General features: G+C 57.2%; 54 protein-coding genes, 1 pseudogene and 1 other annotated feature (2 of these 56 cut by a window edge). Of the genes and pseudogenes, 32 read left to right on the top strand and 23 right to left on the bottom strand.

Annotation, left to right across the window (positions count from 1 at the left end):
- From folD to ACVCAM_RS02905, 5 genes are all read left to right on the top strand, one after another.
- Positions 1-618, top strand: partial view of a bifunctional methylenetetrahydrofolate dehydrogenase/methenyltetrahydrofolate cyclohydrolase FolD gene (folD, locus tag ACVCAM_RS02925; protein WP_008499332.1) — the 3' portion only. 249 nt of this gene lie to the left of the window's left edge; 618 of the gene's 867 nt are visible here — the last part of the coding sequence; its start codon lies beyond the left edge, outside the window; the stop codon is at positions 616-618.
- Between the two features lies 1 nt (position 619).
- On the top strand, positions 620-832 hold the full coding sequence (gene ybcJ, locus ACVCAM_RS02920) for a ribosome-associated protein YbcJ (protein WP_004143016.1): 213 nt from the start codon (positions 620-622) through the stop codon (positions 830-832).
- A gap of 283 nt (positions 833-1,115) precedes the next feature.
- Positions 1,116-2,615 carry a PTS transporter subunit EIIC gene (locus tag ACVCAM_RS02915; protein WP_008499331.1) on the top strand — a complete coding sequence of 500 codons (1,500 nt, stop codon included), beginning with the start codon at positions 1,116-1,118 and terminating at the stop codon, positions 2,613-2,615.
- Between the two features lie 83 nt (positions 2,616-2,698).
- A complete protein-coding gene (malI, locus tag ACVCAM_RS02910; protein ID WP_008499330.1) occupies positions 2,699-3,715 on the top strand; it encodes a Mal regulon transcriptional regulator MalI in 1,017 nt (338 codons plus the stop codon).
- A gap of 73 nt (positions 3,716-3,788) precedes the next feature.
- On the top strand, positions 3,789-4,310 hold the full coding sequence (locus tag ACVCAM_RS02905) for a metal-dependent hydrolase (RefSeq protein ID WP_023343520.1): 522 nt from the start codon (positions 3,789-3,791) through the stop codon (positions 4,308-4,310).
- 86 nt (positions 4,311-4,396) lie between these two features.
- Here ACVCAM_RS02905 and cysS read toward each other — a convergent pair whose 3' ends face one another.
- Entirely contained in the window at positions 4,397-5,782 is a 1,386-nt protein-coding gene (gene cysS / locus ACVCAM_RS02900; protein WP_213801636.1) for a cysteine--tRNA ligase, read from the bottom strand.
- Between the two features lie 174 nt (positions 5,783-5,956).
- On the opposite strand from cysS, the gene ppiB reads away from it, so the two are divergent.
- The 6 genes from ppiB (at position 5,957) to mnmH (ending at position 10,424) form a co-directional block, all read left to right on the top strand.
- Entirely contained in the window at positions 5,957-6,451 is a 495-nt protein-coding gene (gene ppiB, locus ACVCAM_RS02895) for a peptidylprolyl isomerase B (protein WP_008499327.1), read from the top strand.
- 3 nt (positions 6,452-6,454) lie between these two features.
- The gene (gene lpxH, locus ACVCAM_RS02890) at positions 6,455-7,177 is read left to right on the top strand and encodes a UDP-2,3-diacylglucosamine diphosphatase (protein ID WP_023293120.1); all 723 of its coding nucleotides are present in this window, start codon (positions 6,455-6,457) and stop codon (positions 7,175-7,177) included.
- Positions 7,178-7,313: 136 nt separating this feature from the next.
- Positions 7,314-7,523 (top strand): YdgH/BhsA/McbA-like domain containing protein, encoded by a 210-nt coding sequence (locus ACVCAM_RS02885; protein ID WP_008499325.1) that lies wholly within the window; start codon positions 7,314-7,316, stop codon positions 7,521-7,523.
- A gap of 171 nt (positions 7,524-7,694) precedes the next feature.
- Positions 7,695-8,204, top strand: coding sequence for a 5-(carboxyamino)imidazole ribonucleotide mutase (gene purE, locus ACVCAM_RS02880; protein ID WP_021241611.1), 510 nt, complete (start codon positions 7,695-7,697; stop codon positions 8,202-8,204).
- Positions 8,201-9,268, top strand: a complete 1,068-nt coding sequence (gene purK / locus ACVCAM_RS02875) for a 5-(carboxyamino)imidazole ribonucleotide synthase (RefSeq protein WP_008499323.1) — start codon at positions 8,201-8,203, stop codon at positions 9,266-9,268. Before purE ends, purK begins: the two co-directional genes overlap by 4 nt.
- An 85-nt stretch (positions 9,269-9,353) precedes the next feature.
- On the top strand, positions 9,354-10,424 hold the full coding sequence (gene mnmH / locus ACVCAM_RS02870) for a tRNA 2-selenouridine(34) synthase MnmH (RefSeq protein ID WP_163341734.1): 1,071 nt from the start codon (positions 9,354-9,356) through the stop codon (positions 10,422-10,424).
- A 90-nt stretch (positions 10,425-10,514) separates the two neighbouring features.
- Here the strand turns inward: mnmH and ACVCAM_RS02865 are convergent, their stop codons facing one another.
- From ACVCAM_RS02865 to ybbA, 3 genes are all read right to left on the bottom strand, one after another.
- Complete coding sequence (locus ACVCAM_RS02865; RefSeq protein WP_023293123.1) at positions 10,515-11,660, bottom strand: porin; 1,146 nt, start codon at positions 11,658-11,660, stop codon at positions 10,515-10,517.
- A gap of 183 nt (positions 11,661-11,843) precedes the next feature.
- Positions 11,844-14,258 carry a putative ABC transporter permease subunit YbbP gene (ybbP, locus tag ACVCAM_RS02860; RefSeq protein ID WP_128301673.1) on the bottom strand — a complete coding sequence of 805 codons (2,415 nt, stop codon included), beginning with the start codon at positions 14,256-14,258 and terminating at the stop codon, positions 11,844-11,846.
- Complete coding sequence (gene ybbA / locus ACVCAM_RS02855; RefSeq protein ID WP_008499319.1) at positions 14,255-14,941, bottom strand: putative ABC transporter ATP-binding protein YbbA; 687 nt, start codon at positions 14,939-14,941, stop codon at positions 14,255-14,257. The genes ybbP and ybbA overlap by 4 nt, the downstream gene beginning before the upstream one ends.
- On the opposite strand from ybbA, the gene tesA reads away from it, so the two are divergent.
- From tesA to ACVCAM_RS02840, 3 genes are read left to right on the top strand one after another with little or no spacing between them, the layout of a single operon-like run.
- Positions 14,909-15,535, top strand: coding sequence for a multifunctional acyl-CoA thioesterase I/protease I/lysophospholipase L1 (tesA, locus tag ACVCAM_RS02850; protein ID WP_122008371.1), 627 nt, complete (start codon positions 14,909-14,911; stop codon positions 15,533-15,535). The two genes, ybbA and tesA, sit on opposite strands and share 33 nt — an antisense overlap.
- Positions 15,536-15,563: 28 nt before the next feature.
- A complete protein-coding gene (locus ACVCAM_RS02845) occupies positions 15,564-16,334 on the top strand; it encodes an SDR family oxidoreductase (RefSeq protein WP_008499317.1) in 771 nt (256 codons plus the stop codon).
- A 58-nt stretch (positions 16,335-16,392) separates the two neighbouring features.
- Positions 16,393-17,247 carry a co-chaperone YbbN gene (locus ACVCAM_RS02840; protein ID WP_023293125.1) on the top strand — a complete coding sequence of 285 codons (855 nt, stop codon included), beginning with the start codon at positions 16,393-16,395 and terminating at the stop codon, positions 17,245-17,247.
- A gap of 49 nt (positions 17,248-17,296) precedes the next feature.
- Here ACVCAM_RS02840 and fetB read toward each other — a convergent pair whose 3' ends face one another.
- Positions 17,297-18,079, bottom strand: coding sequence for an iron efflux ABC transporter permease subunit FetB (gene fetB / locus ACVCAM_RS02835; protein WP_023293126.1), 783 nt, complete (start codon positions 18,077-18,079; stop codon positions 17,297-17,299).
- On the bottom strand, positions 18,072-18,743 hold the full coding sequence (fetA, locus tag ACVCAM_RS02830; RefSeq protein ID WP_023293127.1) for an iron efflux ABC transporter ATP-binding subunit FetA: 672 nt from the start codon (positions 18,741-18,743) through the stop codon (positions 18,072-18,074). The genes fetB and fetA overlap by 8 nt, the downstream gene beginning before the upstream one ends.
- A gap of 143 nt (positions 18,744-18,886) precedes the next feature.
- Between fetA and ACVCAM_RS02825 the strand changes: the two are divergent.
- The 3 genes and pseudogenes from ACVCAM_RS02825 to ACVCAM_RS02815 form a co-directional block, all read left to right on the top strand.
- Positions 18,887-19,735, top strand: a pseudogene (locus tag ACVCAM_RS02825) (hypothetical protein); the annotation flags it as partial.
- Positions 19,736-19,782: 47 nt separating this feature from the next.
- Positions 19,783-20,697 (top strand): SPFH domain-containing protein, encoded by a 915-nt coding sequence (locus ACVCAM_RS02820; protein WP_008499312.1) that lies wholly within the window; start codon positions 19,783-19,785, stop codon positions 20,695-20,697.
- On the top strand, positions 20,694-21,146 hold the full coding sequence (locus tag ACVCAM_RS02815; RefSeq protein ID WP_008499311.1) for an NfeD family protein: 453 nt from the start codon (positions 20,694-20,696) through the stop codon (positions 21,144-21,146). Before ACVCAM_RS02820 ends, ACVCAM_RS02815 begins: the two co-directional genes overlap by 4 nt.
- Here the strand turns inward: ACVCAM_RS02815 and cueR are convergent.
- The gene (cueR, locus tag ACVCAM_RS02810; protein WP_008499310.1) at positions 21,143-21,553 is read right to left on the bottom strand and encodes a Cu(I)-responsive transcriptional regulator; all 411 of its coding nucleotides are present in this window, start codon (positions 21,551-21,553) and stop codon (positions 21,143-21,145) included. The two genes, ACVCAM_RS02815 and cueR, sit on opposite strands and share 4 nt — an antisense overlap.
- Before the next feature lie 108 nt (positions 21,554-21,661).
- Here cueR and copA point away from each other — a divergent pair, with 108 nt between their 5' ends.
- From copA to ybaK, 3 genes are all read left to right on the top strand, one after another.
- A complete protein-coding gene (gene copA / locus ACVCAM_RS02805) occupies positions 21,662-24,160 on the top strand; it encodes a copper-exporting P-type ATPase CopA (protein WP_025912643.1) in 2,499 nt (832 codons plus the stop codon).
- Positions 24,161-24,210: 50 nt separating this feature from the next.
- Positions 24,211-25,005, top strand: a complete 795-nt coding sequence (locus tag ACVCAM_RS02800; protein ID WP_025912642.1) for a TraB/GumN family protein — start codon at positions 24,211-24,213, stop codon at positions 25,003-25,005.
- A gap of 198 nt (positions 25,006-25,203) precedes the next feature.
- Complete coding sequence (gene ybaK, locus ACVCAM_RS02795) at positions 25,204-25,683, top strand: Cys-tRNA(Pro)/Cys-tRNA(Cys) deacylase YbaK (protein ID WP_008499307.1); 480 nt, start codon at positions 25,204-25,206, stop codon at positions 25,681-25,683.
- Between the two features lie 90 nt (positions 25,684-25,773).
- Here the strand turns inward: ybaK and ushA are convergent, their stop codons facing one another.
- Complete coding sequence (ushA, locus tag ACVCAM_RS02790; protein WP_023326816.1) at positions 25,774-27,426, bottom strand: bifunctional UDP-sugar hydrolase/5'-nucleotidase UshA; 1,653 nt, start codon at positions 27,424-27,426, stop codon at positions 25,774-25,776.
- Positions 27,427-27,595: 169 nt separating this feature from the next.
- Here ushA and ACVCAM_RS02785 point away from each other — a divergent pair, with 169 nt between their 5' ends.
- Positions 27,596-28,804 (top strand): MFS transporter, encoded by a 1,209-nt coding sequence (locus tag ACVCAM_RS02785; protein ID WP_023326815.1) that lies wholly within the window; start codon positions 27,596-27,598, stop codon positions 28,802-28,804.
- A gap of 232 nt (positions 28,805-29,036) precedes the next feature.
- Positions 29,037-30,713 (top strand): YbaL family putative K(+) efflux transporter, encoded by a 1,677-nt coding sequence (gene ybaL / locus ACVCAM_RS02780; protein ID WP_008499303.1) that lies wholly within the window; start codon positions 29,037-29,039, stop codon positions 30,711-30,713.
- Between the two features lie 93 nt (positions 30,714-30,806).
- On the opposite strand, the gene ACVCAM_RS02775 is transcribed toward ybaL, so the two are convergent.
- From ACVCAM_RS02775 to ACVCAM_RS02735, 9 genes are all read right to left on the bottom strand, one after another.
- Entirely contained in the window at positions 30,807-32,111 is a 1,305-nt protein-coding gene (locus ACVCAM_RS02775; RefSeq protein WP_021241626.1) for an inosine/guanosine kinase, read from the bottom strand.
- A gap of 62 nt (positions 32,112-32,173) precedes the next feature.
- The gene (gene hemH, locus ACVCAM_RS02770) at positions 32,174-33,136 is read right to left on the bottom strand and encodes a ferrochelatase (RefSeq protein ID WP_023343508.1); all 963 of its coding nucleotides are present in this window, start codon (positions 33,134-33,136) and stop codon (positions 32,174-32,176) included.
- Between the two features lie 124 nt (positions 33,137-33,260).
- Entirely contained in the window at positions 33,261-33,905 is a 645-nt protein-coding gene (adk, locus tag ACVCAM_RS02765; protein WP_006809841.1) for an adenylate kinase, read from the bottom strand.
- Positions 33,906-34,100: 195 nt separating this feature from the next.
- Positions 34,101-35,975 (bottom strand): molecular chaperone HtpG, encoded by a 1,875-nt coding sequence (gene htpG / locus ACVCAM_RS02760; RefSeq protein WP_025912641.1) that lies wholly within the window; start codon positions 35,973-35,975, stop codon positions 34,101-34,103.
- 110 nt (positions 35,976-36,085) lie between these two features.
- On the bottom strand, positions 36,086-36,691 hold the full coding sequence (gene recR / locus ACVCAM_RS02755) for a recombination mediator RecR (protein WP_008499298.1): 606 nt from the start codon (positions 36,689-36,691) through the stop codon (positions 36,086-36,088).
- Positions 36,691-37,023, bottom strand: coding sequence for a YbaB/EbfC family nucleoid-associated protein (locus ACVCAM_RS02750; RefSeq protein WP_003858972.1), 333 nt, complete (start codon positions 37,021-37,023; stop codon positions 36,691-36,693). Before ACVCAM_RS02750 ends, recR begins: the two co-directional genes overlap by 1 nt.
- Before the next feature lie 54 nt (positions 37,024-37,077).
- On the bottom strand, positions 37,078-39,006 hold the full coding sequence (gene dnaX / locus ACVCAM_RS02745; RefSeq protein WP_025912640.1) for a DNA polymerase III subunit gamma/tau: 1,929 nt from the start codon (positions 39,004-39,006) through the stop codon (positions 37,078-37,080).
- Positions 37,684-37,748: a sequence feature (DnaX frameshifting element), on the bottom strand. (Overlaps the previous gene by 65 nt.)
- An 88-nt stretch (positions 39,007-39,094) precedes the next feature.
- Entirely contained in the window at positions 39,095-39,646 is a 552-nt protein-coding gene (gene apt / locus ACVCAM_RS02740; RefSeq protein WP_000127359.1) for an adenine phosphoribosyltransferase, read from the bottom strand.
- 151 nt (positions 39,647-39,797) lie between these two features.
- Positions 39,798-40,175 carry a DUF454 family protein gene (locus ACVCAM_RS02735; protein ID WP_008499296.1) on the bottom strand — a complete coding sequence of 126 codons (378 nt, stop codon included), beginning with the start codon at positions 40,173-40,175 and terminating at the stop codon, positions 39,798-39,800.
- Positions 40,176-40,225: 50 nt separating this feature from the next.
- On the opposite strand from ACVCAM_RS02735, the gene priC reads away from it, so the two are divergent.
- Both priC and rsmS read left to right on the top strand, forming a co-directional pair.
- Positions 40,226-40,753: a primosomal replication protein N'' gene (gene priC / locus ACVCAM_RS02730; protein ID WP_023293139.1), complete on the top strand. Its 528-nt coding sequence runs from the start codon at positions 40,226-40,228 to the stop codon at positions 40,751-40,753.
- Between the two features lie 14 nt (positions 40,754-40,767).
- Positions 40,768-40,950, top strand: a complete 183-nt coding sequence (gene rsmS / locus ACVCAM_RS02725; RefSeq protein ID WP_008499294.1) for a pleiotropic regulatory protein RsmS — start codon at positions 40,768-40,770, stop codon at positions 40,948-40,950.
- Here rsmS and mscK read toward each other — a convergent pair.
- Together mscK and acrR are read right to left on the bottom strand one after the other, a co-directional pair.
- Positions 40,947-44,294 (bottom strand): mechanosensitive channel MscK, encoded by a 3,348-nt coding sequence (gene mscK / locus ACVCAM_RS02720; protein ID WP_348581522.1) that lies wholly within the window; start codon positions 44,292-44,294, stop codon positions 40,947-40,949. The two genes, rsmS and mscK, sit on opposite strands and share 4 nt — an antisense overlap.
- 113 nt (positions 44,295-44,407) lie before the next feature.
- Positions 44,408-45,061, bottom strand: coding sequence for a multidrug efflux transporter transcriptional repressor AcrR (gene acrR, locus ACVCAM_RS02715; protein WP_008499291.1), 654 nt, complete (start codon positions 45,059-45,061; stop codon positions 44,408-44,410).
- Between the two features lie 140 nt (positions 45,062-45,201).
- Here acrR and acrA point away from each other — a divergent pair, with 140 nt between their 5' ends.
- The 6 genes from acrA to ACVCAM_RS02685 all read left to right on the top strand — a co-directional run bounded on the left by acrA (position 45,202) and on the right by ACVCAM_RS02685 (position 52,037).
- The gene (gene acrA / locus ACVCAM_RS02710) at positions 45,202-46,395 is read left to right on the top strand and encodes a multidrug efflux RND transporter periplasmic adaptor subunit AcrA (protein WP_447093524.1); all 1,194 of its coding nucleotides are present in this window, start codon (positions 45,202-45,204) and stop codon (positions 46,393-46,395) included.
- A 22-nt stretch (positions 46,396-46,417) separates the two neighbouring features.
- Positions 46,418-49,564: a multidrug efflux RND transporter permease subunit AcrB gene (gene acrB, locus ACVCAM_RS02705; protein WP_008499289.1), complete on the top strand. Its 3,147-nt coding sequence runs from the start codon at positions 46,418-46,420 to the stop codon at positions 49,562-49,564.
- Between the two features lie 509 nt (positions 49,565-50,073).
- On the top strand, positions 50,074-50,448 hold the full coding sequence (tomB, locus tag ACVCAM_RS02700) for an Hha toxicity modulator TomB (RefSeq protein ID WP_008499288.1): 375 nt from the start codon (positions 50,074-50,076) through the stop codon (positions 50,446-50,448).
- A 27-nt stretch (positions 50,449-50,475) separates the two neighbouring features.
- On the top strand, positions 50,476-50,694 hold the full coding sequence (locus ACVCAM_RS02695) for an HHA domain-containing protein (RefSeq protein WP_008499287.1): 219 nt from the start codon (positions 50,476-50,478) through the stop codon (positions 50,692-50,694).
- A 206-nt stretch (positions 50,695-50,900) separates the two neighbouring features.
- On the top strand, positions 50,901-51,452 hold the full coding sequence (gene maa / locus ACVCAM_RS02690) for a maltose O-acetyltransferase (RefSeq protein ID WP_008499286.1): 552 nt from the start codon (positions 50,901-50,903) through the stop codon (positions 51,450-51,452).
- A gap of 117 nt (positions 51,453-51,569) precedes the next feature.
- Entirely contained in the window at positions 51,570-52,037 is a 468-nt protein-coding gene (locus ACVCAM_RS02685; RefSeq protein ID WP_008499285.1) for a YlaC family protein, read from the top strand.
- Here the strand turns inward: ACVCAM_RS02685 and pdxR are convergent.
- The gene (gene pdxR / locus ACVCAM_RS02680) at positions 52,009-53,469 is read right to left on the bottom strand and encodes a MocR-like pyridoxine biosynthesis transcription factor PdxR (protein ID WP_407223107.1); all 1,461 of its coding nucleotides are present in this window, start codon (positions 53,467-53,469) and stop codon (positions 52,009-52,011) included. The two genes, ACVCAM_RS02685 and pdxR, sit on opposite strands and share 29 nt — an antisense overlap.
- A gap of 101 nt (positions 53,470-53,570) precedes the next feature.
- Between pdxR and ACVCAM_RS02675 the strand changes: the two genes are divergently transcribed.
- On the top strand, positions 53,571-54,281 hold the full coding sequence (locus ACVCAM_RS02675) for a GNAT family N-acetyltransferase (protein ID WP_025912637.1): 711 nt from the start codon (positions 53,571-53,573) through the stop codon (positions 54,279-54,281).
- Here ACVCAM_RS02675 and ykgO read toward each other — a convergent pair.
- Together ykgO and ACVCAM_RS02665 are read right to left on the bottom strand one after the other, a co-directional pair.
- Positions 54,278-54,418 (bottom strand): type B 50S ribosomal protein L36, encoded by a 141-nt coding sequence (gene ykgO, locus ACVCAM_RS02670; RefSeq protein ID WP_003859006.1) that lies wholly within the window; start codon positions 54,416-54,418, stop codon positions 54,278-54,280. The genes ACVCAM_RS02675 and ykgO overlap by 4 nt on opposite strands.
- A gap of 2 nt (positions 54,419-54,420) precedes the next feature.
- Complete coding sequence (locus ACVCAM_RS02665; protein WP_006176933.1) at positions 54,421-54,681, bottom strand: type B 50S ribosomal protein L31; 261 nt, start codon at positions 54,679-54,681, stop codon at positions 54,421-54,423.
- Positions 54,682-54,900: 219 nt separating this feature from the next.
- Between ACVCAM_RS02665 and ACVCAM_RS02660 the strand changes: the two genes are divergently transcribed.
- On the top strand, positions 54,901-56,466 hold the full coding sequence (locus ACVCAM_RS02660) for an EAL domain-containing protein (protein ID WP_008499281.1): 1,566 nt from the start codon (positions 54,901-54,903) through the stop codon (positions 56,464-56,466).
- On the opposite strand, the gene ACVCAM_RS02655 is transcribed toward ACVCAM_RS02660, so the two are convergent.
- Positions 56,459-56,704, bottom strand: partial view of a metal-sensing transcriptional repressor gene (locus ACVCAM_RS02655; protein ID WP_008499280.1) — the 3' portion only. It continues 27 nt past the right edge of the window; 246 of the gene's 273 nt are visible here — the last part of the coding sequence; its start codon lies beyond the right edge, outside the window; the stop codon is at positions 56,459-56,461. The two genes, ACVCAM_RS02660 and ACVCAM_RS02655, sit on opposite strands and share 8 nt — an antisense overlap.

Raw genomic sequence — 56,704 nt, 5'->3', positions numbered from 1 at the left:
GACACTCTGAACGCCGATAAAGAGATCGACGGTATTCTGGTTCAGCTGCCGCTGCCCGCCGGTATCGACAACGTGAAGGTGCTGGAGCGTATTGCACCGGATAAAGACGTGGACGGTTTCCATCCGTACAACGTTGGCCGCCTGTGCCAGCGCGCGCCGCGCCTGCGTCCGTGCACGCCGCGCGGTATCGTGACGCTGCTGGAGCGTTATAACATCGATACTTACGGCCTGAACGCCGTGGTCATCGGCGCGTCCAACATCGTGGGCCGCCCGATGAGCATGGAGCTGCTGCTGGCCGGCTGCACCACCACCGTTACCCACCGCTTCACCAAAAACCTGCGTCACCACGTTGAGAACGCCGATCTGCTGATCGTCGCGGTCGGTAAGCCGGGCTTTATTCCAGGTGAATGGATTAAAGAGGGCGCAATTGTCGTGGACGTCGGGATTAACCGTCTGGAAAACGGCAAAGTGGTCGGCGACGTGGTGTATGAAGATGCCGCCGCGCGCGCCTCTTACATTACCCCCGTACCGGGCGGCGTAGGCCCGATGACCGTCGCAACGCTGATTCAGAATACCCTGCAGGCATGCGAAGAATATCACGACGTAGAGGACGCGTAAGATGGCCACATTTTCATTAGGCAAACACCCGCACGTTGAGCTGTGCGATCTGCTCAAGCTGGAAGGCTGGAGCGAAAGCGGCGCGCAGGCGAAAATTGCCATTGCCGACGGGCTTGTCAAAGTGGACGGTGCGGTGGAAACCCGCAAGCGCTGCAAGATTGTCGCGGGCCAGACCGTGAGCTTTGAAGGCCAGAGCGTGACCGTGACGGCGTAAGCCGTTTGATGCCCGGTGGCGCTGCGCTTACCGGGCCTACGTACTGTCTCCGTTTGTAGGCCGGGTAAGGCGAAGCCGCCACCCGGCAATTTCTTTCTCTATCCCCTCATACTCATCACGGTTATTTATCGATCCACTTCAAATAATCAGTATTTCGTCTGTTGAAAAGTGAAAATTCAGTTGCGCGTTTTTCACGCTTTGCCCACGATAAGTAGAACGTTCTACTAAAACGTTCTACTTACAATAACAGCGCCAAAAAAAGCGCTACTCGGGGGAAATCAGCATGAGTCTGATATCAGGGTTTGTTAAATCGCTGTCTAAGTTATCGATGATTGGTCGCGCCTTAATGCTGCCAATTTCACTGCTTCCCGCTGCGGGCCTGCTGCTGGCCTTCGGCGATAAGTTCCATCTGCCGCTGATGATGAACGCGGGCGGGGTTATCTTTGATAACCTGCCGATGCTGTTTGCCATTGGCTCTGCCGTGGGCCTGGCGTCAGAATCCGGCATTGCGGCGCTGTCTGCGGCGGTGTCGGTGTTTGTCACCAATATCACCATCAGCACCGTGCTGAGCATCACGCCGGAAATGGCCTCTCAGGGCGGGAAATACGCCATGGTGGTGGGCATTCCGACGCTGCAGATGGGCGTCTTCGGCGGCCTGATCTGCGGTATTCTCGCGGCCTGGTGCTATAACCGCTTCCACACCATGCAGCTTCCGGAATTCCTTGGCTTCTTCTCCGGCAAGCGCTTCGTGGCGATTGCAACGGCGTTCCTCTCGTTCCTGATGGGGCTGCTGCTGCCGTACGTGTGGCAGCATATCCAGGCCGGTATCGACGCCCTCTCCGTGGTCGTTAACGGCGATAATCAGGCGGCCTCGACCTTTATCTTCGGTCTGGTGGAGCGCGCGCTGATCCCGCTCGGTCTGCACCATATCTGGTATCCGTCGTTCTGGTATTCGTTTGGGGATTACACCACCCAGGCAGGCCAGGTGATCCACGGCGACCAGACCATCTGGTTCAAGATGCTGGAAGAAGGCGTGAAATCCTTCAGCAGCGATACCTACCAGAACGCCGGTAAGTTCATGCAGGGTGAATTCCCGCTGATGCTGTTCGCGCTGCCTGCGGCGTGCCTGGCGATGTATCACGAAGCCCATACGAAGAATAAGAAAATCGCGGCCGGTATTCTGTTCTCCGCGGCGCTGACCTGCTTCCTGACGGGGATCACCGAACCGGTTGAGTTTACCTTTATCTTCGTGGCGCCGATTCTGTACGTCTTTAACGCCATCATGGCGGGTCTGGCCTACATGACCATGTACCTGCTGCATGCGCATATCGCCAAGTCGTTCTCTGCAGGCTTTATCGACTATCTGTCATTCGGGATCCTGCCGTCGTTTAACGGCTACCAGACCCACTTCCTGAGCGCCATTATCATCGGCATTCCAATGGGCCTGATTTATTACTTCACGTTCCGCTTTGTGATCCGTCGTTTCGACGTGAAAACGCCGGGCCGCACCGAAGTAACCGCCAACGCGGATGAAAAATCGGATTCTGAACTCGCGACCGAGATCATCACCCTGCTGGGCGGCGCGCATAACATTGACTCCGTCGGCGCCTGTATCACCCGCCTGCGTCTGGAAGTGGCAAAAAGCGACGCGGTAGATAAAGACGGTCTTAACGGACTCGGCGCGCGCGGCGTGGTGTTTGTCGGCGACAACGGCATTCAGGTGATTTTCGGTGCCAGAGCACAGTTTATCGCCCAGACCATGTCCACCATGATCGGCAAATAATAAGATGCCTGAACGACACGTCTCCTGTACGCTGGGAGGCGTGTTTTATCTGGCTGATAATCGGTAAATTTCAGGGAGCGGTTTTGAAGAAAGTCAGCATTATTGATGTTGCAAAGCACGCGGGCGTGTCGGTTTCCACCGTCTCGCTGGTGCTGCGCCAGAAAGGGAAAATCTCAGAGGCAACGATCGAGAAGGTCAACGCTGCCATCAATACCCTGGGCTATGTTCATAACGTTGCCGCTGCCAACCTTCGCGCCAATACCTCTAATCTGATTGGCCTGATCCTTCGCGACTTTAGCGACAGCTTCTCCATCAAGGTGATGGCGAGCATTGTTCAGGATCTTGAAAAACAGGGGTATATGGTTTTTCTCGGTCAGCCCCAGAACGACCATGACCAGCTTGAGCGCTGCCTGCTGTCGTTTAAGCAGCAGGGCGTCGCCGGGGTGATCTATCTGGCCTCGGATACCCGCACCTCTACCCTGCCGGAAAAGATTCGCCACTGCCCGCTGCCGCTGGTGGTGGTCTCGCAGTCGCTGCTGGATGAAAAATGCAATCTGGTGATGCGCGATAACCGACAGGCGGCCAGTCTGGCGGTGCGTTATCTTATCGAGCGCGGTCATCGTAATATCGCCTACATAGGCGGACGGGAAGGCTGCCTTATCCGCGAGCAGCGCCTGCTCGGCTTTCGCAGCGCGATGGCGCAAAACGGGCTGGTCTGGCGCGATGAATACTCGCCGGCCTGCAGCGATGACACGCTGGCAGCGGGTTTTGCCACCCGCCAGCTGCTGGAAAAAAACAACACCATCACCGCCCTGCTCTGCCACTCGCCGGATGCCATGATCGGCTCCATCTCCGGTATTCATCAGGTCGGGCGTACGGTGGGTAAAGATGTGTTTCTGACGCAGCAGGTCGCCCTGGTCGGTTTCGAAGATATGCTCCACGTTAACCTCACCTCACCCTCGTTTACCTACGTCTCGTCCGCCAGCGAAGAGACGGGGCGTCAGGCGGCCGGGCTGATTATTCGCACGCTGAAGGAGCCGACGCTGCAAACCCAGCGCATTACGCTTTCCGGGCAGCTTATCGCACGCGAGTCGGCGTAAAATCAGAATTTCGCACAGGTTTTTTAGCGCGGAATGACTGCTATATTTCCATGATTTGCCATGGATAATCACAATGCCTACCGTCATTACACACGCTGCTGTTCCGCTTTGCCTGGGCTTAGGCCTGGGGACAAAAGTTATCCCCCCCCGCCTGCTGTTTGCCGGGATTGTTCTCGCCATGCTGCCGGACGCCGACGTGCTGGCGTTCAAGTTCGGCGTCGCGTACGGCAACGTTTTCGGCCATCGCGGCTTTACCCACTCCCTGCTGTTTGCCTTCGTGGTGCCGATACTTTGCGTACTGACTGGACGACGATGGTTCAGGACCAGCCTGACGCGATGCTGGCTGTTTTTAACCGTGTCACTGCTCTCGCACAGCCTGCTGGATTCGATTACCACAGGCGGGAAAGGCGTCGGCTGGCTGTGGCCGTGGTCAGATGAACGCTTCTTTGCGCCGTGGCAGGTGATCAAGGTCGCGCCGTTTGCGCTCTCACGCTATACCACGCCGTACGGGCATCAGGTGATTATTTCAGAACTGCTGTGGGTGTGGCTGCCGGGTGTGGTGCTGATGGGGTTGCTGTGGTGGAAAAGAAGGTAAAAAAAAGCCGGGTGGCGGCTGCGCCTTACCCGGCCTACTTTTGCCCGTAGGCCCGGCAAGCGTAAGCGTCACCGGGCGTTACAGACTTACTTACGGCGCCAGGTCGTTCCCTGCGGGCCGTCCTCCAGGATGATGCCCATCTCGGTCAGACGGTTACGCGCCGCATCGGCCGCCGCCCAGTCTTTCGCCTGACGCGCTTCCAGACGCGCTTTGATCAACGCTTCAATCTCCGCCACTTCACCGTCGTCCGCCTGCGCACCGCTCTGCAGGAACGCGTCCGGCTCCTGCTCCAGCAGGCCAAGCACGGCAGAGAGCTTACGCAGATGTGACGCCAGCGCATTCGCGGCCGCCATATCCTCGGACTTCAGGCGGTTCACTTCGCGCGCCATGTCGAACAGCACGGAGTAGGCTTCCGGGGTGTTGAAGTCGTCGTTCATCACCTCAACGAAGCGCGCTTCGAACGCTTCGCCGCCTGCCGCCGGAACAGACTTGTCGGTTCCGCGCAGCGCGGTGTAAAGACGCTCCAGCGCCGAGCGCGCCTGCTTCAGGTTCTCTTCGCTGTAGTTCAGCTGGCTGCGATAGTGGCCAGACATCAGGAAGTAGCGCACGGTTTCCGCGTCGTAATACTTCAGCACGTCGCGCACGGTAAAGAAGTTACCCAGCGATTTCGACATCTTCTCGCGGTCAACCATTACCATCCCGGAGTGCATCCAGTAGTTCACGTACTCGCCGCCGTGGGCGCAGGTGGACTGCGCGATTTCGTTTTCGTGGTGCGGGAACATCAGGTCTGAACCGCCGCCGTGAATGTCGAAGTGCTTGCCCAGCTGCTTGCAGTTCATCGCGGAACATTCAATGTGCCAGCCCGGACGGCCGTCGCCCCACGGGGATGGCCAGCTTGGTTCACCCTCTTTGGACATCTTCCACAGCACGAAGTCCATCGGGTTACGCTTCACGTCAACCACGTCAACGCGGGCACCGGCCTGGAGCTGGTCCAGATCCTGACGGGAAAGCGCACCGTAGGTTGGGTCCGTCGGCACGGAGAACATCACGTCGCCGTTGTCGGCAACATACGCGTGACCGCGGGCGATCAGCTTTTCGGTGATCTCGATGATTTCGTGAATATGGTGGGTCGCGCGCGGCTCGGTGTCCGGACGCAGAATATTCAGGGCGTCGAAGTCTTTGTGCATCTCAGCGATCATGCGATCCACCAGCGCGACAAAGCTTTCGCCGTTTTCATTCGCGCGCTTGATGATCTTATCGTCGATGTCGGTGATGTTGCGCACGTATTTCAGCTTGTACCCCAGAAAACGCAGGTAGCGTGACACCACGTCGAAGGCGACAAAGGTACGGCCATGGCCAATGTGACAGAGATCGTAAACCGTAATACCACACACGTACATGCCGACTTCCCCGGCATGGATAGGTTTAAATTCCTCTTTTTGGCGCGTCATTGTATTAAAGATTTTTAACATCGAAGATTCCATGTAAACACGTGTGTGGTTGAAAACCGGCTATTCTACCCGTAATTCAAACCCGAAGCAGCACACAATGCAAGGTGATCGCATCCTGTGGTTATGCTATAACAAGCCCCTATAGATGACCCGAAGGCGGGTCGACGTACCACAATAACGGAACAGGATGCAAAAATGGTTACTTTCCACACTAATCATGGCGATATCGTAATCAAAACCTTTGATGACAAAGCGCCTGAAACAGTTAAAAACTTCCTGGACTACTGCCGCGAAGGTTTCTACAACAACACCATTTTCCACCGCGTGATCAACGGTTTCATGATCCAGGGCGGCGGTTTCGAACCTGGCATGAACCAGAAAGCCACTAAAGAGCCGATCAAGAACGAAGCGAACAACGGCCTGAAAAACACCCGCGGCACGCTGGCGATGGCGCGTACTCAGGCACCTCACTCTGCTACTGCACAGTTCTTCATTAACGTGGCGGACAACGACTTCCTGAACTTCTCCGGCGAAAGCCTGCAGGGTTGGGGCTACTGCGTATTCGCAGAAGTGGTTGAAGGTATGGACGTGGTTGACAAGATCAAAGCCGTCTCTACTGGCCGCAGCGGTATGCACCAGGACGTTCCAAAAGAAGACGTTGTGATTACCAGCGTGACCGTCAGCGAGTAATTGGTGGCGACACTCTTTATTGCGGATCTTCATCTGCAAACAGAAGAACCGGCGATAACCGCCGGTTTTCTGCGTTTTTTACGCGGTGAAGCGAAAAGCGCCGATGCGCTGTACATCCTGGGCGACCTCTTTGAAGCCTGGATTGGCGACGACGACCCTAATCCGCTGCACCGTGAAATGGCCGCCGCCATTCACGCGCTGGTGGATTCGGGCGTCCCCTGCTACTTCATTCACGGCAACCGTGATTTCCTGATCGGCAAGCGCTACGCCCGTGAAAGCGGCATGACGCTGCTGCCGGAAGAACAGGTGCTCGACCTCTACGGCCGCAAGGTGCTGATCATGCACGGCGACACGCTCTGCACCGACGATACCGGCTACCTGGCGTTTCGCGCCAAAGTCCACACCCCGTGGATCCAGAAGGTGTTCCTTGCCCTGCCGCTGTTTATCCGCAACCGCATCGCCGCCAGAATGCGCGCAGGCAGTAAAGCCGCCAACAGCAGCAAATCCATGACCATCATGGACGTCAATCCGCAGGCGGTCGTGCGGGTGATGGAAAAGCATGACGTTCAGTGGCTGATCCACGGTCATACCCATCGTCCTGACGTGCATTCCCTCATCGCCAACGGCCAGCCCGCACACCGCGTGGTATTGGGTGCCTGGCACACCGAAGGTTCCATGGTCAAAGTCACGCCTGAGGGCGTGGAGCTGATCGCGTTTCCGTTTTAACCTCCTTCACATTATTCTATTTTTTTGAACAATATCGGCAAATTGTTTCGATTTTAATCCGCCCGTGGTCGGCCTATTATTTATCACATCAGGGCAACACGCCCTATCCCAGACAAAACACTTAAGGAATACGACCATGAAATCCATCAAAACTTTCGTTGCAGTTGCGGCTCTCTCCCTGGTTTCTTTCGGTTCTTTCGCGCAGAGCGTGAGCGCAACCGCCTCTACCCTTGACCGCGCAGAAGCGAAAATCGCTGCACAGGCTGCTGAACAGGGTGCGTCTTATAAAATCACCAGCGCGAAGGTCGATAATCGCGTGTATATGACCGCAGAACTGACGAAATAATGATTGCCCCTCGACGAAAACAGACCGCCAGAATGCGGTCTGTTTTGTTATGAACTGATGGCAACAACGGCTCAAGATTTAACCGCGCAACCGTTTTCCTTGCCCGTATAACATGCTATTCTCTGTGCCCTCGAAAGCAGTGTGTTTCGCACCACAGGAGTTTTAAGACGCATGTCTTCCCGCAATAATCCGGCGCGTGTCGCCATCGTGATGGGGTCCAAAAGCGACTGGGCTACCATGCAGTTCGCCGCCGAAATCTTTGACATCCTGAATGTTCCGCACCACGTTGAAGTGGTCTCTGCACACCGTACGCCGGACAAACTGTTCAGCTTCGCCGAAAGCGCCGAAGAGAACGGTTATGAGGTGATCATTGCCGGTGCGGGCGGCGCAGCACATCTGCCGGGCATGATTGCCGCCAAAACCCTGGTGCCGGTTCTGGGCGTACCGGTTCAGAGCGCCGCCTTAAGCGGTGTGGACAGCCTCTACTCCATCGTTCAGATGCCGCGCGGTATTCCTGTCGGCACGCTGGCGATTGGCAAAGCGGGTGCCGCAAACGCCGCCCTGCTGGCCGCGCAGATCCTGGCGACGCACGATAAAGACTTACATGAGCGTCTGGCGGCGTGGCGTAAAGCCCAGACCGACGAAGTGCTGGACAACCCGGACCCGCGGGGTGCGGCATGAAGCAGGTTTGCGTCCTTGGTAACGGCCAGTTAGGCCGCATGCTGCGTCAGGCCGGTGAGCCGCTGGGTATTGCCGTCTGGCCCGTCGGGCTGGACGCCGAGCCAGAAGCCGTCCCATTCCACCAGAGCGTGATCACCGCCGAGATTGAACGCTGGCCGGAGACCGCTCTGACCCGCGAGCTGGCGCGTCATAACGCCTTCGTTAACCGCGACGTGTTCCCGATCGTTGCCGACCGCCTGACGCAAAAGCAGCTGTTCGACAAGCTCGGCCTCGCGACCGCACCGTGGCAGCTCCTGTCCGATAAAAGCGAGTGGAACGACGTCTTCGCCATGCTGGGCGAGCTGGCGATCGTGAAGCGCCGCGTGGGTGGCTACGACGGCCGCGGCCAGTGGCGCCTGCGCGCAGGCGACACCGCCGAGCTGCCGAATGACTGCTACGGCGAGTGCATCGTTGAGCAGGGCATTAACTTCAGCGGTGAAGTCTCGCTGGTTGGCGCGCGCGGGCATGACGGCCGCACGGTGTTTTATCCGCTGACGCATAACCTGCATCAGGACGGCATTCTGCGCACCAGCGTCGCCTTCCCGCACGCCAATGCCGACCAGCAGGCGCAGGCGGAAGAGATGCTCTCTGCCATCATGCACGAACTCGGTTATGTCGGCGTCATGGCGATGGAGTGCTTTATCACCCCGTCCGGTCTGCTGATCAATGAACTTGCGCCGCGCGTGCACAACAGCGGCCACTGGACGCAAAACGGCGCCTCCATCAGCCAGTTCGAGCTGCACCTGCGCGCCATTACCGACCTGCCTCTGCCGCAGCCGGTGGTGAACAGCCCGTCGGTGATGATCAACCTGATCGGCACCGATCTGAACTACGACTGGCTGAAGCTGCCGCTGGTGCATCTGCACTGGTATGACAAAGAGGTCCGCGAGGGTCGTAAAGTCGGCCACCTGAACCTGAACGACAGCGACACGGGCCGTCTGAGCGCCACGCTGGAAGCCATGATCCCGCTCCTGCCGCCGGAATACGCGAGCGGTATTGTCTGGGCACAATCTAAGCTTAAATAGTTCTCCCTCCGCCGGGGAGTTGACCTCCTCTTTCCCCGGCGTACAATTCCCGCCCATTGCTGCTTAGCTTTCTTCTGGAATAACCATGAACGATGGAACGGACTATCGCGCGATCCTCGCGTCCGATACCCCTTTAATCGACGTTCGCGCGCCGATCGAATTTGCCCAGGGCGCGATGCCAGCGGCAGTCAACCTGCCTTTAATGAACGATGACGAGCGCGCCGCCGTCGGTACCTGTTATAAACGTCAGGGACCGGACGCCGCGCTGGCGCTCGGCCATCGCCTGGTGAGCGGCGACACGCGTGACGCCCGCATCAACGCCTGGCGCGAAGCCAGCCTTGCCCATCCTGAGGGCTTTCTCTGCTGCGCGCGCGGCGGCCAGCGCTCGCATATCTCGCAGGCCTGGCTGAAAGAGGCGGGTATCGACTACCCGCTGATCCGCGGCGGCTATAAGGCCCTGCGCCAGACGGCGATTCAGGTGACCATCGAGCAGTCGCAAAAGCCGATGGTGCTTATCGGCGGCTGTACCGGAAACGGTAAAACCCTGCTGGTGAAGCAGCACGCGCAGGGTATCGATCTGGAAGGGCTCGCGCACCATCGCGGCTCGTCATTTGGCCGCACGCTCACGCCGCAGCTTTCTCAGGCCAGCTTTGAAAATCACCTTGCGGTTGAGCTATTGAAAAAAGACGCCGCGCGCTGGGTGCTGGAAGATGAGGGCCGAATGATTGGCTCCAACCACCTGCCGGAGTGCCTGCGCGACCGCATGGTTGAAGCCCCTATCGTGGTGGTCGAGGATCCGTTTGACATTCGTCTTGAACGCCTGCGCGAAGAGTATTTCGACCATATGTGGGCGGATTTTTCTGCCGCCTACGGCGAGGAAGCGGGCTGGAAAGAATACAGCGAGTATCTGCATCACGGCCTGTTCGCCATACGCCGCCGTCTTGGGCTGCAGCGCTTTGCGGAATTTACCGCGCTGTTAGACTCCGCGCTGCTGGAACAGCAACGCTCTGGCCGCACTGACGCGCACTTCAGCTGGCTTGTACCGCTCCTGAACGACTATTACGACCCGATGTACGGCTATCAGCTGGAGAAAAAGGCGGAAAAGATTGTGTATCGCGGGACGTACGAAGAAATTGCTGAGTGGCTTGATCGCTGAAAAATAAAGCCGGGTGGCGACTACGCCTTACCCGGCCTACGTGTGCTTTTGTAGCCCCGGTAAGCGCAGCGCCACCGGGGAACAGACGGCTTAGAAGTCGTAACGCAGACGCACCAGGTTCATGTCGCCCAGGTTGTCGGTGCTGGAGGTGAACACGTGTTCGTAATCCACGCGGAAACCGTAATCCAGCTGGAAGCTGATACCCACGCCGTTGTCGATACGCTGGTAGTTGCGGCCGTTCACGTACTCAATGCGATCACCCATGAAGTAAGGCTGGATGGATTTCACCGCGTACTGACCGACTGGGAACTTGTACCCTGCGAAGTACTCAATACCCCACGCGTCGCCCGCAAAGTAGTCGTTAACAGACACTTTTTTGGTGGTCAGGAAGTTCTGGTACCAGCCGCCGCCTGCGGAGAAGGTCCAGTTGTCCGGGGTCCAGCTCAGCGCGGTACCGAGGATGTTCTGGTCGTAGGTTTTGCTGTCGCCGTTGTCCGGGTTACGCATGTCGGCGCGGGTGTAGTTCCACGCGGCGCCCCAGGTCAGGTCGGTAGTCAGGTGGTAATCCAGACCCAGCGAGCCGCCGCCTTTACGCTTGTAGCGCAGGCCGTTGCCCGGCAGGAATTCGCTGTCTTCAAACAGGTAGGATGCATAAATGTCAGCATCGCCCACGGTTTTCTTATATTTCAGCATCTGGCGTGAACGGTAAGAACCGTCGTAGTCGCCGTTGATCCCGTTACCCGGTGCCTGAGCGATCATGTCGTAGTCCCAGATATCGGTTTTCGCGCCAACCACATCATAGTAAACGCTGTTCTGTTGACCGAAGGTCAGCGTACCCCAGGTGTCGCTCTTCAGACCGGTATAGAGCATACGACGCGTGGTGTCGTGTGCGCCTTCGGCGTAGTGGTGATCCCAGTTAAACTGCGCAGGAATATTCACACCCAGCTCGTAGTAGCTGATCCAGCTGATGTCATCAAACAGGTAGTAATCTGCCGCGAAACGGAAGCGGGTGCCGCCGTCAAAGCCGTTACGCTTGTAGCTGTTTTTCCCGTCGTCGCCGGTCATGTTCTGGAACTGAGGACGAATACTGCCGCCAACGGTGAAGTTCAGGCGGCTCAGCGGGTTACCCGCCTGAGGATCCTGCTTAAGAACGGTGATTTCCGCCTGAGAAGCGAAGGTCGTTAATGCCACTGCCGCGCCAATCGTTGCCGCCAGCGCTGATTTTTTTATAGTCATTATTTTTCCTTAATAGACACGCTGCTAAATATTTAGCGGGTGAATATTAACTGGAAATAATCGGGCTGTGTGGACGGGTTTTTAATGTTTTGTGCTACTAAATGAGTGGGTATTATCACTTTGTGCTATTTAAACACTGCGCACCGGCATAAAAATCCGGTGCGTAATTATCACTATACTAAATCAACTCGCAAACTGACGGAACAGGGCTTTGCCCTTTAGCAGCCGCGTGCCGAGCCAGCCTCCGCAGAGAGAAAGCAGCCCCGCGCCGCACAGAGGCAGAGTCAACCAAAGACGCCAGTCAGGCTCCCACGGGAAGTCGAAGACCTTTGTCTGCAGCACCGCCAGCGCCGTCTCTGCGCCAATGGCGGCCACCAGACCGGCCACCAGCCCCAGCAGCGCAAACTCGCTCCAGAGCGTCATTCGCAGCAGCCGCTTACCGGCCCCCAGCGTGCGGTAAACCACCAGCTCCTGATGGCGCTGGCGCATGCCCACCTGCACCTGGGCCAGCAGCAACAGCACGCCGCAGATCGTCACCAGCACCACCATCACCTCCAGCGCGCGGCTCACCTGCTCCAGCACCTGCCCCACCTGTTTGAGGATCGCGCCGATATCCAGCAGGCTGACCGTCGGAAACTCCCGGTTGAGCTGGGTCAGCATGCCGTTGCCGTTTTCCCAGCGGAAGCTGGTCAGCCAGCTCTGCGGCTGACCGTCCAGCGCCCCCGGCGGGAAGATAAAGAAGAAGTTGGGCCGCAGGCTTTCCCAGTCCACCTTACGCAGGCTGGTGACTTTCGCGGTGAAATCCTGGGTATCGCCGGTGAAGGTCACGCTGTCTCCCAGCTTCACGTTCAGGCGCGTCGCCAGCCCCTCCTCCATCGACACCTCCCCCGCTTTTGGCGGCCAGGTGCCGGCGGTTATCGGGTTGTGATCAGGGCGTTTATCCTGCCATGTCAGATTCAGCTCGCGGTTAAGCGACTCGTCCTTATTCCCCTCCGTTGGCTGGCCGTTGATCTGCGTCAGACGCGCGCGAACGATGGGATAGAACGACTCGGGGATGATGTGATGCTCCGCCAGGAAGCCCTTCAGCGGCGTAACCTGCTCAGGCGCGATATTGATCAGGAAATAGTTCGGGCTTTCCGGTGGAAGCTGCTGCTGCCAGCGGTCGAGCAGATCGCCGCGCAGCACCAGCAGCAGCGCCAGCAGCATAAACGACAGCGAGAACGCCGACAGCTGGCTGAGCGTAGACCAGGGCTGATGCAGCAGACGGTTGACCGCCAGGCGCACGGGCAGGGATTTTACCGTCACTCTTTTCAGGAGGTTGAGCAGTATCCAGCCCAGCACGCCGCACAGCAGCGCCAGCACAACCGCCCCGGCCAGCACCGCCCACAGCAGCGTGCTGCCGCCCATCAGCCACGCCAGCAGCCCCACCGCCACCGCAATAATCACCGGAAGGTAGAACTTCAGCGGCCAGACGTTCGCCACCACATCGTTGCGAAGCACGCGCAGCGGCTGCGTGGCGAGCAGCAGGCGGTAGGGCCGGAGCCCCACCAGCACCGAGATCACCGTCATCGCGCCCATCGCCCACAGCCACGGCCAGAAGCTGGCCGGCGGCAAGGCGACCGGAAGCACCGGCTTCAGCATCACCATCAGCAGCTTTTCAAACAGCATCCCGATTATTCCGCCGGTCAGCGCCGACAGGACCAGCAGCATCAGCCACTGGCCGACAATGAGCTTGCGCAGCTGCGCCCGGCCCGCCCCCAGGGTTTTGAGGATCGCCACCAGGTCGTAGCGGCTGCGGCAGTAGTGCCCCATCGCCACAGCCACCGCCGCCACCGCCAGCAGCAGGGTCAACAGGGCCGACAGCAGCAGGAACTGCTGAGAGCGCTCCAGAGATTTACCGAGCGCCCCCTCGTCCTGCTCCAGCCCGTACCAGCGGTGTTCCGGTTTGAGCTGCGGCAGAAGCCATTTTTCATACGCGGCAAGCTGGGCGGGCGTGCCGCCAAACTTATAGCGCCAGGTAACGCGGCTGCCCGGCTGTACCGCATGGGTGGCCGCGACATCCGCGGTGTTCATCAGCAAGCGCGGCGCAAGCTGGAAGGGGTTAAATCCGCCGTCGGGCTCCTGCACCACTTCCCCGGCGATTTTCAGCGTGGCGTCGCCGACGTCGATACTGTCGCCGGGTTTGAGGTTCAGCAGCGCCATCAGACGCGATGCCAGCAGCACCGTACCGGGCGTCGGCTTTAACCCCGGCGGACTGGTCTGTAAGTCACCGTACATCGGGTAGATATCATCGACGGCCTTGACGCTCGCCAGCTGCGGCATGTCGCCCGCGAAGGTCATGGTCTGGAAGGTGAGCTGCTCTCCCACCTTCAGCCCTTCTTTGCGCGCTGCTTCAATCCAGCCCGGCGGCACGGGGCGGGAGCTTTCCAGCGCCCTGTCCCCCGCCATAAACTCCCGGCTCTGCTGGCTGAGCCCTTTTTCCATGCGGTCGCTGACGCTGCCGAGCGCCAGCACGCAGGCCACCGCCAGGCTGAGCGCCAGCCAGACAATCAGCAGCGAGGGCGAGCGCCACTCGCGCCAAAACCAGCGGGTAATCATGCTTCCTCCTGCAGAACACCGTTCACCAGCCGCAGGCGACGGTCGCAGCGCGCCGCGAGCTGCGGATCGTGGGTGACGAGGATCAGCGTGGTGCCGTGCTCGCGGTTGAGCGAAAACAGCAGGTCGGCAATCCTGTCGCCGGTTTTACGGTCAAGGTTGCCGGTAGGCTCATCGGCAAACAGCACCTCAGGGCGGCCGTTAAACGCGCGGGCCAGCGCCACGCGCTGCTGCTCACCGCCGGAAAGCTGGGCGGGAAGATGGTCGAGACGTTTCCCCAGACCGAGCTGTTCCAGCAGCGCCTTCGCATGCGCGCGGCTTTCACGGCTGTTTTCACCGCGCAACAGCGCCGGGAGCTCGACGTTTTCCAGGGCGTTCAGGGTTGGGATCAGCATAAAGGACTGAAAGACAAAACCAACGTGACGCGCGCGCAGCGCGGCCCGCGCCTCTTCATCAAGCTGATGCAGCGGCTGCCCGACAAGGTGGACCTCGCCGCTGCTGCCGTCGTCCAGACCGGCTAAAATCGCCAGCAGCGTGGACTTACCGGAACCGGATTCGCCAATCAGCGCGATGGTTTCAGCGCGTTTGACAACGAGTTCAACTCCAGTAAGGATGGAAAGCTCGTGTTCCCCCTGACCGACGGACTTCTTAAGATGATGAACTTCAACACTGTTTTCCGCTGGCATTTGCCCTTCCTGTTTTTGATTCTGATGACCTTCCGCGCGGCGGCAGCGGACACGTTACTGGTTCTCGGCGACAGCCTGAGCGCAGGCTATCGCATGGCGGCTGGCGCGGCCTGGCCCGCTCTGCTCAATGACAAATGGCAGAGCAAAACGCCTGTAATCAACGCCAGCATCAGCGGCGATACCTCACAGCAAGGTTTATCGCGCCTGCCTGCGCTGCTCAAACAGCATCAGCCGCGCTGGGTGCTGGTTGAGCTGGGCGGTAATGATGGCCTGCGCGGTTTCCAGCCACAGCAAACGGAGGATACGCTGCGCACCATTTTGCAGGAGATCAAGGCGGCAAACGCCCAGCCGCTGCTGATGCAAATTCGCCTGCCCGCCAACTACGGTCGTCGGTATAATGAGGCCTTTAGCGCGATCTACCCCAAGCTTGCCAAAGAGTTTGATATTCCGCTGCTGCCATTTTTCATGGAAGAGGTCTATCTCAAACCCCAGTGGATGCAAGACGACGGGATCCACCCCAATCGCGATGCGCAGCCGTTTATTGCCGACTGGATGGCAACGCGGCTGGCTCCTTTAGTTAAACATGACTCCTGATTAAGCGGAGATCCTGACAGGTAAAGTTATGCAAAAATCGGTCTTAATTACAGGATGTTCCAGTGGAATCGGTCTGGAAAGCGCGCTCGAATTGAAGCGCCAGGGGTTTCGGGTTCTGGCGGCCTGTCGCAAACCTGACGATGTCGAACGCATGAACGGGCTGGGCTTTACCGGCGTGCTGCTGGATATGGACTCGCCGGAGAGCGTTGACCGCGCCGCCGATGAGGTGATCGCCCTGACCGGTAATCGTCTTTACGGCCTGTTTAATAATGCCGGTTACGGCGTGTATGGCCCGCTGGATACCCTCTCCCGCGAAACGCTGGAGAAGCAGTTTTCGACCAACTTTTTCGGCGTACATCAGCTCACCATGCGTCTGCTCCCCGCGATGCTGCCGCACGGTGAAGGGCGCATCGTGATGACGTCGTCGGTGATGGGGCTGATTTCCACCCCGGGCCGCGGCGCTTACGCCGCCAGTAAATATGCGCTGGAGGCCTGGTCCGACGCCCTGCGCATGGAGCTACGCCACAGCGGCATAAAGGTCAGCCTGATTGAACCCGGCCCGATCCGCACCCGCTTTACCGAAAACGTTAACCAGACGCAGGCGGATAAACCGGTCGAGAACCCCGGCATCGCCGCACGTTTTACCCTCGGGCCCGAGGCGGTGGTGGCCAAAGTGCGCCATGCTTTTGAGAGTGAACATCCCAAAATGCGCTATCCGGTGACGCTGGTCACCCATGCCGTCGGCTGGTTAAAACGCCTGCTGCCGGGCCGGATAATGGACAAAATTTTACACGGTTGAGTTGAAGCGCCGACGCGCATCCCCATGTAAAGAACAAACCGACAAAAGAGAAAGCCGCATGTCCGTACAGAATATCGTCAATATCACAGAAGCTAACCTGCAACAGACCCTTGAACAGTCGATGACCAAACCGGTCCTGTTCTACTTCTGGTCTGAACGTAGCCAACACTGTCTGCAGCTGACGCCGGTGCTGGAAAGCCTTGCCGCCCAGTACAATGGTCAGTTCATTCTCGCGAAGCTGGACTGTGACGCCGAGCCGATGGTCGCGTCTCAGTTTGGTCTGCGCGCCATTCCTACCGTCTATCTGTTCCAGAACGGCCAGCCTGTTGATGGCTTCCAGGGGCCGCAGCCGGAAGAGGCCATCCGCGCCCTGCTGGATAAGGTGCTGCCGCGCGAAGAAGAGCTGAAAGCGCAGGAAGGCATGGCGCTGATGCAGGAAGGTAAATACGACGAGGCGCTGCCGCTGCTGAAAGAGGCGTGGCAGCTGTCAAAACAGAACAGCCAGATTGGCCTGCTGCTGGCGGAAACGCAGATCGCCCTGCACCGCTCAGAGGACGCGGAGGCCGTACTCAAGACGGTTCCGCTGCAGGATCAGGACACCCGCTATCAGGGGCTGGTTGCACAGATTGAGCTGCTGAAGCAGGCGGCGGATACCCCGGAAATTCAGCAGCTGCAGCAGCAGGTTGCCGACAACCCGGCGGACGCCGCGCTGGCAAGCCAGCTTGCGCTGCAGCTGCATCAGGTGGGGCGTAACGAAGAGGCGCTTGAGCTGCTCTTCAGCCATCTGCAAAAAGATTTAGCCGCCGCAGACGGTCAGGCGCGCAAGATGTTCCAGGAGATCCTGGCCGCGCTGGGCACCGGCGACGCGCTGGCGTCGAAGTATCGTCGTCAGCTTTACGCGCTGTTGTATTGATAAAAAAGCCCGGTGGCGGCTTCGCCTTACCGGGCCTACAAAGACGATTTTACCCCGTCTTTTTCAACTGCGTCACCACCAGCTGGTGGCGCGCGTTGTAGAACTTCCGATAGGTCAGGTAGCAGGCAATGATGGTGGACAGGCTTGCCGTGGAAAGCAGCATAAACGTCACCATGATCTGATACTTAATCGCTTTTACCGGATCGATACCGGCAAAAATCAGCCCCGACATCATGCCCGGCAGGCTCACCAGCCCCACCGTTTTGGCGGAATCTACCGTAGGGATCAGCGATGAACGAATGCTCTCGCGAATCAGCCGCGCCGAGGCCACTTTTGGCGTTGCCCCCAGGCTTAGTTTCTCCTGCAGCTGCTGCTGTTCGCTGCTGAAACGCTGGCCGAGGTTGTTATAACAGAGCCCAACGGCCACCATCGCGTTCCCCGCGATCATCCCCGAGATAGGGATGACCTGCATCGGCGTAAACTCAATCGAGCCGGAGAGCACCAGCACCGCCAGCGTGAGCGCCGTCCCGGTAGTAATCGCGATAAACGATGAAACAAACGCCTTATCAATGTATTTACTGCGCTTTTGCGCATTCCACGCCGCGTTAAAGCAGATAAACAGCACCATCAGCAGGGTCAGCACCGCGTGGTTAACGTTGAAGATATACTTCAGCACATAGCCGACGATGATGAGCTGAATCACCGCGCGGCAGATACTCCACACGATATCTTTTTCCAGCCCCAGCTTTTCCCGGTAGCTGACCACAATCGCAATCAGCACCAGCACCATCGAAAAGGCCAGCGATTCGTTCGTAATGTTATGCTCACCCACGGTTTGCCTCCTGCATTTTCCCGCCGTGCGGCTGGAGCGTGATTACGTCATCCGCATGGGTTATTTCGTTAGCGTCGTGCGTCACCCACAGCACGGCAATGTTCTGCTCCCGGGCGTAACGATGAATAATCTCGTTAACGTTGCGCTTGTTGACGTCATCGAGCGCGCTGGTGATTTCGTCCAGCAACAACACCTTCGGTAAAAACTGCAGGTTGCGGATCAGCGAGACCCGCTGCTTTTCGCCGCCCGACAGCGCGTTGATGGATTTGCTCAGCGTCTCCTGCGCCAGGCCAAAGCGGGCCAGATCCTGGATAAACTTTTCCGGCTCCGGCGTTTTATTGCGGATTTGCCACGGAAAAATCAGGTTGTCATAGACCGTATCGCCAAAAAGCACGGGCGTTTGCACGCAGTACGAGACCTGCTGGCGATAGCTTTCCGGGGAAAGCGAGGCGATATCCTCGCCTTCAAACAGAATGGCTCCTTCCGTCGGGCTGAGGAGTGACGCCACAATCTTCAGCAGCGTGCTTTTCCCACAGCCTGAGGGGCCCGTGATTAATTTAAACTCGCCCGGCGACAGGCTAAACCCGACGTGCTGCAGGATCGTGTTTTCCCCGACTCGAAATCCGACATCCCTGAGAAGTAATACGTTTTTTTTATCGTTCATTGCGCTTCCGTTGACCGCTTTTTGTCATAACCGTCTGTAGCATAATCCTTTCGCCCGCGCAGCGCGAATAGCCTCACGCTGAAGCAAGTGTTAAGCTTTTTGTTTGTAAATTGTCATCACCATCACTACAGGAAGTATGCAGCATGGCACATATTTTTTATGAGTTTCCCTCCCTGAAGCCTGGTGTTCCTGATGTCGAAACATTAATGGACGTCATCAAATCGTCGGAACGCACGCGTTTTGTGATGGGTGAAGAGGTGGTGGACTTTGTTAAGAAGGCGCTCATCGTGAACACCACGATCGGCAGCTTCAAAAATTGCTATTTTGCCTTCGACAACGGGACACACTTCCTTGAATTTGACGGTAAAGGCAAATCAAAACGCTTCAATGAGGTGCCGGACTGGTTCGTCTCTCCGGCGGAATTTTCGCGCACCCAGTGGCTTATCAACCACAATCTTGCGGATGTGAAAGCCACACAGTTCATTGACGTCCTGATGTCCTACCCGCTGAAAGCGCGCCGCGCGCACTGCAATTTGTTATTCGGGCTGGAGCTGGAAAAAGTCAACGCGGTTCCGGCCACGGCGTCAGCGGCAGGTAAAATCGGCAATAAAAACGGTAAAACCACCAAGCCCCGCGTCACCGATCTGGGATCGTTCGAGCTGTTCAGCCAGTTCTTTGCGCGCATGAAAACCGCCGTGCAGGCCGATGAGTTCCCTACTCTGCAGATCCTGACGGGCATGGATAACCTGGCAAAAGCGCCGCATAATTTAAAGCAGGGCATCAGAACCTGGTTTAAAGCCATCGCGGGCGACCTTCCACCGAATAACAAACGCGTTGAAGCGGGGAATGCCGTTCTGTTCTGCGCCCCCCTTCGCGAACAGATCCAGCGTATCGAAGCGCGGGGGCTGGAGCATTACTACCAGGGATTATCCAAAGCCATTGCCGAAGCGGGTGATGGCTTCATCTCTGACTTTACCTATACTTACGAGCAAAAAATACACACTTTCACTCATCACGGCATGCAAAACAGGAGGTTTTTATGCTTATCGTTGTTCCCGTCCTTATTTTCGTTGCGCTGGTTATCGTGGGCGCTGGCGTCAAAATTGTCCCTCAGGGTTATCAGTGGACCGTCGAGCGTTTCGGCCGTTACACCAACACGCTCCAGCCCGGCTTAAGCCTGATTGTCCCGTTCATGGACAGAATCGGCCGCAAGATCAACATGATGGAGCAGGTTCTGGACATTCCGTCCCAGGAAGTGATCTCCAAGGATAACGCCAACGTCACCATCGACGCCGTCTGTTTTATTCAGGTGATTGATGCGCCGAAAGCGGCCTATGAGGTCAGCAACCTGGAGCTGGCGATCGTCAACCTGACAATGACCAACATCCGTACCGTACTCGGCTCGATGGAGCTGGACGAGATGCTTTCCCAGCGCGACAGCATCAACACCCGCCTGCTGCACATTGTCGATGAGGCCACCAACCCGTGGGGGATCAAAGTTACCCGCATCGAGATCCGCGACGTGCGCCCGCCGGCGGAGCTGATTGCCTCGATGAACGCCCAGATGAAAGCCGAGCGAACCAAGCGCGCCTACATTCTGGAAGCCGAAGGGGTACGCCAGGCGGAGATCCTCAAAGCGGAAGGGGAAAAACAGTCGCAGATCCTGAAAGCGGAAGGCGACCGTCAGTCCGCGTTCTTACAGGCGGAAGCGCGTGAACGTTCCGCCGAAGCGGAAGCCCGCGCGACCCAGATGGTGTCCGAGGCAATTGCCGCCGGTGATATTCAGGCCGTGAACTACTTCGTTGCGCAAAAATATACCGACGCGCTGAAAGAGATCGGCTCGGCGAACAACAGCAAAGTGGTGATGATGCCGCTGGATGCCAGCAGCCTGATGGGCTCTATCGCGGGGATCGCCGAACTGATTAAGGACAGCGGAAACGAGCGTAAAAAATGATTGAGCTCATCGTTGCACATCCTCATGCCTTCTGGCTAAGTCTCGGTGGCTTATTGCTGGCAGCGGAGATGCTGGGCGGCAACGGCTACCTGCTCTGGAGCGGTGTGGCCGCCGTCATTACCGGTCTTCTGGTCTGGATCCTTCCCCTGGACTGGGCGTGGCAGGGGGCGCTGTTTGCCGCGCTGACGCTGGTGGCCGCCTGGCTGTGGTGGCGCTGGCTTAACCGGCGGGTTAACGAGCAGAAACCGGTGGACGCCCACCTTAACCAGCGCGGACAGCAGATTGTCGGCAAGCGTTTTACCCTCGACACCGCGCTGGTGAACGGACGCGGGCACATGCGCGTAGGCGACAGCTCGTGGCCGGTGGTGGCCGACGATGACCTCAGCGCCGGCACGCGGGTTGAAGTCATTGCGGTGGAAGGCATTACCCTGCGGGTAAAGGCCTGTTAAGCGTGGGTTTTGCGGTGGCAGCAGCCGGCAAGATTATCAATAATCGGGCAGTCGGCGCTGTCATCCCCCGGACAGGAGTCCGCGAGCTGCAGCAGCTGTTCGCGCATCGACTGTAGCTCGACGATGTGGCGTTCAATTTCGGCCACCTTTTCCAGGGTGCGTTTTTTCACATCCGCGCTGTGACGCTTCGGATCGTTGAACAGGTTAACCAGCTCGCCGCACTCTTCCAGATTAAACCCGACCTGTCTTGCCTGGCGCAGCAGCGTCAGCTCATCGAGATGCAGCTGCGTGTAGCTGCGGTAGCCATTTTCACTGCGCAGCGGCGGCGTTACCAGCCCCTTCTCTTCATAAAAGCGGATCGCTTTGCTGGTTAAGCCGGTTTTTTTTGCCACGTCACTGATATTCACATTTCCCCCTTGACCTTCCCCTTGATGGAAGGTTTAACCTTCATAACAGTTAGCGAAAAGCGTTACTCCGGTCAACAACTGACCAATATATTATACGGGAGTTTTGTTATGTCTCACACTATCGACCTGACGCTGGACGGCCTCTCCTGCGGCCACTGCGTCAAACGCGTTAAAGAAAGCCTGGAACAGCGTCCTGACGTTGAAAGCGCTGAAGTGACTATCGACCATGCCGCCGTGACCGGCAGCGCCAGTGCGGACGCGCTGATTGATACCATTAAACAGGCCGGTTACGGGGCGGAGTTAAGCCACCCAAAGGCTAAACCGCTGGCAGAGTCATCATCCCCGTCGGAAGCACTGACAGCGGCCACTCCTGAGCTTCCGGCAGCGGATGATATTGATGACAGCCAACAGCTGCTGATCAACGGCATGAGCTGCGCCAGCTGCGTCTCCCGGGTACAAAACGCCCTGCAGGCGGTACCGGGCGTCGCGCAGGCACGGGTGAATCTTGCGGAGCGTACTGCGCTGGTGATGGGCAGCGCCTCCGCCGCAGAGTTAGTGCAGGCCGTTGAAAAAGCGGGCTACGGCGCGGAGGCCATCGAAGATGATGCCGAACGCCGCGAGCGCCAGCAGGAAACGGCTATCGCCACCATGAAGCGCTTCCGCTGGCAGGCCATCGTTGCCCTGCTGGTGGGTATTCCGGTGATGGTGTGGGGCATGATGGGTGACAACATGATGGTCACCGACGACAACCGCACGCTGTGGCTGCTGATTGGTCTGATTACCCTTGCGGTGATGGTGTTTGCAGGCGGGCATTTCTATACCAGCGCCTGGAAGAGCCTGAAAAACCGCACCGCGACGATGGATACCCTGGTCGCCCTCGGGACCGGCGCGGCGTGGCTCTATTCCATGAGCGTGAACGTCTGGCCCCAGTGGTTCCCGATGGAAGCGCGGCATCTCTATTATGAAGCGAGCGCAATGATTATCGGCCTGATCAACTTAGGCCATATGCTGGAAGCCCGCGCCCGTCAGCGTTCCTCGAAAGCGCTGGAAAGATTGCTTGATTTAACCCCGCCGACGGCCCGCGTGGTCACGGACGAGGGGGAAAAGAGCGTTCCATTGGCCGAGGTTCAGCCCGGCATGACGCTCCGTCTGACCACCGGAGACCGCGTTCCCGTTGACGGTAAGATAACCCAGGGCGAAGCCTGGCTGGATGAAGCGATGCTGACCGGGGAGCCTATTCCCCAGCAGAAATCCGATGGCGACGCCGTGCATGCCGGTACGGTCGTGCAGGACGGCAGCGTGCTGTTCACCGCCAGCGCCGTCGGCAGCCACACCACGCTGTCGCGTATTATCCGCATGGTGCGCCAGGCGCAGAGCAGCAAGCCGGAGATTGGCCAGCTTGCTGACAAAATCTCGGCCATTTTTGTACCGGTGGTGGTCGGCATTGCCCTGCTGAGCGCGGCGATCTGGTACTTCTTCGGCCCCGCGCCGCAGATTGTTTACACCCTTGTGATCGCTACCACGGTGCTGATCATCGCCTGTCCTTGCGCCCTTGGCCTGGCGACGCCGATGTCGATTATCTCCGGCGTAGGGCGCGCGGCCGAATTTGGCGTACTGGTGCGGGACGCGGACGCGCTGCAGCGGGCCAGCACCCTCGACACGCTGGTGTTTGATAAAACCGGCACGCTGACGGAAGGTAAACCGCAGGTGGTCGCCGTCACGACCGCAGGCATTGCCGAAGCGGACGCGCTGCGTCTCGCCGCCGCGCTGGAGCAAGGCTCAAGCCATCCGCTGGCGCGCGCTATTCTCGATAAAGCCAATGCGTCTGCCCTGCCGCAGGTGAGCAACTTCCGCACCCTGCGCGGGCTCGGCGTGAGCGGTGAGGCAGAAGGCCATGCGCTGCTGCTGGGCAACCAGGCGCTGCTCAATGAAAACGGTATTGATACCGCTACGCTGGAAAACGAGCTGAAGGCGCAGGCGTCTCAGGGCGCTACCCCGGTTCTGCTGGCGGTGGACGGCAAAGCCGCCGCGCTGCTGGCCGTGCGCGATCCGCTTCGCCAGGACAGCGTGGACGCCTTACAGCGCCTGCACCGTGCAGGCTACCGTCTGGTGATGCTGACCGGCGATAACCCGACCACCGCCAACGCCATCGCGAAAGAAGCCGGTATTGATGAGGTGATTGCGGGCGTACTGCCGGACGGCAAAGCGGACGCCATTAAAAACCTGCAACGTCAGGGCCGTCAGGTGGCAATGGTCGGCGACGGCATCAACGATGCCCCGGCGCTGGCCCAGGCGGATGTGGGGATCGCGATGGGCGGCGGCAGCGACGTGGCCATCGAAACCGCGGCCATCACGCTGATGCGCCACAGCCTGATGGGCGTGGCCGATGCGCTGGCCATTTCGAAAGCCACGCTGCGCAACATGAAGCAGAACCTGCTGGGGGCGTTCGTCTATAACACCCTCGGGATCCCAATCGCGGCCGGTATTTTGTGGCCGCTGACCGGCACGCTGCTTAATCCGGTGGTCGCGGGTGCGGCGATGGCGCTCTCCTCCATCACCGTGGTCAGCAACGCCAACCGGCTGTTGCGCTTTAAACCGAAGGATTGAACCTTGTACCCGTACGCGCTAGCATGAACCTTTCCGTTTATGGAGCGCGTATGGGTCTGTTTCATCGTATAAAAACATCGTTTCGCGCCCTTTTCCCTCGCCGTTACGCCTGGCCCGGTCTGGATATCTCGCTTCCCGGCGGGCAACACCTGCACCTGGTCGGCAGTATCCATATGGGCACGCAGGGTATGTCACCTCTGCCGCCCGGTCTGATAAAGCGCCTGAAGCGCGCCGACGCGCTGGTCGTCGAGGCGGACATCTCGGGCCATGAGTCACCGTTTGCCGGGCTTGAAAGCGATCTCCCGCTGGCGGAACGTCTGAATGAGGCCCAGCTCGCGGAACTGACGCGCGTCGCCGAGGAAACCGGCGTATCGCTCTCCATGATTGACACCCTGCCGCTGTGGCAAATCGCAATGGTATTACAGGCCACGCAGGCCCAGCGTCTGGGGCTGCGGGGGGATTACGGCATTGATTACCAGCTGCTGAACGTGGCGCGGGCGCGCCGTATGCCGATCATCGAACTGGAAGGTACGGACAGCCAGATTGCGCTCCTGCGAGAGCTTCCCGACGACGGTCTGATGCTGCTGGATGATACCCTCACCCACTGGCACACCAACGCACGCCTGCTGCAGACCATGGTTGGCTGGTGGCTGGATGCGCCGCCCGCGGACGGCAGGCTGGCGTTACCGTCGACGTTCAGTGAATCGCTGTATGATGTGCTGATGAATGCGCGTAACAAAGCCTGGCGAGAGACGCTGCATGCTCTGCCAGCGGGGGAATACGTGGTGGCGGTTGGGGCGTTACATTTATACGGCGAAGGGAATTTGCCGTCGTTGCTGAAATAAAAAAATGGCCAATATCTCTATTGGCCCGTCAAAGAGGAATTTCATCGTTTTTATTATACCGAAGTGACCTTCGGCTGAGCCGATTGTCGCTCAAAGTGACCATCACTGCCAACACTATTGCGCAAGATGGTGCTATTTTTTAGACAAACGTCAGGCGTATGCTGGCTGCATGAATTGTCTGTCGTAAGAAGGATAGCTATGACTCCCGCCGTTAAATTACTTGAAAAAAACAACATTTCTTTCCGGATCCACACCTACGATCACGATCCGAATGAAACCAACTTTGGTGATGAAGTGGTGCGTAAGCTGGGGCTGAACGCGGACCAGGTCTATAAAACGCTGCTGGTGGCGGTGAATGGCGATATGAAGCATCTCGCCGTGGCGGTGACTCCCGTGGCGGGACAGCTGGATCTGAAAAAGGTCGCTAAAGCGCTGGGGGCGAAGAAGGTGGATATGGCGGATCCGATGGTGGCGCAGCGCACCACGGGCTACCTGGTGGGCGGCATCAGCCCGCTCGGGCAGAAAAAACGCCTGCCGACGCTGATCGATGCCCCTTCACAGGAATTTGAGACCATCTATATTTCCGGCGGCAAGCGCGGGCTGGATATTGAGCTGGCCGCGGGCGACCTGGCGAAAATGCTGGACGCGAAGTTTGCGGATATTGCGCGCAGGGAGTAAAAAAAGCCGGGTGGCGGCTACGCCTTACCCGGCCTACATTTTGCACCCGTAGGCCCGGTAAGCGCAGCGCCACCGGGCAACACAGCTGCACTACTGCCAGCTCACCTCGCCTTTCGGCTCATACGCATTCACGTCAATCGGCGAATTCTGCTCGATATACTGCTTCAGCACTTCTGCATCGATAAAGCCGGTGTTCACGTAGCCCGGTTTATTATCAATATGCGGATAGCCGTCGCCGCCGGTGGCGTTAAAGCTTAACGTCGCCAGACGGTAGGTTTTCGCCGGGTCAACCGGTTCGCCTTTGATCTTCAGGTCGTTAAGCTTGCCGTCTTTCGCTACGAAGCTCACGTTGGCAAACTGCGGATAGGCCCCGGAATCCGGCTTCATCTGCGCCACGGCGGTCAGGTAGTCAATGACCTCTTTCCCGCTCATGTCGGCATAAACCACCACGTTACCGAACGGCTGCACCTTCAGAACGTCTTTATAGGTGATGTTTCCACCTTCGATGGAATCACGAATGCCGCCGCCGCTCATCACGCCAAAATCAGCCCCGGTGCGCGCCATTTGCGCCGCCAGCACCAGGTGGCCCATGTTGGTCTGCACGAAGCGAACTTTGCTGCGGTCCCCCTCCAGACGACCGTTCAGCGTACCGATTTTCACGTCCAGCTGCGCCTTGCCTTTGTTCTGGAACGGCGTCAGCAGGGAGAGCATCTGCTGGTTTTCTGGAATCTCTGGGGTGTAAAGTACGCGCTCGCTTTTCCCGTCCGGGTAGGTGACCTTCTTCTTCAGGTTGACCGGAATGAGCTGATAGTGCACCAGCTTCATCTCGCCGTTACGGAACTCGAAGTCCGCCCGGCCTACGTATTTGCCCCACTCGTGCGCCTGCACAATCCAGATACCGTTCTGACGGTCTGGCGCACACGGCGTGCCCGGCACGTAGTCCACCTGCTTTTTATTCTCCGACGCCATGCACACCGGATCCTGTGAGTGACCACCCACAATCATCGCCAGCGAGCCCGCCGGCAGGCTGCGCGCCATTTCCACGTCACCGGGCGCGTTAGAGCCGTGCTCACCGTTGTCGTAGTGCCCCATGTGCGTGGTGGCGATAATCACGTCCGGCTTTTCGTTTTGCTGCAGCTCCTGAATCACCAGCTTCGCTTCGTCTGCCGGTTTGCGGAATTCGATATCGGTGAAGAACTCAGGGTTGCCAATTTTCGCCGTATCGTCGGTGGTTAAGCCGATGACCGCGATCTTCAGATCCTGACGCTTAAACAGCGCCCACGGCTTAAACAGGCGTTCGCCGGTGCTTTTCTGGTAAATGTTGGCGGAGAGGAACGGGAATTTGGCCCACTTCTCCTGCTGACGCAGGACGCTCAGCGGATTATCAAACTCATGGTTACCGACGGCCATCGCGTCGTAGCCAATCAGGTTCATGCCGCGAAAGTCGGGCTCGGCGTCCTGTAAATCGGATTCCGGCACGCCGGTATTGATATCGCCTCCCGACAGCAGCAGCACGCTGCCGCCCTGGGCTGCCACCTCTTTACGAATGCCGTCCACCAGCGTTTTTTGCGCCGACAGGCCATATTCGCCGTATTCACTGCGCCAGAAATGACCGTGGTGATCGTTGGTATGCAGAATGGTGATTTTATAGGTTTTGTCTTTTTCATACGCCTGCACGGGCAGGCTTACCAGCCCCCACGCCGCGATGAGCGCCAGCGCGACGCCCCGCTTCATTAACTTCATCTTCTCTCTCCCTGACCAATAGACAAAGGCAGAAATTACAGTGACTAATAAGAATAGACAAATAAGTTTTCAGAATTGCGACTTTCTTCAAATGTCCCGGGCGGGTATGTTAGTCGGATAATAATTACACCCTGCATCGCTAATAACTCAAGACGTGGTAATTCTCTCTATGGCAATCAGTGACTCAACCCAGCCCGTTCCGGGTGCGCCGACGTCGCGCACCTCCTTTAAAGTCTTAGGCGCAATCAGTCTCTCGCACCTGCTCAACGACATGATCCAGTCGTTGATTCTGGCTATTTATCCGCTGCTGCAGTCCGAGTTTTCACTCACCTTCGTGCAGATTGGGATGATCACCCTGACCTTCCAGCTGGCTTCCTCGCTGCTGCAGCCGGTGGTGGGCTACTGGACGGACAAATATCCTATGCCGTGGTCGCTGCCCATAGGCATGTGCTTCACCCTAAGCGGGCTGGTGCTGCTGGCCATGGCGGGGAGTTTTGAAGCCGTGCTGATTGCCGCCGCGCTGGTAGGCACCGGCTCGTCCGTTTTCCATCCGGAGTCTTCCCGCGTGGCGCGTATGGCGTCCGGCGGTCGTCATGGCCTGGCGCAGTCACTTTTCCAGGTGGGCGGTAATTTTGGTAGCTCTCTCGGCCCGCTGCTGGCCGCGGTTATTATTGCCCCTTACGGCAAAGGCAACGTGGCGTGGTTTGTGCTGGCCGCGCTGCTGGCGATTATCGTGCTGGCGCAGATTAGCCGCTGGTACGCCGCACAGCATCGGGTGAATAAAGGAAAACCTAAAGCGAAGGTTATCAATCCCCTGCCGCGCAATAAGGTTATCCTGGCGGTTGCCGTCCTGCTGGTGCTGATTTTCTCGAAATACTTCTATATGGCGAGCATCAGCAGCTATTACACCTTTTATCTGATGCAAAAATTCGGATTATCGGTACAAAACGCGCAGATCCACCTGTTTGCCTTCCTGTTCGCGGTGGCCGCAGGGACGGTAATTGGCGGGCCGGTGGGCGATAAGATTGGCCGTAAATATGTCATTTGGGGCTCTATCCTCGGCGTAGCGCCTTTTACCCTCATTTTGCCGTACGCCAGCCTTGAATGGACGGGGATTTTGACCGTGATTATTGGTTTTATTCTCGCCTCCGCGTTTTCCGCCATTCTGGTCTATGCCCAGGAGCTGCTGCCCGGACGTATCGGTATGGTTTCCGGACTGTTTTTCGGTTTCGCCTTCGGCATGGGCGGGCTGGGTGCAGCGGTGTTAGGGATGGTTGCGGATCACACCAGCATCTTCCTGGTTTATAAAATCTGCGCTTTCCTGCCACTTCTTGGCATGTTAACCATATTCCTGCCTGATAACCGCCATAAAGCGTGAATTACGGGTAGCTAAACTTATGCTTTAGCTACCTGATACCCTTATACCATAAGGGTTTCCTCTTCATCCCCGCGCTGAATTTATCAAAATGCGCTTTTTTACGTGCATATTGCTGTTTTATTCAAACTTCAACAATTATTCATAAACATAAGGGTAAAAATTGTCATAAACTATTACCTGGTTTTTTGGTATTCACGCCAAAAATGGAACACTCACCACGAAAGGAGACGGAATGCACCACGCCACACCGCTTATCACCACCATTGTTGGTGGACTTGTGCTCGCTTTTATTCTCGGCATGATTGCCAATAAGCTGCGTATTTCTCCTCTTGTCGGCTATCTGCTGGCAGGTGTGCTGGCGGGACCGTTTACGCCAGGTTTTGTTGCGGATACCAAACTGGCCCCTGAGCTGGCGGAATTGGGCGTGATTCTGCTGATGTTCGGCGTCGGCCTGCACTTCTCCCTGAAGGATTTGATGGCGGTAAAGTCGATTGCCATACCGGGAGCGATCGCCCAGATAGGGGTGGCGACGCTGCTTGGGATGGCGCTTTCGGCCGTGCTGGGCTGGTCGCTGATGACCGGTATCGTATTTGGGCTGTGTCTCTCAACCGCCAGTACCGTGGTGCTGCTGCGCGCGCTTGAGGAGAGACAGCTGATAGACAGCCAGCGCGGGCAGATCGCGATAGGCTGGCTGATTGTGGAAGATCTGGTGATGGTCCTGACGCTGGTGCTGCTGCCCGCCGTCGCCGGCATGATGGAAAAAGACAATATCGGCTTCGCCTCGCTGGCGCTGGATATGAGCATCACCATCGGGAAGGTGGTGGCGTTTATCGCCATCATGATGCTGGTGGGTCGCCGTCTGGTGCCGTGGATCATGTCCCGCAGTGCGGCGACCGGATCCCGCGAGCTGTTTACCCTCTCCGTGCTGGCGCTGGCGCTGGGTATCGCGTTTGGTGCCGTTGAGCTGTTTGATGTCTCCTTCGCGCTGGGCGCGTTCTTCGCCGGGATGGTGCTGAACGAATCCGAGCTGAGCCACCGCGCTGCACACGACACCCTGCCGCTGCGCGACGCCTTTGCCGTGCTGTTCTTCGTCTCCGTCGGGATGCTGTTTGACCCGCTTATTCTGATTCAGCAGCCGCTGGCCGTGCTGGGCACGCTGGCGATCATTATCTTTGGTAAGTCGCTCGCCGCCTTCTTCCTGGTGCGAATGTTCGGCCACTCTCCGCGGACGGCGCTGACCATTGCCGCCAGCCTGGCGCAGATTGGCGAGTTCGCCTTTATTCTGGCCGGTCTGGGCATGGCCCTGAATCTGCTGCCGCAGGCCGGACAAAACCTGGTGCTGGCGGGGGCGATCCTGTCAATTATGCTGAACCCGGTGCTGTTTGCCCTGCTGGAAAAATACCTCGATAAAACCGAAACGCTGGAAGAGCAGACGCTGGAAGAGGCCATCGAAGAAGAGAAGCAGATCCCGGTCGATATTTGCAATCACGCCCTGCTGGTCGGCTTTGGCCGCGTCGGCAGCCTGCTTGGCGAGAAGCTGATGGCGCAGGGCATTCCGCTGGTGGTAATTGAAACGTCACGCACCCGCGTTGACGAGCTGCGCGAGCGCGGTATTCGTGCGGTGCTGGGCAATGCGGCGAACGAAGAGATCATGGAGCTGGCGCATCTGGACTGCGCCCGCTGGCTGCTGCTGACCATTCCCAACGGCTATGAGGCGGGTGAGATTGTCGCCTCCGCGCGCGCGAAGTGTCCAAACATCGAGATTATCGCCCGGGCTCACTACGACGACGAGGTGGATTACATTACCGAGCGCGGTGCGGATAAGGTGGTGATGGGCGAGCGCGAGATTGCGAATACGATGCTGACGCTGCTGGAAAAACCGCCGGTTGAAGAGGCGGTGACGGGTTAAGTTTTGTGCGGCCTGATGCCCTCACCCTGGCCCTCTCCCACAGGGAGAGGGAACAAACACTAAAAACGGCAGCCACAGGTTGCCGTTTTGCTTTTACCTGTCCCAGTACGCCTCTTCGAGGCTGTCTTCCCGTTCCGGCAGGCCACGCGTTAAGCGCGGTGAGTGCTGGTTCAGCACCTGATAGCTTACGCGGTTGGCGTACTTGCATACCTGCGCCAGCGACGAATAGGTCAGCCAGCTGAACTTGTGCTTGCTGGAATTTGGCACGTTGGTTTTGTGGTAGGCGTTAGCGGTGATGTCGTGCAGCAGCGCGGCCAGCGCGCCGTCGCCCGCGCCGTTGGTATTCATGATCTTCTCCGGCCCGCCCATGTAAGGGGCGATGTGCGAGTAGATACGCAGCGGATTAACACAGTCTTTAAAACGCATGCCGCGGCTGAACTCGTACTGGTTGAACTCGGCAATCGCGCCGGGCAGCAGCGGGTGCTGGGTTTTGCGTTTGCTCTCTTCTTCGGTGAAGCCAGCCATATACAGCCCAACCGGACCCGCGGTGCAGAGCACCAGATCCACCCAGTCCAGCGCTTTGTCAGACGCCAGCAGCGGATCGCTTTCACCGGTCAGCGCTTCGGCCTCCTCTTCGTTCATCGCCAGAATCGAGACGTGCTCTTTCAGGAACGCCTGCCACCATTCAGGATTATCGGCAATCACGAATTTGGTGCCCAGCGTCAGAACGACGGGCACGTCGTACTTCTTCGCGTACTCAATCGCCTTCATGGTCGCTTCCGGCATCGGCTCGCCCGGCTTGCAGCGCACCAGGTAGGAGGTCAGCACCAGCGCCGAGGCGCCCGCGATCACCTCTTCGGGAATGCTGTCCGCGCGCAGCTTGTTCATATGACCCGGGCTGATGGCAAAGGTACGCTCGCCGGATTCGCCGATCAGCGTAAAGCAGCGGCCAATCGGCCCGTCGACGCCCTGGAGATAGTTCAGATCGGTACGGCTGGAGGTGTTGCACAGGTAACGGTAGGCGTAGCCACCGATTTCGATATTGCTGCACATTACGCCGAGCAGGACAGAGCGGTCGTCCGCCAGCACGGAGTAGTTGTGCATGGTGTTGCCGATGGTGCCACCGGCGAACTGATGGGTAATCAGGTTTTCGCGCACCAGCTCCTGGTACAGCGCTTCGGCAACGTCATCTTCAATCACCAGCGAGTGACCGGCGCTCAGACCGTAACGGGCGACAAACGCATCATCCACTTTCGCTTCAATGTCCACCAGCGTCTGGTCGATACCGACGACCCACGCCGCGCTGGTTTCATTTTCTGGCTGGATTTGCTGCAGGAGCGGATCGCGGGCATCCACGGGGAAGTAGTGTTTGGATTTGCGTTTACCGGGAAATTTCATGGTCTGAACTGTACGAAGAATATGGGCCGGGAATGGTAGCACAAACCCGGCCCGGAGTGCGATCAGCGACCGTTCGTTACCAGCGAGACCATCATGTCGATATGCTCAGGGGAGTCGTTAAGCGCCGGAATGTACTCGTACTTTTCGCCGCCAGCCTCCAGGAAAAATTCCCGGTTTTGCACCGCGATCTCCTCCAGCGTCTCCAGACAGTCTGCCGAGAAGCCCGGCGACATCACCTGAATATGCTTCACGCCCTTCTCGCCGAGCATTTTGAGGGTTTCATCGGTGTACGGCGTCAGCCACGGCTCGCGGCCGAAGCGCGACTGGAAGGTCATCATCACCTTCTCCGGCGGCAGGCCGAGGGCGGAAACCAGCTCGCGGGTGGTATCGCGGCAGCGCTGCGGGTAATCATCCCCTTCATTGGCGAAACGCTGCGGGATGCCGTGATAGGAGAGCAGCAGCAGATCCGGCTCGCCGTGTTTTTCAAACGACGCGCGCGCGCTGTTGGCGAGCGCCTTGATGTACAGCTCGTTATCCGCGTAGTCGCGAATAAAGGTCACGCCCGGAATGCGGCGGCGGGTCGCCAGAATGCGCGCCAGCTCGTCCCAGACGGCGGCCACCGTCGAGCAGGAGTACTGCGGGTAGAGCGCCAGCACCACGATATGGTCCACGCCCTGCGCCAGCAGCGAGTCCACCGCGCTTTCCAGAGACGGTTTGCCGTAGCTCATGCCGAGCGCGACGGGCATCTCCGGCAGGCGGGCGGCCAGCGCCTTCTCCTGACGACGACTGTAGACCATCAGCGGCGAGCCCTCTTCCATCCAGACGGACTGATAGAGTTTGGCGACGCGCGGAGAACGGATCGGCAGAATGACGCCACGCAGCAGCGGCCACCACAGCAGTCGCGGAAAATCCACGACGCGCGTGTCGCTTAAAAATTGTCGCAGGTAGCGTTTTACCGCGTCTGATGTAGGTGCTTCTGGAGTGCCCAGATTGGCAAGCAGGATGCCGGTTTTCGCCTGACTCATTCACGCCTCTTAACCATTTGAATGGTTGTCAATTGTAGCGGAAATGCGTTTAAACGAAACCCATTGCTGTAATAGGTAAGATGAGAATTTTTCTCACCCGGTGGCCCGGGTGAGAGAGATGCAATTAGCCGAGGATTTTTTCCAGCTCAGCACGCACGTCAGCCACGGCTTTGGTGCCGTCAACTTTGGCGTATTTGGTGTTACCCGCCTGCGCTTCTTTGGTGTAGTAGCCGATCAGCGGCGCAGTCATCTGATGGTATTCCACCAGGCGCTTGCGCACGGTCTCTTCCTGATCGTCTTTACGGGTGGTCAGCTCTTCGCCGGTCACGTCGTCTTTGCCTTCAACCTTAGGTGGGTTGAATTTGATGTGGTAAACGCGGCCAGAGGCAGCGTGTACGCGACGGCCAACGATGCGGTCAACGATCAGCTCGTCCGGTACGTCGAACTCCAGAACGTAGTCCACGTTGATGCCCGCTTCCTTCATGGCGTCAGCCTGAGGAATGGTACGTGGGAAGCCGTCCAGCAGGAAACCGTTACGGCAGTCTTCCTGAGCAATGCGCTCTTTGACCAGAGCAATTACCAGCTCGTCGGTCACCAGCTTGCCTGCGTCCATGATGTCTTTCGCCTGTTTACCCAGCTCGGAGCCAGATTTAACAGCGGCGCGCAGCATATCACCGGTGGAGATTTGCGGAATACCGTATTTCTCCATGATGAACTGAGCCTGAGTTCCTTTACCCGCGCCCGGAGCGCCAAGCAGAATAATACGCATTGCGAAAATCCCCTCAAAAGTCGTTTCAATTTTTCAAAAGCGCTAAACAATACCACCAGAACGGGCATCGCTCAAGGAAGGCAGGAAGGCTGAAACGGTTAATGGGGGGAGATAATTTGGGATAGTGCGGTCTGGTGCCCTCACCCTGGCCCTCTCCCTCGGGGAGAGGGAGAAGACCAGGAGAGGCGTGGTCAGTTACGCCAGCAGCAGCGCATTCACACGTTTAATGAAGAGGTTAGGATCTTCCAGCGTGCCTCGCTCGGCCAGCAGGGACTGATCCAGCAGGAGTTCAACCCACTCGGCAAAGCGGGCGTCGTCCTGGGTATCCGCCGCGCGTTTCACCAGCGGATGATCCGGATTAAGCTCAAAGATATATTTCACTTCCGGTACCGCCTGGCCCGCCGCGGCGAACAGCTTCGCCATCTGGGTGCTCATTTCGTCGGCATCGGTGGTGACAATGGCCGGAGTGTCGGTCAGACGGTGAGTGAAACGCACCTCTTTCACGCGGTCGCCCAGCAGGGTTTTCACGCGCTCAATGAACGGCTCCAGCGCCTTCTCGGCTTCTTTCGCGCTTTCGTCCACTTCATCCGCCAGCTTGTCGATGGATTCGTCCGCTTTAGCAACGGACTGGAACGCTTTCCCGTCGAACTCGGTCAGGTAGTTCATCATCCACTCGTCGATGCGGTCGGAAAGCAGCAGCACTTCGATGCCTTTCTTACGCAGCAGCTCCAGGTGCGGGCTGCTCTTCGCCGCGGCGTAGCTGTCGGCGGTGATGTAGTAGATCTTCTCCTGCCCTTCTTTCATGCGGGAGATGTACTCTTCCAGCGACACGGTCTGCGCGGAGGAGTCGGTGTGCGTAGAAGCAAAGCGCAGCAGTTTGGCGATGGTTTCAACGTTCGCCATGTCTTCAGCCGGGCCTTCTTTCAGCACCAGACCGAACTGTTTCCAGAAGGTCTGGTATTTTTCCGCATCGTCTTTCGCCAGTTTTTCCAGCATCTGCAGCGCACGTTTGGTCAGGGCGTTGCGCAGGTTACGGGTGACGGTGCTGTCCTGCAGAATTTCGCGGGAGACGTTCAGCGGCAGATCGTTGGAATCGATCAGGCCGCGCACAAAGCGCAGATAGTTCGGCATGAACTGCTCGGCGTCGTCCATGATGAATACGCGCTGCACGTACAGCTTCAGGCCATGCTTGTGATCGCGGTTCCACATGTCCCACGGCGCCTGTGCCGGGATGTACAGCAGGCTGGTGTACTCCTGCTTACCTTCCACACGGTTGTGGCTCCAGGTCAGCGGGTCGGTAAAGTCGTGGGCGATGTGCTTATAAAACTCGTTGTACTCGTCGTCTTTGATTTCAGCCTTGTTACGCGTCCACAGCGCCTGCGCCTTGTTGATTTTCTCCCAGGAAACCACGGTTTCACCGTCTTTCTCTTCCTGTTTTTCAATCTCGACCGGCAGGGCGATGTGGTCGGAATATTTGCTGATGATGGAGCGTACGCGCCAGTCGTTCAGGAAATCATCTTCCCCTTCACGCAGGTGCAGGGTGATTTCGGTGCCGCGATCCGCTTTGGTGATGTCATCAACGGTGTATTCGCCTTCCCCTTTGGATTCCCACAGCACGCCGTTCTCGGCGCTGTCGCCCGCCGCGCGGGTGCGCACGGTGACTTTGTCCGCCACGATGAACGCCGAGTAGAAACCGACGCCGAACTGGCCGATCAGCTGGCTGTCTTTCGCCTGGTCAGAGCCCATGGACTCCAGGAACGCTTTGGTGCCTGATTTCGCGATGGTCCCGAGGTGGTCGATCACCTCGTCGCGGTTCATCCCGATGCCATTATCGGCAATCGTCAGGGTGCGGTTCTCTTTATTGAAAGAGACGCGCACGCGCAGCTCGCCGTCGCCTTCGTACAGATCCGGGTTGGACAGCGCGCGGAAGCGCAGCTTGTCCGCCGCATCCGAGGCGTTGGAAATCAGCTCACGCAGGAAAATTTCTTTGTTGGAATACAGGGAATGGATCATCAGGTGCAGAAGCTGTTTTACTTCTGACTGGAAACCACGGGTTTCTTGTCCTTTCATCTATGTCGACCTCAACAATGCCATTTAATGGGGTTGTAAAACGTTGAGGGAGAGATGGGGATACGGGGGGAAATTTTCAAGCGGAGGCGGCTCGCGCAGCCTCCGTTTGGTCAGAAAATAATCTTGTGACGTCCGGCCAGAGAGTGCGACAGCGTGGTGCCGTCGACCATCTCCAGCTCGCCGCCGACCGGCACGCCGTGGGCGATGCGGCTGGCGTCAACGCCATACTGCGAGCACAGTTCGGCGATGTAGTTGGCGGTTGCCTCCCCTTCCACCGTGGGGTTGGTGGCGAGGATCACCTCTTTGATGGTTTCGGACTCGAGACGCTGTTCAAGGCGGTCAAGACCGATATCGTCCGGGCCGATGCCGTCCAGCGGGGAGAGATGCCCCATCAGCACGAAGTAGCGCCCGGAAAACTGCCCGGTTTGTTCGATGGCGTAGATGTCCGCCGGACTCTCCACCACGCAAATCTGACCGTTTTCCTGACGACGCGGGTTCGTACAGATGTTACACACGTCCTGCTCGGTAAAGGTGCGGCAATCCGCACAGTGACCAATTTCTGACATGGCGCGGGTCAGAGCCTGCGCCAGGCGCATCCCGCCGCTGCGGTCGCGCTGCAATAGCGTAAACGCCATGCGCTGCGCCGACTTCGGGCCAACGCCCGGCAGACAGCGCAGCGCTTCCATTAACTGCGTGAGCAGCGGACTGGTTTGCATCAGAACGGCATCTTGAAGCCAGGCGGCAGCTGCATGCCGCTGGAAACGGAGGCCATTTTCTCTTTCTGGGTTTCGTCGATACGGCGAGCGGCATCGTTAAACGCGGCTGCAACCAGATCTTCCAGCATCTCTTTGTCGTCTTCGAGCAGGCTCGGGTCGATTTCCACGCGACGGCAGTTGTGCGCACCGTTGATGGTCACCTTGACCAGACCGGCACCGGACTCACCCGTGACTTCCAGCTGAGCGATCTCTTCCTGCATCTTCTGCATTTTTTCCTGCATCTGCTGAGCCTGCTTCATCAGGCCACCCAGACCGCCTTTTCCACCAAACATAGGCTTCTCTCTTCTTTCACGTTTAAGGATTACAACCGTAAGTCAGACTCACGATCAAATGGGGCGAATACTCTCTTCATCCAGATCGGCGTCGAAGAACCGGCGCAGGGTCTGAATGTTGTTATCCGCAATAATCGCCTCGCGCGCCTGCGCGAGCTTCTCTTCATAAATGGCCTGGCGCCACTCCAACGGCGTTTTCACTGCCGGATTATCATCTTCAATGATAGTCAATTCAACCGGCGCCCCCTGTAATGTGGCGAGCGCCTCGGCCAGCGCCTTTTGCGCGCCAGGGGAATTCAGGTGCCGCTGGCCCGGACGCAGGTGCAGACGCACCTGATTGCCGTCCTGCTCTTTCCAGGCATTCAGCGCGACCTGCTCGACCAGCTTCGGCAGCTGGAGTTTGCTGACCTCGGCGGCCCAGGCGTCGCGCGCAATGGACTCTTCGGCAAGCTTCGCGGCCAGCTCCGGCGTTTTTTCATGCTCCAGCGCCTTTTTCAGCGCTTTCGGCGTGGCAACCTCTTCCTTCACCGTTTCGGTGATAGTGGTTGCCTTCCAGCGGTAAGCCTCTTCTTTCACCGGGGCTTTCTGCTCGAGCGCGGACGGTGCCGGACGCGACTGTACGCGCTCCGTTACCGAGGCCAGTCGTTCAAGCGCGGCGTTGTTCACCGGCCGCGCTCTTCCTGGCGCTGCCGGTTCACTCTTTTTTGGTTTGGTTACTCCCTGAGCACGCTGCAGCTGGCTGCGCGCGGCAAGCACCGAACTGGTGGCATCCGACAGCGGTACGTTCTGCTGCGGTGGCGGCGTCGGCTGCGGTGGCACCTGCTGCGGTGACATCACCGCCGTCGGCGCAACCGGGGCGAAAGACTGTCGGGGCACGTCCGGCTCCGGCAGCGGCATGCGCGGGTGGAACGCCAGCGCGCGCAGCAGCGTCATTTCAACGCCCATCCGCGGATCCGGCGCAAACGGTAGCTCTTTGCGACCAATCAACAGCGTCTGGTAATAAAGCTGCACGTCGGCAGGCGGCACGGTGCGGGCAAGCTCACGCATCCGCTGTTCAATGGCGGCCATATCCGCGCCAATGGCCGACGGAGAAAGCTGCAGCATTGCCACGCGGTGCAGCAGGCTAAGCATCTCAACCAGCAGCCCTTCCCACTCAATACCGCGGGCAGCGGCCGCGTTCACCAGCGACATCACGCGTTCGCCGTTAGCGGCAATCATCGCTTCGATAAGCGACAGCGCCTGATCGTCATCCAGCGTGCCGAGCATGGTGCTGACCGCCTCGGTGGAGAGTTTGCCGTCACCGCTGGCAATCGCCTGATCGGTCAGACTGAGCGCATCGCGCAGGCTGCCGTCCGCCGCGCGGGCCAGCAGCTGCAGGGCGCGCGATTCGTGGAGAATGTTCTCTTCATCGAGAATGTGCTCGAGCTGCGCGCGGATCTGCTCGACGTCCAGCGCCTTCAGGTGGAACTGCAGGCAGCGCGATAAAATCGTGACCGGCAGCTTTTGCGGATCGGTGGTCGCCAGCAGGAACTTCACGTGCGCGGGCGGCTCTTCCAGCGTCTTCAGCAGGGCGTTGAAGCTGTGGCGCGAGAGCATGTGCACTTCATCGATCAGGTAGACCTTGAAGCGGCCGCGCGCCGGGGCGTACTGGACGTTGTCCAGCAGGTCGCGGGTATCTTCAACTTTGGTGCGCGAGGCGGCGTCGATCTCGATCAGATCGACAAAACGCCCCTGCTCGATCTCCCGGCAGTTATCACACACGCCGCACGGCGTGGCGGTGATCCCGGTTTCGCAGTTGAGACCTTTTGCCAGCAAACGGGCAATAGAGGTCTTACCGACGCCGCGGGTGCCGGAAAAAAGATAGGCGTGATGGATACGACCTAGCGACAAGCCGTTCGCCAGGGCCGTCAGCACATGTTCCTGACCGACAACGTCAGCAAAGGTTTGTGGTCGCCATTTACGGGCTAACACCTGATAACTCATGGGCAGGCTCTGCAACGCTGGAAGGTGAATTTATGGAGGGGAATGCTATCACAACCTCACCCATTGAGCGAGGTTGTGAAAACCGGGATTAGTGACCCGGGAAAGGCACCAGGCTGTAGCTGGTAATGCCCTGTTTTTCCAGGCGCTGTTCACCGCCGAGATCGAACAGGTTGATGATGAAGGCCGCGTCGGTCACTTCCCCACCCAGACGGCGGATCAGCTTCACGGTCGCTTCAATGGTTCCGCCGGTCGCCAGCAAATCGTCAACCACCAGCACTTTGTCGCCAGGCTTGATCGCGTCAACGTGGATCTCCAGCTGATCGGTGCCGTACTCCAGCTCGTAGCTTTCTGCGATGGTTTCACGCGGCAGTTTGCGCGGCTTACGCACCGGCACAAAACCCACGCCCATTGCCAGCGCAACCGGTGCGCCAAACAGGAAGCCACGGGCTTCGGTACCTACTACTTTGGTGATCCCGGCGTTTTTGTAACGCTCGACCAGCAGTTCAATGCTGAGTGCGTACGCTTTCGGGTCTTCCAGCAAGCTGGTGACATCACGGAAAAGAATGCCAGGCTTTGGGTAGTCCTGGATGCTTTTGATGCTGTTTTTCAGATATTCAAGCTGCTGTGCAGTTGCGGTCATCGGTTTGTGCCTAAATGAAACAGTGTTACTCACAGCGCGCAACGAGTCGGCCAAGGCAACAATTGTTTAACCTTTGACCAGGCGCACCTGTGCTCGAAAACGGTCGAATTTACTGGCTGCGCGTGATAATTGCAACAGCCATGATGAGGCTTCAGTGCTTTTGTTGCTTTTCATCAACCACGGGGATCCGCCACATAAAGATAAGCAGGCAGGAGAGAATGATCAGCAGCAGGATCCGCACCCACATCATTTTCACCAGCCATAATGAAATGGCGAAGGTGATGAGGATCACCGCGATCGCGCGCGGCTTGGCGCCTGGCGGCATGGCACGGTGTTTTTGCCAGTGGCGTAAGTACCCGCCAAACCATGAGCGGTAGAGCAGCCAGTGGTGAAAACGCGGCGACGAGCGGGCGAAACACCAGGCCGCCAGCAGGATAAACGGCGTGGTCGGCAGCAGGGGTAATACTACACCCAGCGTGCCCAGCACTACCGCAAGCCAGCCAATGATGATTAAAATAGTACGCTGCATAATGCGAATCGTTATCAAACTGAACGGCTACTTTACCACTGGAGAGCGCCTTGAAAACAGCACTGCTTCTTGAGAGGCTGCAAAATCAGCTGATCGCTCTGCGGGCGCAGGCCACGCCGCTGATGGGGCACGCCACGCTGAAGCCGCGCTTTGACCGGCAGCTTTTTCGTACCCGCAGCACCGTCATTCAGGATTACCTGGCTGAAGCGCAGACGAACCTCGACGAGCTTCGCCATGCGGTTGAGAATGAACAACAGGAACAGGTGGCGTGGCTTGCAGAGCATCTCACCGAGCAGATCACCGCACTGCATCGCGAAATCGCCGCCTGGCCGCTGCGCGCCTGGGACAGCGCCTCGCCGGGGCTCGGCAAATGGCAGCGCAAGCGGCTCGAGAACCAGGAGTTTGAGCGCCGGCTGTTTGAGATGAAGCGTGAACGCGAGGTGCGTCTGAACAACAGCGAAACGCTGGAAGAGCAGCAGCTATTGATGCGCGAGATTAGCGCGCTGGAAGGACGCATCGTCCGCTGCCGTCAGGCGCTGGATGACATTGAACGCGTCATAGAACGTTTGACCCGTTAACAGGAGCCACACCCATGTCACTGGAAAATGCACCCGATGAGGTCAAGCTGGCCGTCGATTTGATTATGCTGCTGGAGAATCATGAGATCCCCGCCGAGACGGTGCTTAAGGCGCTGGAGATTGTGCGGCGGGATTTTGAGGGGAAACTTCCCCCTCACCCTGCCCTCTCCCCAGAGGGGAGAGGGAAAATAGATTAAGCCGGAGTCGGGTCATCACCCTTAATGTCGCGCTTCACTTCCGTATGCTCATCACCTTTCTCGTTACGCAGGTGAACCTCAAGCTGGTTGAAGGCGATATTAATATCGTTTTCACGGCACAGACGATCGATAGAGCGGTTAAGCTCATCCACCGTGTAGCTGCGGTCACGCAGTTCACGCACGTATAAACGCAGCTCGTGATCAAGCGTACTCGGCCCAAAGGTGGTAAAGAACACCGCCGGAGCCGGATCGTGCATCACTTTCGGATGTTCAGACGCCGCCTTCAGCAGCACCTCTTTCACCTTATCCAGATCCGATCCATAGGCCACGCCCAGGCGGATCACCACGCGCGTCACCGTATCGGAAAGCGACCAGTTGATCAGACGCTCGGTCACGAACGCTTTGTTCGGGATGATCACCTCTTTGCGATCGAAGTCGGTGATGGTGGTGGCACGAATGCGGATCTTGCTGACCGTTCCCGAGAACGTGCCGATGGTGACGGTATCGCCGATACGTACCGGACGTTCGAACAGGATGATCAGGCCGGACACAAAGTTACCGAAGATCTCCTGCAGGCCAAAACCAAGACCGACCGAGAGGGCCGCCGCCAGCCACTGCAGTTTATCCCACGAGACGCCAAGCGAGCCAAAGACCGTCATCGCTCCGACAATGATGATGACGTAGTTGAGGATCGTGGTGATGGCGTAGGACGCCCCCTGGCGAAGATTCAAACGTGACAGGAGCAGCACTTCGAGCAGGCCAGGCAGGTTGCGGATCAGCGCCCAGGCGACCACCGACGACACCAGCGCAAACAGCAGGCTGCCCATGGTCACGCTTTTCATGACCGCCGCGCCGGCTTCGGTTCCGTTGTATTGCCAGAGGGTAATACTGTCGAGATAGGCGAAAACGGTAATAAGATCGGACCAGATCGCCCAGAACATCACCGCAAACAGGGCGATCATCACCAGCATGGTGATACGCAGCGTCTGCTGGTTAACCTGCTCCAGCGCGATGGTCGGCTCTTCCTGCGGCTCAGCGCCTTCGGCCCCCTCTTTCACCTGATGCTGACGACGCGCGATGGCGCGGCGATAGGCAATACGGCGTGCCGCCACGCTCAGGCCGCGCAGTACGGTCTGATAGAGCAGGTTCCAGACGATCACCAGATAGACCGTTTCAATCCAGCGCCCGGACAGGCGCAGCGTGGTATAGAAGTAGCCCGTTGCCGTCAGCACCATCAGCGCCAGCGGAATGATCGCCAGCACCGTCACGGTGGCCAGACGAATATTGTGGGACTCTTTATCACGCCAGCTGTCGCGACACATCGGCCACATCAGGATCGCAATCAGCAGCAGGTTCAGCAGGATGACCAGCTGGCCCAGCACGTCATCCATCAGATGCAGCGGGGAAAGTTCAGAGACAACCGACCAGAAGTGCAGCGGCAGGAGCGCCAGGCTGATGCGCACGATCTGACGACGCCAGTGGCTGGTCAGCTGCGCTGGCATGTTGAAATGACGCACCGCCACGCCGTCTTTTTCCAGTACCTTCCAGCACAGGCCAAACACCAGCCAGAACAGCGCCAGTTTTTTACTGAACGCCCACAGCAGATCGCTGACGTTGAGCTGCATAGTGAGCAGAATCAGACCCACAGCCAGAATAATCAGGCACACCGGCAGGGCGCGAATAAGGTCAATCAGAATCGCTTTTGGCGTATGGAGCTGGCTATCGTTGCGCAGCTGCCCTACTTCGGAGGCCAGCTTCGCCTGGTATTTTTTCAGCCAGCCCAGACGCCAGCGGATGAGACCGGCAATCAGCAGCAGCGGCAAACCGGCCAGAAAAGCAATCATTACCGCAGGCCAGGCTTTCTCCCAGTTTACGGTGATCTTCATGCTCTTAATCTGCGTTTTCAGCGTCTCAGGGAAGGATTTAACCCAGTCCCAGTCCATCGGCTTGTTGCTGTTTACCCAGAAAATCTGCTGGGTCAGGATCTCCTGCAGACTTTTCGAGACGCTCACCAGCTGCTGCTGGTTGATTTGCAGGTTAATGGCCATCATCAGCTGGTTACCCAGCTGTTTATTGAGCTGGTCCAGCAGCTCGCGACGCATATCCACGACCTGGAGCAGCGCGTCGTGCACTTCCGGGTTCACGTCGCTGGAGTGTCCCTCTTCAATTTTGGCGACAAAGGTATCGCTCTGGAAAAGGGCATCGCGCTGCTGGTTGACGTCAAACTGTTCCAGACGTAAATCCGCAATGCGGTTGGTCATGTCCTCCAGCTCGTCGGCGGACGGAAGCGTCTGCTGCTGCTGGTAGAGAATACGCGACAGCAGGAGGCTGCCCTTCAGGACCGCGATCTGCTCTTTGATGTTGCGTTCCGCCTGCAGGGCGCGATCCAGCCAGTTTTTGACCTTGATATTTTGCTGAACCAGCGAGTTGCCGTTTTCCGTCGCCAGTATCAGGCGCTGGCTGAGCTGATGGTTAGCCTCAAGCTCCTGTTTTACCAGCGGGTTGGCCTGAATACGGGCGGTTTCGTCAGGGGATACGGCCTCCTGGGCGGTTTTTTCCGTCAGGGTCAGGCGTTTGCTGTTAACCGCCTCCTGCAAAAGCTGAAGCTGATGCTCCAGACGATTAATGTTCGCGGTGACGTAATCACGCTGTTTCTGCAGAGTGTCCTGCAGCACCGTATTCCCTTCCAGGCTTTTACGCTGCTGTTCGATCTGCGCATTGAGCAACGACTGCTGAACCAGCAGCAGGGTTTGCTGCGTCGGGCGCAGCGTGCCTTCACCCATCGTCGTGCCGTTCAGGCGGTTGCGGATCTGCTGCAGCTGCTGAGACGCGGTATACATCGCATTTTGCACGCGCTCGGGCTGGGTTTGCAGGGAGACAAGCTGGCTGTTGTAGGTCGCGAGATCGGACTGCGCGGTTTGCAGATCGTCGAGCAACTGGGCGACGCGCGATTCCAGCTGGCGTAAGGAGAGCGTGGCGAGCGTTTTGCGCGTTTCGTTGTCGTTATCAACGTCACTCAGGGCATTCAGCGACTCCGTCGCTTTGCGCATGTTTTCAGGGGCCTGCGCCACCTTCTGACGAAGCTGTGCGGTTTCAGCCTTAACGCGTTCAATTTTATCCAGCGTTTCCAGCGTTTCCGTCAGATCCTGCTGCGTCAGTTTTTCCTGAGGAGAGAGTTCTTTTTGTTTGTTCAGCGTGTCGAGTTGCGACTGAACGTCAGCACGCGTGGGAATATCGTTGCTGTTATCGGCGCGGGCCCAGGTCAGCGGCGCCGTGGCGAAGAAAAACAGCATCGCAAAGAGCAATGCAAAAACAGGATGTTGCGAGCGATTGATGGGCAGCATAGTTGTGAATGATGTCAGAAGATGACCGAAAATAGTCCGGCGTGAAGAATATCACGCTCGTCAGATGCAGAATAGCGCGAACGTAAGCCTCTGAGATAAATCCTGGAAAGGGGTCAGGCCGTTAGCGAAGGCGCGTCGCTGCGCAGCGTCGGGCTAAGCTGTAGCATTTCCAGTAAAATCGCCACGTAGCTGCGAGCTTCCGCTTTAAGATCAAACGATTGCGGTGCAAAAAGCCAGTTTTCCATCAGACCAGAAATGTAGCTGCGCATCAGAATCGCCGCCCGACGGGTCAACAGATTGGCAGGTAGTAGTTTTGCCTCCATACAGAGGTTCAGGTTGTGCTCAATACGGTCATAGCTTTCCAGACTGAGGCTTCGTTGCGCCTGCTGCACGACCGCCATCTCGCCCACGAACTCGCATTTATGAAAAATAATCTCCATCATTAATCTGCGACGTTCTTCAACTACCGTTGCTTCAAGGATATATACTAATATTTCTCTCAATACTGAGAGTGGATCGTCTGGGAATTTTGCCCGATACTCACTCTCGAGATCGCTAATGCTGGACTCTGAAAGCTCCCAGATTTCACTGAACAGATCTGACTTGTTTTTAAAATGCCAGTAAATCGCTCCTCGCGTCACACCGGCGGCCTGAGCAATTTGCGCCAGCGAGGTTGCTGAAACACCTTGCTGCGAGAACAAACGTATCGCCACATCCAGAATATGTTGTCGGGTTTCCAGCGCTTGTTGTTTAGTTTTTCGTGCCATAGGTGAGTGAATTTACAGGAGTCAGATTTACATACATTTGTGAATGTATGTACCATAGCATGACGATAATATAAACGCAGCAATGGGTTTTAGACTCAGGACCCTTGATCAATTTGAAATCGGACACTCGAGGTTTACATATGAACAAAAACAGAGGGTTAACGCCTCTGGCGGTCGTTCTGATGCTTTCAGGCAGCTTAGCGCTAACAGGATGTGACGACAAACCGGCTCAACAAGGAGCTCAGCAGGCGCCAGAAGTAGGCGTTGTGACGCTCAAATCTGAACCTCTACAAATCACCACCGAATTACCCGGCCGTACAAATGCTTACCGCATTGCGGAAGTGCGTCCTCAGGTTAGCGGCATTATCCTGAAACGCAACTTCACCGAAGGCGGTGATGTGCAGGCCGGTGAGTCTCTGTATCAGATTGATCCCGCAACCTATCAGGCGTCTTATGAAAGCGCGAAAGGCGATCTGGCTAAAGCACAGGCCGCGGCTAAAATTGCCCAGCTGACGCTGAACCGCTATCAAAAACTGCTCGGTACCAAGTACATCAGTCAGCAGGATTACGATACCGCCCTGGCGGATGCCCAGCAGGCTAACGCCGCCGTGGTGGCAGCCAAAGCGGCCGTCGAAACCGCGCGCATTAACCTGGCCTATACCAAAGTGACCTCCCCTATCAGCGGTCGTATTGGTAAATCTTCCGTCACGGAAGGGGCTCTAGTGCAGAACGGTCAGACCACTGCGCTGGCGACCGTGCAGCAGCTCGATCCGATCTATGTTGACGTCACGCAGTCCAGCAATGATTTCCTGCGCCTGAAACAGGAGCTGGCTAACGGCACCCTGAAACAGGAAAACGGCAAAGCCAAAGTGGAGCTGATTACCAACGACGGTATCAAGTTCCCGCAGGAAGGGACGCTGGAATTCTCTGACGTGACGGTCGACCAGACCACCGGTTCCATCACCTTACGTGCGATTTTCCCGAACCCTGACAAAAATCTGCTGCCAGGTATGTTCGTTCGCGCACGTCTGGAAGAAGGAACGAATCCAACCGCCCTTCTGGTTCCACAGCAGGGTGTGACCCGTACGCCACGCGGCGATGCGAGCGCACTGGTTGTTGGGGCTGATAACAAAGTCGAAATGCGCAATATCACCGCCACCCAGGCGATTGGGGAGAAATGGCTGGTGACGGAAGGTCTGAAAGATGGCGATCGCGTGATTGTTACTGGTTTGCAAAAAGTTCGTCCTGGCGCGCAGGTTAAAGCACAGGAAGTGAAATCTGACGATAAACAACAAGCTTCGGCCGCTGGCCAGTCAGAACAAACCAAGTCTTAACTTAAACAGGAGCCGTTAAGACATGCCTAATTTCTTTATCGATCGCCCCATATTTGCGTGGGTGATCGCCATTATCATCATGCTGGCCGGGGGACTTGCGATCCTGAAGCTGCCTGTCGCGCAATATCCAACGATTGCGCCACCGGCGGTGACGATTTCCGCAACCTACCCAGGAGCTGATGCAAAAACGGTGCAGGACACCGTCACTCAGGTTATCGAACAGAACATGAACGGTATCGATAACCTGATGTACATGTCCTCAAACAGTGACTCTACCGGTACAGTTCAGATCACCCTGACCTTCGAGTCAGGTACGGATGCTGACATTGCGCAGGTTCAGGTGCAGAACAAACTGCAGCTGGCGATGCCGCTGCTGCCGCAGGAAGTACAACAGCAGGGCGTGAGCGTCGAGAAATCGTCCAGTAGCTTCCTGATGGTTGTCGGCGTTATCAACACCAACGGCACCATGACGCAGGAGGATATTTCCGACTACGTGGGCGCCAACATGAAGGACGCCATCAGCCGTACGTCCGGTGTGGGTGACGTGCAGCTGTTCGGTTCTCAGTACGCAATGCGTATCTGGATGGATCCGAACAAGCTGAACAACTTCCAGCTGACGCCGGTTGACGTGATTAACGCCATTAAAGCGCAGAACGCCCAGGTGGCAGCCGGTCAGTTAGGCGGTACGCCGCCGGTGAAGGGCCAGCAGCTTAACGCCTCGATCATCGCGCAAACCCGTCTGACCTCCGCGGATGAGTTCAGCAAAATTCTGCTGAAAGTGAATCAGGACGGCTCGCAGGTTCGCCTGCGCGACGTGGCGAAAGTCGAGCTGGGCGGTGAGAACTACGACATCATCGCGAAGTTCAACGGTAAACCGGCTTCAGGTCTGGGTATCAAACTGGCGACAGGCGCGAATGCCCTGGATACCGCCACGGCGATCCGTGCAGAACTGAAGAAAATGGAACCGTACTTCCCGTCAGGCCTGAAGATCGTTTATCCGTACGACACCACGCCATTCGTTAAAATTTCGATTCACGAAGTGGTTAAAACGCTGGCAGAAGCGATCATCCTGGTGTTCCTGGTCATGTATCTGTTCCTGCAAAACTTCCGCGCGACGCTGATCCCAACCATCGCCGTTCCGGTCGTTCTGCTGGGGACCTTTGCCATCCTCGCGGCCTTTGGCTTCTCGATAAACACCCTGACGATGTTCGGGATGGTGCTTGCCATCGGCCTGCTGGTGGATGACGCCATCGTCGTGGTAGAGAACGTCGAGCGCGTGATGGCGGAAGAAGGTCTGCCGCCGAAGGAAGCTACCCGTAAATCAATGGGCCAGATCCAGGGCGCGCTGGTGGGTATCGCGATGGTACTGTCTGCGGTATTTATCCCGATGGCCTTCTTCGGCGGCTCTACCGGTGCGATTTACCGTCAGTTCTCGATCACCATCGTTTCCGCGATGGCGCTGTCGGTACTGGTCGCATTGATCCTGACGCCTGCGCTGTGTGCCACCATGCTGAAGCCGATTCAGAAAGGCGGTCATGGCGAGCATAAAGGGTTCTTCGGCTGGTTTAACCGCATGTTTGATAAGAGCACGCATCACTACACCGACAGCGTGGGCAACATCCTGCGCAGCACCGGTCGTTACCTGCTGCTCTATATCATCATCGTGGCGGGGATGGCGATTCTGTTCGTTCGTCTGCCAAGCTCGTTCCTGCCGGATGAAGACCAGGGCGTGTTCCTGACGATGGCACAGCTTCCTGCGGGTGCGTCGCAAGAGCGTACCCAGAAAGTGCTGGACGAAGTGACGGACTACTACCTCACCAAAGAGAAAGACAACGTTGAATCCGTGTTTGCGGTTAACGGCTTTGGCTTTGCGGGTCGTGGTCAGAACACCGGTATCGCCTTCGTTTCTCTGAAAGACTGGTCTGAACGTCCGGGCAAAGAGAACAAGGTTGAAGCCATTACCGGCCGTGCGATGGGCACCTTCTCGCAGATTAAAGATGCGATGGTGTTCGCCTTCAACCTGCCGGCGATTGTTGAACTGGGTACCGCGACCGGCTTCGACTTCCAGCTGATTGACCAGGGCGGTCTGGGTCACGAAAAACTGACGCAGGCGCGTAACCAGCTGTTTGGCGAAGTGGCTAAGCACCCTGACCTGCTGGTCGGCGTGCGTCCAAACGGCCTGGAAGATACGCCGCAGTACAAAATCGACATCGACCAGGAGAAAGCTCAGGCGCTGGGCGTGTCCATCAGTGACATCAATACCACGCTGGGCGCCGCCTGGGGCGGTAGCTACGTTAACGACTTCATCGACCGCGGTCGCGTGAAGAAAGTGTACGTGATGTCCGAGGCACAGTACCGTATGTTGCCAAACGATATCAACAGCTGGTTCGTGCGCGGCAGCAATGGTCAGATGGTACCGTTCTCGGCATTCTCAACGTCACGCTGGGAATACGGTTCGCCGCGTCTGGAACGCTATAATGGTCTGCCATCAATGGAGATCCTGGGTCAGGCTGCGCCGGGCCGAAGCACCGGTGAAGCCATGAACCTGATGGAAGAGCTGGCGAGCAAACTGCCTTCGGGTGTTGGCTACGACTGGACCGGGATGTCCTATCAGGAGCGTCTGTCCGGTAACCAGGCCCCTGCCCTGTACGCGATTTCACTGATCGTCGTCTTCCTGTGTCTGGCAGCGCTGTATGAGAGCTGGTCAATTCCGTTCTCCGTTATGCTGGTGGTACCGCTCGGGGTTATCGGTGCGCTGCTTGCGGCAACGTTCCGCGGACTGACCAACGACGTGTACTTCCAGGTAGGCCTGCTGACAACCATTGGCTTGTCGGCGAAGAATGCGATACTTATCGTTGAATTCGCCAAAGATCTGATGGAGAAAGAAGGCAAAGGTCTGATTGAGGCGACGCTTGAGGCTGTTCGTATGCGTCTGCGCCCAATCCTGATGACGTCACTGGCGTTTATCCTCGGCGTACTGCCGCTGGTTATCAGCTCCGGTGCGGGCTCCGGTGCGCAGAACGCGGTCGGTACGGGCGTTATGGGGGGTATGATCACCGCAACCGTACTCGCTATCTTCTTCGTACCGGTGTTCTTCGTGGTGGTTCGCCGCCGCTTCAGCCGTAAGAATGAAGATGTTGAACACGCGCATTCGGTAGAACCTCACTGATACCGGTTTCACATGATAAAAAGGCCGCATTAGCGGCCTTTTTCATTTTCAGAAAAAATCATAAATTACGCTTATTGTGATTCAATTTATTTTCTGCCATCTTAATTAGACATATCATAATTAACTGATAACTTAATCGGTGAATTCAGGATTTTTTTAATTTCATTTCCCCGCTTAAGCTATTAGGAATATTCCTAATAAGAAGTTCTGACAACGTGGAGTTCGAATCTGAACTTTTCTCGCCATTTTTGCTAAGCCAATGAAACGTAAGGAAGCGATAAAACAGCGCGTTAATTTGGATAAAAAAGGGGTGTCCAGGGTGGAACATTGCGTACATGCTCGCAGTCTACGGTTTTATTTGTAATTTTTCGTAATAGCGCGATGAAATCCAGGAAGGAGTGGCTTATAGTTAGGTTATCAGGAACACAGCACTCATGTAGCTAAGTCAGTTGTATCCATCCCGACAATGATGTTCGGTGAGTAAGAAATCACTCAGAAGGGGATGCGCTATGGACGAGTACTCGCCAAAAAGGCATGATATCGCGCAGTTGAAATTTCTCTGCGAATCCTTGTACCATGACTGCCTTGCCAACCTTGATGAAAGCAACCATGGCTGGGTAAACGACCCAACGTCTGCCATCAATTTACAGTTGAATGAGCTGATAGAGCATATCGCAACCTTCGCACTTAATTATAAAATTAAGTACAATGAAGATAATAAGCTCATTGAGCAAATTGATGAATACCTGGACGACACCTTTATGTTGTTCAGTAGTTACGGCATTAACGCCCAGGATTTGCAAAAATGGCGTAAATCGGGAAACCGGCTATTCCGCTGTTTCGTCAACGTGAGCAGAGCTAACCCGGTTAGCCTTTCCTGTTAAAATTATTACAATTACTAAGGTGAATTTATGTCTGATAAACCACTCACAAAAATCGATTATTTGATGCGCTTACGACGTTGTCAGTCAATTGACACCCTCGAACGCGTGATTGAAAAGAATAAATACGAGCTTTCTGATAATGAACTGGCCGTATTTTATTCAGCCGCTGACCATCGTCTTGCTGAGCTGACCATGAATAAGTTGTATGACAAAATCCCTACTTCTGTATGGAAATTTGTCCGTTAATCTTTGAAGGGTGTCTGTAGAGTTCTACGCCACGTTCTGAGTTTTTTACCTATCCCGTTATGTTCCCTGTGCCCAGGCCAGGTCTCCGTGTAAAACGTGTTCATCAGCAACAATGTTGTGACGACAGTCACATCGGCTTTTCGGGAACGTTCCCCTCTCGACCTGTTCCGATTACCCTGCGGTAATCATTTCCAGAGAGGTTTCCTATGAGCGTAGAAAAACAGAAGATGATTGCCGGTGAACATTATCGCCCCGGCGATGAGACGTTACGGGCCGACCGACTGCGGGCCCGCCATCTGGTTTACCGCTATAACCACACCGCGCCCGATGAAAAAACAGAACGCCAGAATATCCTGGCGGAACTTCTGGGGCAAAGCGAAGGCGCTTATATAGAACCGAGCTTCCGCTGCGACTACGGATACAATATTTATCTTGGCAAAAACTTTTACGCGAACTTCGACTGCGTGATGCTGGATGTCTGCCCTGTTCGCATCGGCGATAACTGCATGCTCGCGCCGGGTGTGCACATTTATACGGCCACCCACCCGCTGGATGCAGAGGAACGGAACAGCGGCGTGGAGTTTGGGAAACCGGTCAACATTGGGAATAATGTCTGGATTGGTGGCCGGGCGGTCATTAACCCCGGCGTCACGATCGGTGATAATGTGGTGGTGGCCTCCGGCGCCGTGGTGACAAAAGACGTCCCGGCTAACGTCGTCGTGGGCGGCAATCCGGCAAAAATCATCAAAACTTTATAAGGGCGCGGGGAGCCAACTGTTATGGTCTTTTAGCGCCTGACTGTTACTTTTTTCAACCCGATGGCTCCCCTAAAATTGGCAGACACCCTGTATTGTCAACTCTTATGAAGGCAAAAAATGACCGAGATACAGCGCCTGCTTACCGCCACCATCGACGATCTTAACCTCCGCGAAAAGCGCGACAATCGCCCGCGCTTTAGCATTAGCTTTATTCGCAAACATCCTGGACTGTTTGTCGCCATGTATGCTGCCTGGCTGGCGACGCTGATTGTGATGCTGAAGTCCGAAACGCTGGTGGACTCCGTCTGGCTGCTGGTTGTGCTGTTTGTGGTCTTTAACGCCTTTTTCTTTTTCGACGTGAATCCGCGCTACCGTTACGAAGATATCGACGTTCTCGATTTTCGGGTCTGCTACAACGGTGAATGGTATAACACACGTTTCGTGCCCACGGAGCTGATCGACAGCATCATGCACTCTCCGGCCGTTGAAACAGCGCAAAAAGAGAAGCTGCAAAAAATGGTCTCCACCAAAGGCCAGCTCTCTTTCTATGATGTCTTTACCCTTTCGCGCCCTGCTGCTGCGTAATTAACGCCTGCAGACGCCGGATCCCCGGCGAAAACTGCGAAGCAGAGGTGTTGCCGTAACCTAAAACCAGACCGGTTTGCCCCTGCTTCGCCTCAAGGTAATACCCGCTCAGTGCAGCGGGTGCCAGCTGAAACGCCCTCGCCTGCGCCACCAGCGTCTGATCGTCAATATCGTCTATCGCCAGCGTCAGATGCATCCCGCCTTCACCGGCCAGTATACGGTGCGGCGTGTGAAGCTCTGCCCCCAGCACCTCCCGCAGCTGGCGGTATCGCTTACGATAGAGCCGACGCATGGCGGCAAGATGACGGGCATAGTGGCCTTCTTCAATGAACAGCGCCAGCGTACGCTGTTCGGCACGATGCCCGCCCCGCAACAGCGAGCCGATGGCCGGGCGAGCCGCTTTCGCCAGCGCTGGCGGCAAGACCATGAACCCCATTCTGAGCGACGGAAACAGCGTTTTACTGAATGTTCCCAGATAAACCACGGGCGCGTTGTTGACCATCCCCAGCATCGCGGGCACAGGCTCACCGGCATAACGGAATTCGCTGTCGTAATCGTCTTCTATGATCCACGCGTTCTGCTGCCGGGCCAGTTCCAGTAGCGCCAGACGTCGCCGGGCACTGAGCACGCTTCCGTAGGGGAACTGGTGCGAAGGTGAGGTAAAAATCAGCGAGGGAGCAGGCGCATCCCGTCCTTCCCAGCACATTCCCTCGTCATCAACAGGGATTCCCGTCATGGTCAGGCCTGTTTTAACAAACGCGCTCTTTGCCCCGCTATAGCCGGGGTTTTCCACCCACCCGACATCGCCAGGCTCACTCAACAGCATGGTGCACAGGTTAACCCCCTCAAGCGCCCCTTCCGTTATCACTATCTGGCTGGCGTCGCAGTCGATACCGCGGGACAGGGCGAGGTGTCGGGCAATCGCTGCCCGCAGCGACGGTTCACCGGCCGGGTCGCCATACCCTAGCAGGGCACTTCCCTCCTCGCGCATCACGCGATCGTACAATCGCCGCCACAGCGGTAGCGGAAAATAGTTGATAGCCGGGGTTCCCGGGGTAAACGCCAGCACCGGCGTGTCCCGGGGCACGGGCGCTGGCAGCAGGCCGACCCGCCGGGCGAGCCTGATGGCAGGGTCCGGCAATGTCCGGGCGACAGAGCGGTGAGCGAGCTGTGCCACCCGCGTTCCCTGGCGGTTACGCTGCAAATACCCTTCCAGCGTGAGCTGGTCCAGCGCCGCATTGACGGTATTGCGGGAAAGGGAGAGCTGCTGAGCCAGCGTTCGCGAACCGGGAAGCTGGCTGCCGGACAGTAGCCTTCCGCACAGTATGGCCTCCCGTAACGCAAGATAAAGCGCGCGCTGGCGCGTCTCTTTCCCACGTTTTTGCAGGGCAGCATTGAGCAAGGTATAAAATTCATCACCCGGTATATTCATCTCACCTCCTCGTGGCACCATCAAAACATAGCGCAGTGGTTCTTTTTAAGGAACCAGCAATTCACTAGTCTGGAACTCTTTTCAACGTCACGGAAATTAAGATGAAGACATTCAATCAGTTCGGACAGCCAGTAGGCGAAGCGCTTAGCAACTGGCAGCCTCGTCAGCACCCGTCCCGGGTCGTGCTTCAGGGACGCTATTGTCGGCTTGAACCGCTGCGCGTGGAGCATGCCAACGCGCTGTTTTCCGCCTATTCCCTCGCTGAAGATACGCGCAGCTGGACGTGGCTGCTACGTGAACCCGACGCTACCGCAGAGGAATTTGCCGAATGGGTGGCGAACGTAAGCGAGTTATCCGACCCCATACACTTTACCGTTATCGATAACCAGACCCGGTCTCCGGTCGGGACGCTGTCCCTGATGCGGATCGATCCTAAAAATGGGGTCGTGGAGGTGGGGCACGTTCACTTCTCTCCCCTGTTAAGCCGCACGCCCATGTCGACAGAGGCGCAATATCTGCTGATGCGGTATGTGTTCGATACCCTGGGCTACCGGCGTTATGAGTGGAAGTGCAATAGCCTGAACGAACCTTCCCGCAAAGCCGCCCTGCGCCTGGGTTTTCAGTTTGAGGGGCGTTTTCGTCAGGCGCTGGTCATAAAAGGTCATAACCGGGATACCGACTGGTTTTCGATTCTCGACAAAGAGTGGCCGGCGCTGGCAAACGCCTTTGAAAGCTGGCTTGCCACCGACAATTTTACTGCCGATGGCAAACAGAAAAGATCCCTGGAAAGCTGGCGAGAAACGCGCGTTTAGCGTCTTTTTTTACGGCCCTGCACCGCCTTAAAGCGCGGATTGGATTTACAAATCACGTACAGGCGTCCCTTGCGTTTGACTATCTGGCAATCCGGGTGACGCTGTTTTGCACTGCGCAATGAGTTAAGTACCTGCATGGTTAGCCCCGCTTCGCATTGAGAAAACCGCCAAAACGCTTGCGGAAGCGCGCTGCGCTGCCGTCCGTGGAGAACGTTTTCTGCTTACCGGTATAAAACGGGTGCGATTTTGAAGAAACCTCGATGGTGATGTATGGATACGTTTCACCGTCGAGTTCAATTTCGCGGTCGGTCTTAATGGTTGAGCCGACTTTGAAGTATTCATTCGCGCTGGTGTCGTGGAATACCACGGTGCGATACGCTGGATGGATATTTGGTTTCATCGTAAATCCTTTGTGTTTTGTTATAACATAACAAAATAATATCCAGGCCAGGTTAAAAAAACAACCCCTTCCTTCTGACGATATTTTCTGGTTTACCTGAGATAAAATGAAAACCACGCCACCCACGTGCTATAACTATATCATTTCGCGGTAAAATCTTTCTCTTCAGGCAGGGAACTCAGTGCTCAGGAACGGGTATACGAGGAAGGAAACGACAGCATGAAAACCCGACATCTGGTCAGTCTGGTGACTGGCATACTTATCTTTTCCGTGCTGGTCCCCATTTGCCTGAGCATCTGGCTGGCTCATCGTCAGGCGGAAGATAAATTTGTCGATGCGCTGGATAACTATGCCTCACGCGTGCTGATACGTACCGACAAGGTCGTGGATCAGGCGAAGGAAGCGCTCAATCATCTGCAGGCCTTTGAGGGCGTGCCGTGCAGCCCCCTGCAGTTAAGGGAGATGCGACGGGTCGCTTTCTCGTGGCGATATGTGCAGGAAGTGATTTATATCGACAACCTCAGGCCACTCTGCTCCTCTCTTGAACAAACCAGCCATGCCGCCCCTTTCCCCCCGCCGATGCGCGTTACCGAAGATGGTTACAGCGCATGGCTGACCACGCAAAACGATCTGGGGTTTCATCGCTACATGGCCGTACTGGGGCAAGGTCACTATCTTGTCCTGGTCGATCCGGCCTCGCTTGTGGATGTGATCCCCTTCGGCGAGATAGCGATTGATGCTGCCCTGGTAGGAAATACCACACGCCGCATCTTTGCCAGCAGCAATACGCTCGATCCGCATATCCGTGACATGATCATGGGTCAGGAGATGACCAGCATACAGTACGATGGTTCAATGTACGTTATGAAGCCCGTCCCTGAACTGGGGTTTACCGTCGTTGCATGGGCTACGCTCAAACCGCTGGCTGAAACCTGGCACCGGCAGCTGCTTTTGTGGCTGCCCTTCGGCATCCTGATAAGCCTGCTTGCCGCGCTCTTTGTCCTGCGGATACTGCGTCGCATCCAGTCGCCGCGCAACCGCCTGCTCGACGCCATTAACAGCCGCGATTTTGTGGTTCACTATCAGCCCATCGTGGCGCTGTGTAGCGGAAAAATTGTCGGCGCAGAGGCGCTGACGCGCTGGCCGCAGCCGGACGGAAGCAGCCTCTCGCCTGATATTTTTATTCCCCTTGCTGAGCAAACCGGGCTTATCTCCCAGCTGACGCAGCTCGTTATCGAAAAGGTGTTCGAGGATATGGGCAGCTGGCTGCATCTTCACCCCGATCAGCATATCTCCATCAACCTCGCGCCCGCCGATTTGACCTCCGGCACGCTGCCGCCGCTGCTGAGTCACTTGCTGAACAAATGGAAGGTCCACCCAGGCCAAATCGCCCTTGAGGTTACCGAGCGCGGCTTTGCCGATCCCAAAATCAGCGCGCCGGCTATCGCCGCATTCCGCCGTTCGGGGCACCCTGTCTATATTGATGATTTTGGTACGGGCTATTCCAGCCTGAGCTATCTGCAGGATCTGGATGTCGACACGCTAAAAATTGATAAATCGTTCGTGGATGCGCTGGAGTATAAAAACGTGACGCCGCACATTATTGAAATGGCGAAGTCTCTGAAGCTGGCGATGGTGGCGGAAGGCGTCGAGACCGCCGGGCAGCTCGCCTGGCTGCACCAGCACGGCGTGCAGTACGGACAGGGCTGGTACTACAGCAAAGCGCTACCAAAGACGGAATTTATTCTTTGGGCAGAGAATAACCTCGGCACGCACGCTACTTAAGGTAGGATTTCATCACCTGCAGCACCACGCCAAGATCGGCTTCACGCTGCGCCTCTTCGGGCTCTTTCACCACGTGATCGGTAAGGTGCCCTTCAATCACCTGCATCATCATGCCGTTGACCGCTCCACGGATCGCCGCCAGCTGCTGTAACACCTCGGCGCATTCGTGTTCGCTGTTGAGCATTTTTTCGAGCGCGGTGCTCTGCCCCTGAATTTTCTTCAGGCGAGTCAGTAACAT

The organism is Enterobacter sp. CFEC122 (genome assembly GCF_052983755.1).
The sequence above is the reverse complement of the archived record's forward strand: the minus strand, read 5'-3'. Positions and strand labels throughout refer to the sequence as shown.

Bases quoted from the DNA above. Each gene is read 5' to 3' on its own strand.
- cysS (WP_213801636.1), bottom strand. From the start codon at position 5,782: ATGTTAAAAATCTTTAATACAATGACGCGCCAAAAAGAGGAATTTAAA.
- ybbA (WP_008499319.1), bottom strand. From the start codon at position 14,941: ATGCCAGCGGAAAACAGTGTTGAAGTTCATCATCTTAAGAAGTCCGTC.
- copA (WP_025912643.1), top strand. From the start codon at position 21,662: ATGTCTCACACTATCGACCTGACGCTGGACGGCCTCTCCTGCGGCCAC.
- tomB (WP_008499288.1), top strand. From the start codon at position 50,074: ATGGACGAGTACTCGCCAAAAAGGCATGATATCGCGCAGTTGAAATTT.
- purK (WP_008499323.1), top strand. From the start codon at position 8,201: ATGAAGCAGGTTTGCGTCCTTGGTAACGGCCAGTTAGGCCGCATGCTG.
- ACVCAM_RS02735 (WP_008499296.1), bottom strand. From the start codon at position 40,175: ATGCAGCGTACTATTTTAATCATCATTGGCTGGCTTGCGGTAGTGCTG.
- ACVCAM_RS02685 (WP_008499285.1), top strand. From the start codon at position 51,570: ATGACCGAGATACAGCGCCTGCTTACCGCCACCATCGACGATCTTAAC.
- dnaX (WP_025912640.1), bottom strand. From the start codon at position 39,006: ATGAGTTATCAGGTGTTAGCCCGTAAATGGCGACCACAAACCTTTGCT.
- mnmH (WP_163341734.1), top strand. From the start codon at position 9,354: ATGAACGATGGAACGGACTATCGCGCGATCCTCGCGTCCGATACCCCT.
- ACVCAM_RS02915 (WP_008499331.1), top strand. From the start codon at position 1,116: ATGAGTCTGATATCAGGGTTTGTTAAATCGCTGTCTAAGTTATCGATG.
- maa (WP_008499286.1), top strand. From the start codon at position 50,901: ATGAGCGTAGAAAAACAGAAGATGATTGCCGGTGAACATTATCGCCCC.
- ACVCAM_RS02775 (WP_021241626.1), bottom strand. From the start codon at position 32,111: ATGAAATTTCCCGGTAAACGCAAATCCAAACACTACTTCCCCGTGGAT.
- ACVCAM_RS02665 (WP_006176933.1), bottom strand. From the start codon at position 54,681: ATGAAACCAAATATCCATCCAGCGTATCGCACCGTGGTATTCCACGAC.
- ACVCAM_RS02840 (WP_023293125.1), top strand. From the start codon at position 16,393: ATGTCCGTACAGAATATCGTCAATATCACAGAAGCTAACCTGCAACAG.
- ACVCAM_RS02820 (WP_008499312.1), top strand. From the start codon at position 19,783: ATGCTTATCGTTGTTCCCGTCCTTATTTTCGTTGCGCTGGTTATCGTG.
- ACVCAM_RS02785 (WP_023326815.1), top strand. From the start codon at position 27,596: ATGGCAATCAGTGACTCAACCCAGCCCGTTCCGGGTGCGCCGACGTCG.
- ushA (WP_023326816.1), bottom strand. From the start codon at position 27,426: ATGAAGTTAATGAAGCGGGGCGTCGCGCTGGCGCTCATCGCGGCGTGG.
- acrR (WP_008499291.1), bottom strand. From the start codon at position 45,061: ATGGCACGAAAAACTAAACAACAAGCGCTGGAAACCCGACAACATATT.
- fetA (WP_023293127.1), bottom strand. From the start codon at position 18,743: ATGAACGATAAAAAAAACGTATTACTTCTCAGGGATGTCGGATTTCGA.
- rsmS (WP_008499294.1), top strand. From the start codon at position 40,768: ATGTCACTGGAAAATGCACCCGATGAGGTCAAGCTGGCCGTCGATTTG.
- ACVCAM_RS02865 (WP_023293123.1), bottom strand. From the start codon at position 11,660: ATGACTATAAAAAAATCAGCGCTGGCGGCAACGATTGGCGCGGCAGTG.
- ybbP (WP_128301673.1), bottom strand. From the start codon at position 14,258: ATGATTACCCGCTGGTTTTGGCGCGAGTGGCGCTCGCCCTCGCTGCTG.
- recR (WP_008499298.1), bottom strand. From the start codon at position 36,691: ATGCAAACCAGTCCGCTGCTCACGCAGTTAATGGAAGCGCTGCGCTGT.
- ppiB (WP_008499327.1), top strand. From the start codon at position 5,957: ATGGTTACTTTCCACACTAATCATGGCGATATCGTAATCAAAACCTTT.
- adk (WP_006809841.1), bottom strand. From the start codon at position 33,905: ATGCGTATTATTCTGCTTGGCGCTCCGGGCGCGGGTAAAGGAACTCAG.
- ybcJ (WP_004143016.1), top strand. From the start codon at position 620: ATGGCCACATTTTCATTAGGCAAACACCCGCACGTTGAGCTGTGCGAT.
- tesA (WP_122008371.1), top strand. From the start codon at position 14,909: ATGATGAACTTCAACACTGTTTTCCGCTGGCATTTGCCCTTCCTGTTT.
- purE (WP_021241611.1), top strand. From the start codon at position 7,695: ATGTCTTCCCGCAATAATCCGGCGCGTGTCGCCATCGTGATGGGGTCC.
- ACVCAM_RS02660 (WP_008499281.1), top strand. From the start codon at position 54,901: ATGAAAACCCGACATCTGGTCAGTCTGGTGACTGGCATACTTATCTTT.
- ACVCAM_RS02845 (WP_008499317.1), top strand. From the start codon at position 15,564: ATGCAAAAATCGGTCTTAATTACAGGATGTTCCAGTGGAATCGGTCTG.
- acrA (WP_447093524.1), top strand. From the start codon at position 45,202: ATGAACAAAAACAGAGGGTTAACGCCTCTGGCGGTCGTTCTGATGCTT.
- apt (WP_000127359.1), bottom strand. From the start codon at position 39,646: ATGACCGCAACTGCACAGCAGCTTGAATATCTGAAAAACAGCATCAAA.
- ybaK (WP_008499307.1), top strand. From the start codon at position 25,204: ATGACTCCCGCCGTTAAATTACTTGAAAAAAACAACATTTCTTTCCGG.
- pdxR (WP_407223107.1), bottom strand. From the start codon at position 53,469: ATGAATATACCGGGTGATGAATTTTATACCTTGCTCAATGCTGCCCTG.
- ACVCAM_RS02885 (WP_008499325.1), top strand. From the start codon at position 7,314: ATGAAATCCATCAAAACTTTCGTTGCAGTTGCGGCTCTCTCCCTGGTT.
- ykgO (WP_003859006.1), bottom strand. From the start codon at position 54,418: ATGCAGGTACTTAACTCATTGCGCAGTGCAAAACAGCGTCACCCGGAT.
- hemH (WP_023343508.1), bottom strand. From the start codon at position 33,136: ATGAGTCAGGCGAAAACCGGCATCCTGCTTGCCAATCTGGGCACTCCA.
- ACVCAM_RS02905 (WP_023343520.1), top strand. From the start codon at position 3,789: ATGCCTACCGTCATTACACACGCTGCTGTTCCGCTTTGCCTGGGCTTA.
- htpG (WP_025912641.1), bottom strand. From the start codon at position 35,975: ATGAAAGGACAAGAAACCCGTGGTTTCCAGTCAGAAGTAAAACAGCTT.
- ybaL (WP_008499303.1), top strand. From the start codon at position 29,037: ATGCACCACGCCACACCGCTTATCACCACCATTGTTGGTGGACTTGTG.
- ACVCAM_RS02695 (WP_008499287.1), top strand. From the start codon at position 50,476: ATGTCTGATAAACCACTCACAAAAATCGATTATTTGATGCGCTTACGA.
- acrB (WP_008499289.1), top strand. From the start codon at position 46,418: ATGCCTAATTTCTTTATCGATCGCCCCATATTTGCGTGGGTGATCGCC.
- ACVCAM_RS02675 (WP_025912637.1), top strand. From the start codon at position 53,571: ATGAAGACATTCAATCAGTTCGGACAGCCAGTAGGCGAAGCGCTTAGC.
- ACVCAM_RS02800 (WP_025912642.1), top strand. From the start codon at position 24,211: ATGGGTCTGTTTCATCGTATAAAAACATCGTTTCGCGCCCTTTTCCCT.
- ACVCAM_RS02750 (WP_003858972.1), bottom strand. From the start codon at position 37,023: ATGTTTGGTGGAAAAGGCGGTCTGGGTGGCCTGATGAAGCAGGCTCAG.
- ACVCAM_RS02815 (WP_008499311.1), top strand. From the start codon at position 20,694: ATGATTGAGCTCATCGTTGCACATCCTCATGCCTTCTGGCTAAGTCTC.
- mscK (WP_348581522.1), bottom strand. From the start codon at position 44,294: ATGCTGCCCATCAATCGCTCGCAACATCCTGTTTTTGCATTGCTCTTT.